At 58.3% G+C, this 53,890-nt stretch carries 65 protein-coding genes, 1 tRNA gene and 1 pseudogene; 52 read left to right on the top strand and 15 right to left on the bottom strand.

Features of this window, described 5'->3' with window-relative positions:
- Positions 1 to 3: 3 nt before the first annotated feature.
- The 3 genes from rpsG to tuf are packed head-to-tail and all read left to right on the top strand — an operon-like array spanning position 4 to position 3,846.
- Complete coding sequence (gene rpsG / locus ACR0KW_RS18270) at positions 4 to 474, top strand: 30S ribosomal protein S7 (RefSeq protein WP_039529242.1); 471 nt, start codon at positions 4 to 6, stop codon at positions 472 to 474.
- Positions 475 to 492: 18 nt separating this feature from the next.
- Positions 493 to 2,610 carry an elongation factor G gene (fusA, locus tag ACR0KW_RS18265; protein ID WP_170328783.1) on the top strand — a complete coding sequence of 706 codons (2,118 nt, stop codon included), beginning with the start codon at positions 493 to 495 and terminating at the stop codon, positions 2,608 to 2,610.
- A 60-nt stretch (positions 2,611 to 2,670) separates the two neighbouring features.
- The gene (gene tuf, locus ACR0KW_RS18260) at positions 2,671 to 3,846 is read left to right on the top strand and encodes an elongation factor Tu (protein ID WP_480806264.1); all 1,176 of its coding nucleotides are present in this window, start codon (positions 2,671 to 2,673) and stop codon (positions 3,844 to 3,846) included.
- Positions 3,847 to 4,084: 238 nt separating this feature from the next.
- Here the strand turns inward: tuf and ACR0KW_RS18255 are convergent, their stop codons facing one another.
- Positions 4,085 to 4,723 carry a hypothetical protein gene (locus tag ACR0KW_RS18255; RefSeq protein WP_480806263.1) on the bottom strand — a complete coding sequence of 213 codons (639 nt, stop codon included), beginning with the start codon at positions 4,721 to 4,723 and terminating at the stop codon, positions 4,085 to 4,087.
- A gap of 312 nt (positions 4,724 to 5,035) precedes the next feature.
- Between ACR0KW_RS18255 and rpsJ the strand changes: the two genes are divergently transcribed.
- From rpsJ to rpmD, 26 genes and pseudogenes are all read left to right on the top strand, one after another.
- Entirely contained in the window at positions 5,036 to 5,350 is a 315-nt protein-coding gene (gene rpsJ / locus ACR0KW_RS18250) for a 30S ribosomal protein S10 (protein ID WP_008756422.1), read from the top strand.
- Positions 5,351 to 5,368: 18 nt separating this feature from the next.
- Entirely contained in the window at positions 5,369 to 6,094 is a 726-nt protein-coding gene (rplC, locus tag ACR0KW_RS18245; protein ID WP_170351686.1) for a 50S ribosomal protein L3, read from the top strand.
- A complete protein-coding gene (rplD, locus tag ACR0KW_RS18240; RefSeq protein WP_155148664.1) occupies positions 6,091 to 6,708 on the top strand; it encodes a 50S ribosomal protein L4 in 618 nt (205 codons plus the stop codon). Before rplC ends, rplD begins: the two co-directional genes overlap by 4 nt.
- The gene (locus tag ACR0KW_RS18235) at positions 6,705 to 7,001 is read left to right on the top strand and encodes a 50S ribosomal protein L23 (protein WP_008757532.1); all 297 of its coding nucleotides are present in this window, start codon (positions 6,705 to 6,707) and stop codon (positions 6,999 to 7,001) included. The genes rplD and ACR0KW_RS18235 overlap by 4 nt, the downstream gene beginning before the upstream one ends.
- Before the next feature lie 246 nt (positions 7,002 to 7,247).
- Positions 7,248 to 7,322: pseudogene (locus tag ACR0KW_RS18230) on the top strand (50S ribosomal protein L23); the annotation flags it as partial.
- Positions 7,323 to 7,459: 137 nt separating this feature from the next.
- On the top strand, positions 7,460 to 8,443 hold the full coding sequence (locus ACR0KW_RS18225; RefSeq protein WP_480806262.1) for a toll/interleukin-1 receptor domain-containing protein: 984 nt from the start codon (positions 7,460 to 7,462) through the stop codon (positions 8,441 to 8,443).
- Between the two features lie 204 nt (positions 8,444 to 8,647).
- Positions 8,648 to 9,490, top strand: coding sequence for a 50S ribosomal protein L2 (gene rplB, locus ACR0KW_RS18220; protein ID WP_170356688.1), 843 nt, complete (start codon positions 8,648 to 8,650; stop codon positions 9,488 to 9,490).
- 4 nt (positions 9,491 to 9,494) lie between these two features.
- Entirely contained in the window at positions 9,495 to 9,773 is a 279-nt protein-coding gene (rpsS, locus tag ACR0KW_RS18215; protein WP_005980699.1) for a 30S ribosomal protein S19, read from the top strand.
- Between the two features lie 3 nt (positions 9,774 to 9,776).
- The gene (rplV, locus tag ACR0KW_RS18210; protein WP_039538267.1) at positions 9,777 to 10,157 is read left to right on the top strand and encodes a 50S ribosomal protein L22; all 381 of its coding nucleotides are present in this window, start codon (positions 9,777 to 9,779) and stop codon (positions 10,155 to 10,157) included.
- Positions 10,157 to 10,867 carry a 30S ribosomal protein S3 gene (rpsC, locus tag ACR0KW_RS18205; RefSeq protein WP_008758042.1) on the top strand — a complete coding sequence of 237 codons (711 nt, stop codon included), beginning with the start codon at positions 10,157 to 10,159 and terminating at the stop codon, positions 10,865 to 10,867. Before rplV ends, rpsC begins: the two co-directional genes overlap by 1 nt.
- Before the next feature lie 12 nt (positions 10,868 to 10,879).
- Positions 10,880 to 11,293 carry a 50S ribosomal protein L16 gene (gene rplP, locus ACR0KW_RS18200; RefSeq protein ID WP_085823145.1) on the top strand — a complete coding sequence of 138 codons (414 nt, stop codon included), beginning with the start codon at positions 10,880 to 10,882 and terminating at the stop codon, positions 11,291 to 11,293.
- A 160-nt stretch (positions 11,294 to 11,453) separates the two neighbouring features.
- Entirely contained in the window at positions 11,454 to 12,002 is a 549-nt protein-coding gene (locus ACR0KW_RS18195) for an amino acid synthesis family protein (protein WP_480806261.1), read from the top strand.
- A gap of 50 nt (positions 12,003 to 12,052) precedes the next feature.
- Positions 12,053 to 12,673 (top strand): 2OG-Fe(II) oxygenase family protein, encoded by a 621-nt coding sequence (locus ACR0KW_RS18190; protein WP_480806260.1) that lies wholly within the window; start codon positions 12,053 to 12,055, stop codon positions 12,671 to 12,673.
- Between the two features lie 98 nt (positions 12,674 to 12,771).
- On the top strand, positions 12,772 to 13,224 hold the full coding sequence (locus tag ACR0KW_RS18185; protein ID WP_480806259.1) for a Panacea domain-containing protein: 453 nt from the start codon (positions 12,772 to 12,774) through the stop codon (positions 13,222 to 13,224).
- Positions 13,221 to 13,661, top strand: coding sequence for a hypothetical protein (locus ACR0KW_RS18180; protein ID WP_480806258.1), 441 nt, complete (start codon positions 13,221 to 13,223; stop codon positions 13,659 to 13,661). The genes ACR0KW_RS18185 and ACR0KW_RS18180 overlap by 4 nt, the downstream gene beginning before the upstream one ends.
- Positions 13,662 to 13,875: 214 nt before the next feature.
- Positions 13,876 to 14,082 (top strand): 50S ribosomal protein L29, encoded by a 207-nt coding sequence (gene rpmC / locus ACR0KW_RS18175; RefSeq protein ID WP_010437082.1) that lies wholly within the window; start codon positions 13,876 to 13,878, stop codon positions 14,080 to 14,082.
- Positions 14,083 to 14,086: 4 nt separating this feature from the next.
- The gene (rpsQ, locus tag ACR0KW_RS18170) at positions 14,087 to 14,317 is read left to right on the top strand and encodes a 30S ribosomal protein S17 (RefSeq protein ID WP_170328773.1); all 231 of its coding nucleotides are present in this window, start codon (positions 14,087 to 14,089) and stop codon (positions 14,315 to 14,317) included.
- A gap of 76 nt (positions 14,318 to 14,393) precedes the next feature.
- Positions 14,394 to 14,762 carry a 50S ribosomal protein L14 gene (gene rplN / locus ACR0KW_RS18165; protein WP_008757934.1) on the top strand — a complete coding sequence of 123 codons (369 nt, stop codon included), beginning with the start codon at positions 14,394 to 14,396 and terminating at the stop codon, positions 14,760 to 14,762.
- Positions 14,763 to 14,764: 2 nt separating this feature from the next.
- A complete protein-coding gene (gene rplX / locus ACR0KW_RS18160) occupies positions 14,765 to 15,076 on the top strand; it encodes a 50S ribosomal protein L24 (protein WP_010437096.1) in 312 nt (103 codons plus the stop codon).
- Positions 15,069 to 15,629 (top strand): 50S ribosomal protein L5, encoded by a 561-nt coding sequence (gene rplE / locus ACR0KW_RS18155; RefSeq protein ID WP_170328771.1) that lies wholly within the window; start codon positions 15,069 to 15,071, stop codon positions 15,627 to 15,629. Before rplX ends, rplE begins: the two co-directional genes overlap by 8 nt.
- A gap of 19 nt (positions 15,630 to 15,648) precedes the next feature.
- Positions 15,649 to 15,954: a 30S ribosomal protein S14 gene (gene rpsN / locus ACR0KW_RS18150; protein WP_068340744.1), complete on the top strand. Its 306-nt coding sequence runs from the start codon at positions 15,649 to 15,651 to the stop codon at positions 15,952 to 15,954.
- A gap of 13 nt (positions 15,955 to 15,967) precedes the next feature.
- Complete coding sequence (rpsH, locus tag ACR0KW_RS18145) at positions 15,968 to 16,360, top strand: 30S ribosomal protein S8 (RefSeq protein ID WP_068340741.1); 393 nt, start codon at positions 15,968 to 15,970, stop codon at positions 16,358 to 16,360.
- Positions 16,361 to 16,371: 11 nt separating this feature from the next.
- Positions 16,372 to 16,905, top strand: a complete 534-nt coding sequence (rplF, locus tag ACR0KW_RS18140) for a 50S ribosomal protein L6 (protein ID WP_170328770.1) — start codon at positions 16,372 to 16,374, stop codon at positions 16,903 to 16,905.
- Between the two features lie 11 nt (positions 16,906 to 16,916).
- Positions 16,917 to 17,276, top strand: a complete 360-nt coding sequence (gene rplR / locus ACR0KW_RS18135; RefSeq protein WP_039523386.1) for a 50S ribosomal protein L18 — start codon at positions 16,917 to 16,919, stop codon at positions 17,274 to 17,276.
- Positions 17,277 to 17,392: 116 nt separating this feature from the next.
- Positions 17,393 to 17,959 carry a 30S ribosomal protein S5 gene (rpsE, locus tag ACR0KW_RS18130; protein ID WP_170328768.1) on the top strand — a complete coding sequence of 189 codons (567 nt, stop codon included), beginning with the start codon at positions 17,393 to 17,395 and terminating at the stop codon, positions 17,957 to 17,959.
- Positions 17,960 to 17,971: 12 nt separating this feature from the next.
- Positions 17,972 to 18,160: a 50S ribosomal protein L30 gene (gene rpmD / locus ACR0KW_RS18125; RefSeq protein WP_170328767.1), complete on the top strand. Its 189-nt coding sequence runs from the start codon at positions 17,972 to 17,974 to the stop codon at positions 18,158 to 18,160.
- A gap of 181 nt (positions 18,161 to 18,341) precedes the next feature.
- Here the strand turns inward: rpmD and ACR0KW_RS18120 are convergent, their stop codons facing one another.
- Positions 18,342 to 19,265 (bottom strand): hypothetical protein, encoded by a 924-nt coding sequence (locus ACR0KW_RS18120; RefSeq protein WP_480806257.1) that lies wholly within the window; start codon positions 19,263 to 19,265, stop codon positions 18,342 to 18,344.
- A gap of 358 nt (positions 19,266 to 19,623) precedes the next feature.
- Between ACR0KW_RS18120 and ACR0KW_RS18115 the strand changes: the two genes are divergently transcribed.
- From ACR0KW_RS18115 to ACR0KW_RS18025, 19 genes are all read left to right on the top strand, one after another.
- Positions 19,624 to 19,839: a DUF1127 domain-containing protein gene (locus ACR0KW_RS18115; protein ID WP_480806256.1), complete on the top strand. Its 216-nt coding sequence runs from the start codon at positions 19,624 to 19,626 to the stop codon at positions 19,837 to 19,839.
- A 178-nt stretch (positions 19,840 to 20,017) separates the two neighbouring features.
- Entirely contained in the window at positions 20,018 to 20,878 is an 861-nt protein-coding gene (locus ACR0KW_RS18110; RefSeq protein WP_480806255.1) for a hypothetical protein, read from the top strand.
- A gap of 145 nt (positions 20,879 to 21,023) precedes the next feature.
- Positions 21,024 to 21,497 (top strand): 50S ribosomal protein L15, encoded by a 474-nt coding sequence (gene rplO / locus ACR0KW_RS18105; RefSeq protein WP_170328765.1) that lies wholly within the window; start codon positions 21,024 to 21,026, stop codon positions 21,495 to 21,497.
- Between the two features lie 109 nt (positions 21,498 to 21,606).
- Complete coding sequence (secY, locus tag ACR0KW_RS18100) at positions 21,607 to 22,971, top strand: preprotein translocase subunit SecY (protein WP_480806254.1); 1,365 nt, start codon at positions 21,607 to 21,609, stop codon at positions 22,969 to 22,971.
- Positions 22,968 to 23,612 carry an adenylate kinase gene (locus tag ACR0KW_RS18095; protein WP_170328763.1) on the top strand — a complete coding sequence of 215 codons (645 nt, stop codon included), beginning with the start codon at positions 22,968 to 22,970 and terminating at the stop codon, positions 23,610 to 23,612. Before secY ends, ACR0KW_RS18095 begins: the two co-directional genes overlap by 4 nt.
- Positions 23,613 to 23,813: 201 nt before the next feature.
- Complete coding sequence (rpsM, locus tag ACR0KW_RS18090) at positions 23,814 to 24,182, top strand: 30S ribosomal protein S13 (protein ID WP_170328762.1); 369 nt, start codon at positions 23,814 to 23,816, stop codon at positions 24,180 to 24,182.
- A gap of 15 nt (positions 24,183 to 24,197) precedes the next feature.
- Positions 24,198 to 24,587: a 30S ribosomal protein S11 gene (gene rpsK, locus ACR0KW_RS18085; protein WP_008757289.1), complete on the top strand. Its 390-nt coding sequence runs from the start codon at positions 24,198 to 24,200 to the stop codon at positions 24,585 to 24,587.
- Positions 24,588 to 24,701: 114 nt separating this feature from the next.
- Complete coding sequence (locus ACR0KW_RS18080) at positions 24,702 to 25,718, top strand: DNA-directed RNA polymerase subunit alpha (protein WP_058276312.1); 1,017 nt, start codon at positions 24,702 to 24,704, stop codon at positions 25,716 to 25,718.
- A 118-nt stretch (positions 25,719 to 25,836) separates the two neighbouring features.
- Entirely contained in the window at positions 25,837 to 26,259 is a 423-nt protein-coding gene (gene rplQ / locus ACR0KW_RS18075) for a 50S ribosomal protein L17 (protein WP_039538314.1), read from the top strand.
- Between the two features lie 91 nt (positions 26,260 to 26,350).
- Positions 26,351 to 26,995: a YitT family protein gene (locus tag ACR0KW_RS18070; RefSeq protein WP_480806253.1), complete on the top strand. Its 645-nt coding sequence runs from the start codon at positions 26,351 to 26,353 to the stop codon at positions 26,993 to 26,995.
- A gap of 60 nt (positions 26,996 to 27,055) precedes the next feature.
- Entirely contained in the window at positions 27,056 to 28,444 is a 1,389-nt protein-coding gene (locus ACR0KW_RS18065; protein ID WP_480806252.1) for a trypsin-like peptidase domain-containing protein, read from the top strand.
- 1 nt (position 28,445) lies between these two features.
- Complete coding sequence (locus ACR0KW_RS18060; RefSeq protein ID WP_480806251.1) at positions 28,446 to 29,759, top strand: replication-associated recombination protein A; 1,314 nt, start codon at positions 28,446 to 28,448, stop codon at positions 29,757 to 29,759.
- Between the two features lie 106 nt (positions 29,760 to 29,865).
- Positions 29,866 to 30,909 carry an RluA family pseudouridine synthase gene (locus ACR0KW_RS18055; RefSeq protein ID WP_480806250.1) on the top strand — a complete coding sequence of 348 codons (1,044 nt, stop codon included), beginning with the start codon at positions 29,866 to 29,868 and terminating at the stop codon, positions 30,907 to 30,909.
- Entirely contained in the window at positions 30,906 to 31,577 is a 672-nt protein-coding gene (locus ACR0KW_RS18050) for an HAD-IA family hydrolase (RefSeq protein WP_480806249.1), read from the top strand. Before ACR0KW_RS18055 ends, ACR0KW_RS18050 begins: the two co-directional genes overlap by 4 nt.
- 4 nt (positions 31,578 to 31,581) lie before the next feature.
- On the top strand, positions 31,582 to 32,289 hold the full coding sequence (locus ACR0KW_RS18045) for an ATP12 family chaperone protein (protein WP_480806248.1): 708 nt from the start codon (positions 31,582 to 31,584) through the stop codon (positions 32,287 to 32,289).
- Between the two features lie 208 nt (positions 32,290 to 32,497).
- Positions 32,498 to 33,514 carry an amino acid ABC transporter substrate-binding protein gene (locus tag ACR0KW_RS18040; protein ID WP_170328755.1) on the top strand — a complete coding sequence of 339 codons (1,017 nt, stop codon included), beginning with the start codon at positions 32,498 to 32,500 and terminating at the stop codon, positions 33,512 to 33,514.
- Between the two features lie 128 nt (positions 33,515 to 33,642).
- Positions 33,643 to 34,911, top strand: coding sequence for an amino acid ABC transporter permease (locus ACR0KW_RS18035; protein WP_480806247.1), 1,269 nt, complete (start codon positions 33,643 to 33,645; stop codon positions 34,909 to 34,911).
- A gap of 1 nt (position 34,912) precedes the next feature.
- A complete protein-coding gene (locus ACR0KW_RS18030; RefSeq protein ID WP_480806246.1) occupies positions 34,913 to 36,268 on the top strand; it encodes an amino acid ABC transporter permease in 1,356 nt (451 codons plus the stop codon).
- Positions 36,269 to 36,280: 12 nt separating this feature from the next.
- Positions 36,281 to 37,072 (top strand): amino acid ABC transporter ATP-binding protein, encoded by a 792-nt coding sequence (locus tag ACR0KW_RS18025; RefSeq protein ID WP_302477163.1) that lies wholly within the window; start codon positions 36,281 to 36,283, stop codon positions 37,070 to 37,072.
- A gap of 45 nt (positions 37,073 to 37,117) precedes the next feature.
- Here ACR0KW_RS18025 and ACR0KW_RS18020 read toward each other — a convergent pair whose 3' ends face one another.
- The 12 genes from ACR0KW_RS18020 to rpmH form a co-directional block, all read right to left on the bottom strand.
- The gene (locus ACR0KW_RS18020) at positions 37,118 to 37,615 is read right to left on the bottom strand and encodes a SixA phosphatase family protein (RefSeq protein WP_480806245.1); all 498 of its coding nucleotides are present in this window, start codon (positions 37,613 to 37,615) and stop codon (positions 37,118 to 37,120) included.
- Positions 37,612 to 38,298 (bottom strand): ferredoxin, encoded by a 687-nt coding sequence (locus ACR0KW_RS18015; RefSeq protein ID WP_480806244.1) that lies wholly within the window; start codon positions 38,296 to 38,298, stop codon positions 37,612 to 37,614. Before ACR0KW_RS18015 ends, ACR0KW_RS18020 begins: the two co-directional genes overlap by 4 nt.
- 19 nt (positions 38,299 to 38,317) lie before the next feature.
- Positions 38,318 to 39,181, bottom strand: a complete 864-nt coding sequence (gene argB, locus ACR0KW_RS18010) for an acetylglutamate kinase (RefSeq protein ID WP_170328750.1) — start codon at positions 39,179 to 39,181, stop codon at positions 38,318 to 38,320.
- 60 nt (positions 39,182 to 39,241) lie between these two features.
- Positions 39,242 to 39,895 (bottom strand): ribosome biogenesis GTP-binding protein YihA/YsxC, encoded by a 654-nt coding sequence (yihA, locus tag ACR0KW_RS18005; protein ID WP_170328749.1) that lies wholly within the window; start codon positions 39,893 to 39,895, stop codon positions 39,242 to 39,244.
- Positions 39,892 to 40,629: an MOSC domain-containing protein gene (locus ACR0KW_RS18000; protein ID WP_480806243.1), complete on the bottom strand. Its 738-nt coding sequence runs from the start codon at positions 40,627 to 40,629 to the stop codon at positions 39,892 to 39,894. The genes yihA and ACR0KW_RS18000 overlap by 4 nt, the downstream gene beginning before the upstream one ends.
- Positions 40,626 to 42,455 (bottom strand): membrane protein insertase YidC, encoded by a 1,830-nt coding sequence (gene yidC / locus ACR0KW_RS17995; protein WP_480806242.1) that lies wholly within the window; start codon positions 42,453 to 42,455, stop codon positions 40,626 to 40,628. Before yidC ends, ACR0KW_RS18000 begins: the two co-directional genes overlap by 4 nt.
- Before the next feature lie 123 nt (positions 42,456 to 42,578).
- Positions 42,579 to 44,123 (bottom strand): putative bifunctional diguanylate cyclase/phosphodiesterase, encoded by a 1,545-nt coding sequence (locus ACR0KW_RS17990; RefSeq protein WP_480806241.1) that lies wholly within the window; start codon positions 44,121 to 44,123, stop codon positions 42,579 to 42,581.
- Positions 44,124 to 44,195: 72 nt separating this feature from the next.
- Positions 44,196 to 45,089: a tRNA 2-thiocytidine(32) synthetase TtcA gene (gene ttcA / locus ACR0KW_RS17985; RefSeq protein WP_480806240.1), complete on the bottom strand. Its 894-nt coding sequence runs from the start codon at positions 45,087 to 45,089 to the stop codon at positions 44,196 to 44,198.
- Positions 45,090 to 45,133: 44 nt separating this feature from the next.
- Complete coding sequence (locus ACR0KW_RS17980; RefSeq protein WP_480806239.1) at positions 45,134 to 46,750, bottom strand: acyl-CoA dehydrogenase family protein; 1,617 nt, start codon at positions 46,748 to 46,750, stop codon at positions 45,134 to 45,136.
- A gap of 67 nt (positions 46,751 to 46,817) precedes the next feature.
- The gene (gene yidD, locus ACR0KW_RS17975; protein ID WP_480806238.1) at positions 46,818 to 47,060 is read right to left on the bottom strand and encodes a membrane protein insertion efficiency factor YidD; all 243 of its coding nucleotides are present in this window, start codon (positions 47,058 to 47,060) and stop codon (positions 46,818 to 46,820) included.
- A complete protein-coding gene (rnpA, locus tag ACR0KW_RS17970) occupies positions 47,057 to 47,482 on the bottom strand; it encodes a ribonuclease P protein component (RefSeq protein ID WP_480806237.1) in 426 nt (141 codons plus the stop codon). The genes yidD and rnpA overlap by 4 nt, the downstream gene beginning before the upstream one ends.
- A 25-nt stretch (positions 47,483 to 47,507) precedes the next feature.
- Entirely contained in the window at positions 47,508 to 47,642 is a 135-nt protein-coding gene (gene rpmH, locus ACR0KW_RS17965) for a 50S ribosomal protein L34 (RefSeq protein ID WP_005980833.1), read from the bottom strand.
- Between the two features lie 297 nt (positions 47,643 to 47,939).
- Here rpmH and ACR0KW_RS17960 point away from each other — a divergent pair, with 297 nt between their 5' ends.
- From ACR0KW_RS17960 to ACR0KW_RS17945, 4 genes are all read left to right on the top strand, one after another.
- Positions 47,940 to 48,671, top strand: coding sequence for a TVP38/TMEM64 family protein (locus ACR0KW_RS17960; protein ID WP_480806236.1), 732 nt, complete (start codon positions 47,940 to 47,942; stop codon positions 48,669 to 48,671).
- 4 nt (positions 48,672 to 48,675) lie between these two features.
- Entirely contained in the window at positions 48,676 to 50,094 is a 1,419-nt protein-coding gene (locus tag ACR0KW_RS17955; protein ID WP_480806235.1) for a dihydrolipoyl dehydrogenase family protein, read from the top strand.
- A 15-nt stretch (positions 50,095 to 50,109) separates the two neighbouring features.
- Positions 50,110 to 51,495 (top strand): ATP-binding protein, encoded by a 1,386-nt coding sequence (locus tag ACR0KW_RS17950; protein WP_480806298.1) that lies wholly within the window; start codon positions 50,110 to 50,112, stop codon positions 51,493 to 51,495.
- A 64-nt stretch (positions 51,496 to 51,559) separates the two neighbouring features.
- Positions 51,560 to 51,636: transfer RNA gene (locus ACR0KW_RS17945), tRNA-Arg, on the top strand.
- Between the two features lie 223 nt (positions 51,637 to 51,859).
- Here ACR0KW_RS17945 and ACR0KW_RS17940 read toward each other — a convergent pair.
- Positions 51,860 to 53,527 carry an adenylate/guanylate cyclase domain-containing protein gene (locus ACR0KW_RS17940; RefSeq protein ID WP_480806234.1) on the bottom strand — a complete coding sequence of 556 codons (1,668 nt, stop codon included), beginning with the start codon at positions 53,525 to 53,527 and terminating at the stop codon, positions 51,860 to 51,862.
- Positions 53,528 to 53,890: the final 363 nt, after the last annotated feature.

Below are 53,890 nucleotides of genomic sequence, written 5' to 3'. Positions count from 1 at the left end.
GATATGTCACGTCGTCACGCCGCCGAAAAACGCGAAGTCCTGCCTGACGCCAAATTTGGCGACAAGGTACTGACCAAATTCATGAACAACCTGATGATCGACGGCAAGAAGTCGGTCGCAGAGCGCATCGTTTACAACGCATTTGACCGCGTTGAGAACAAGATCAAGCGCGCTCCTGTCGAAGTGTTCCACGAAGCGCTCGACAACATCAAACCGTCGGTCGAGGTTCGCTCGCGCCGGGTTGGTGGTGCAACCTATCAGGTTCCGGTCGAAGTGCGCCCCGAGCGCCGCGAAGCACTGGCCATCCGCTGGCTGATCACTGCTGCGCGTGGCCGCAACGAAAACACCATGGAAGAACGCCTCGCCGGTGAGCTGCTGGACGCTGTACAGTCCCGCGGTACCGCCGTGAAGAAGCGTGAAGACACCCACAAGATGGCCGAGGCGAACAAAGCCTTCAGCCATTATCGTTGGTAATCCGAGAGGCTTAGACCAATGGCACGCGAATATCCGCTCGAACTGTACCGCAACTTCGGTATCATGGCGCACATCGACGCAGGTAAGACCACCTGCTCGGAGCGTATCCTGTATTACACTGGTAAATCCCACAACATCGGTGAGGTGCACGATGGTGCAGCCACCATGGACTGGATGGAGCAGGAGCAGGAACGCGGCATCACCATCACTTCGGCTGCGACCACCACTTTCTGGGAGCGCACCGAGGACGGTCAGACCGCAGAAACTCCTAAGCACCGCCTGAACATCATCGACACCCCCGGCCACGTTGACTTCACCATCGAAGTCGAACGCTCGCTGGCGGTTCTCGACGGTGCCGTCTGCGTTCTGGACGCAAACGCCGGTGTTGAGCCCCAGACCGAAACCGTGTGGCGTCAGGCTGACCGCTACAAGGTTCCGCGTATGGTTTTCGTCAACAAGATGGACAAGATCGGCGCAGACTTCTTCAACTGCGTCAACATGATCGAAGACCGCACCGGCGCACGTGCTGTTCCGGTTGGTATTCCGATCGGCGCCGAGTCCGAGCTGGAAGGTCTGATCGACCTGGTCACCATGGAAGAGTGGCTGTGGCAGGGCGAAGATCTGGGCGCAAGCTGGATCAAAGCTCCGATCCGCGACAGCCTGAAAGACATGGCTGACGAATGGCGCGGCAAGATGATCGAAGCGGCCGTCGAAATGGACGACGACGCGATGATGGAATACCTGGAAGGCAATGAGCCCGACGTTCCGACCCTACGCGCCCTGCTGCGCAAAGGTACGCTGGAAATCGCGTTCGTTCCGGTTCTGGGTGGTTCGGCGTTCAAGAACAAAGGCGTTCAGCCGCTGCTCAACGCTGTGATCGACTATCTGCCCAGCCCGCTGGACGTTGTCGACTACATGGGCTTCAAGCCCGGCGACGAGGAAGAAGTTCGTGACATCGCCCGTCGTGCAGACGACGACATGGCCTTCTCGGGTCTGGCGTTCAAAATCATGAACGACCCCTTCGTTGGCTCGCTGACCTTCACCCGGATCTACTCGGGCACCATGAACAAGGGTGACTCGATCCTGAACTCGACCAAAGGTAAGAAAGAGCGCATCGGTCGTATGATGATGATGCACTCGAACAACCGGGAAGAGATCGAAGAAGCGTTTGCAGGCGACATCATCGCGCTGGCGGGTCTGAAAGACACCACCACCGGTGACACCCTGTGTGACGCGAAGGATCCGGTGGTTCTGGAAACCATGACCTTCCCCGATCCGGTGATCGAGATCGCGGTTGAGCCCAAAACCAAGGGCGACCAAGAGAAGATGTCCCAGGGTCTGGCCCGTCTGGCCGCCGAAGACCCGTCCTTCCGCGTGGAAACCGACCTGGAATCGGGTCAGACCATCATGAAGGGCATGGGCGAACTTCACCTGGACATCCTGGTTGACCGTCTGAAGCGTGAGTTCAAGGTTGAAGCGAACATCGGTGCACCGCAGGTGGCCTATCGTGAAACCATCTCGATGCCGGTTGAGCATACCTACACCCACAAGAAACAGTCGGGTGGTTCGGGTCAGTTCGCGGAAGTCAAGCTGGAGATCCAGCCGACCGAAGCGGGCGAAGGCTATTCGTTCGAAAGCCGCATCGTTGGTGGTGCCGTTCCGAAGGAATATATCCCGGGTGTTGAAAAAGGCATCAACTCGGTCATGGACAGCGGCCCGCTGGCTGGCTTCCCCGTGATCGACTTCAAGGTTGCCCTGCTGGACGGTAAGTTCCACGACGTTGACTCGAGCGTTCTGGCGTTCGAAATCGCATCGCGGATGTGTATGCGTGAAGGCATGCGCAAAGCCGGCGCGAAGCTGCTGGAACCGATCATGAAGGTCGAAGTGATCACCCCGGAAGAATACACCGGCGGTATCATCGGCGACCTGACCTCGCGTCGTGGCCAGGTATCTGGACAAGAGCCGCGCGGCAACGCAATCGCGATCGACGCGTTCGTTCCGCTGGCCAACATGTTCGGCTACATCAACACTCTGCGTTCGATGTCGTCGGGCCGTGCCCAGTTCACCATGCAGTTCGACCACTACGATCCGGTTCCGCAGAACATCTCGGACGAGATCCAGGCGAAATACGCATAAGCGAAGATTTGAGGGAGCTCCGACCTGGGGCTCCCTTCATTACCGACAAAGGAGGCCATCATGGCAAAGGAAAAGTTTGAGCGTACAAAACCGCACGTCAACATCGGCACGATTGGCCACGTTGACCACGGCAAGACCACGCTGACCGCAGCGATCACCAAGTATTTCGGTGACTTCAAAGCGTATGACCAAATCGACGGTGCGCCGGAAGAAAAAGCGCGCGGCATCACCATCTCGACCGCCCACGTGGAATACGAGACCGAGAACCGCCACTACGCGCACGTTGACTGCCCCGGCCACGCCGACTACGTCAAGAACATGATCACCGGTGCCGCTCAGATGGACGGCGCGATCCTGGTTGTGAACGCCGCTGACGGCCCGATGCCGCAGACCCGCGAGCACATCCTGCTGGGCCGCCAGGTTGGCATCCCGAAGATGGTCGTGTTCATGAACAAAGTTGACCAGGTTGACGACGAAGAGTTGCTGGAACTGGTTGAGATGGAAGTTCGCGAACTGCTGTCCAGCTACGAATACCCCGGCGACGATATTCCGATCATCGCAGGTTCGGCTCTGGCGGCGATGGAAGGCAACAACCCGGAAATCGGCGAAGCGAAGATCCGCGAACTGATGGCGGCTGTTGACGACTACATCGACACTCCTGAGCGTGAAGTAGACAAGCCGTTCCTGATGCCGGTCGAAGACGTGTTCTCGATCTCGGGTCGTGGTACCGTTGTGACCGGTCGTGTCGAGCGTGGCGTGATCAACGTTGGCGACGAGATCGAAATCGTCGGCATCCGTGACACTCAGAAAACCACCTGCACCGGTGTTGAAATGTTCCGCAAGCTGCTGGATCGCGGTGAAGCAGGCGACAACATCGGCGCCCTGCTGCGCGGTATCGACCGTGAAGGCGTTGAGCGTGGTCAGGTTCTGTGTAAGCCGGGTTCGGTTACACCGCACACCAAGTTCGAAGCCGAAGCCTACATCCTGACCAAGGAAGAAGGCGGCCGTCACACTCCGTTCTTCGCGAACTACCGTCCGCAGTTCTACTTCCGTACAACTGACGTGACCGGCACCGTGACCCTGGCCGAAGGCACCGAGATGGTTATGCCCGGCGACAACGTTGGCTTCACCGTCGAGCTGATCGCACCGATCGCGATGGAAGACGGTCTGCGCTTCGCGATCCGCGAAGGCGGCCGCACCGTCGGCGCCGGCGTTGTGTCGAAAATCATCGAGTAATCACGGTAGGCCGGGCTTCAGCCCGGCACATCGATGAGACTAAGAAGGCCGTTCCTTGGGAGCGGCCTTTTCTGTTGTCCTATTGAAGGCGTTATTGAAACTAAGAACTCGTGTTTCGATTGTCTTCAGAGTCCACTAAATGCACCTGATATGAATAACGCAACATAAGTACAATGAATGCCCTAGTCAGGGTAACGCGAAGGAAGCTTTGAGACAAAAAAGGCGAGGCGAGAATAGCCTAGTCAATTGGAACAAAATACTGACGCGGCTGGTATGGTCCTCCGGTTTTTGTGCAGGGGTCGTATTTGCCAGTGCGTTGGTTGGGACTGAACGCCCATTCATATTTTCTAGTTGTGTTCCAGCAAATACGGGTACGCAAATCGCCTTTTCGTCCATATCGAACAAATATCTGGTTCTCACCTCTTAAGATAAAATCGTGGAACTTCCCGTCTCGGGGGTACCAATGAAGAACTTGCAGACCAAACTTCTCACCGCTGTTGACTATACCAAATGCTATCAGCATGTCTTTTTTCCACCCGACAATGAGTCCAAACCACTGGCTAGTATGCCGATTGTCAACGCAATTTGTGGGCACAGTTTTTCCACCGAACACACCATGTTTTAAATCGTATCCAGAAATTGACCAAACAAGGCTACCTCGATACGCCACTGAGTAAATGTCGCGAGATTTAACAATTTCAAAACCGGGAGTTACGGTGCAGACACTTCGTGCATTATCCGCTTCCAACTCTTGTTTTGCGTCTTCAAGGGAGACCAAGTAGTCTAATTTATCGCTGATGTCGTTTAGAATACGCTGCTCGCCCGGAATTTCCTTTTCTCTTTCTTCTGCTTCTTTGATGAATGCCGCGAAGTCCATGATAACCCTCCAATGCAATAGCTTTTAAAAAGTACCAAAGACCATACACTAGGTTAGAGTTTTGACCAACAGGGCGTAGAGATGGTGGTCTGGCTAGTCTAAAGTTGTCGATCCATCTAGTTTGTTCTCTACACCCACTTGTACGGGCGATCCCCCATTTCCCCCTTGCCAAACCCCACCAACCCCACTAATACGCGCGAGTTCTCGATAAGAACGTCAAGGCGGGGTGATTCCCGCCTTTTGGGTTCGAAGAGGGTTGGCGATGCGCGTCTGTCCTCCTCTCAACCTCAACGCCTAAAAAAGGCTGTTAATATGCAAAGCCAAAACATCCGTATTCGGCTGAAGGCATTTGACTATCGCGTTCTGGATGCCAGCACGCAAGAGATCGTCAACACTGCCAAGCGGACCGGCGCGAACGTGCGCGGCCCGATCCCGCTGCCGAACAAGATCGAGAAGTTCACGGTTCTCCGTGGCCCTCACGTTGACAAGAAATCCCGCGACCAGTTCGAGATCCGTACGCACAAGCGTCTGCTCGACATCGTTGATCCGACCCCCCAGACCGTTGACGCGCTGATGAAGCTCGACCTCGCTGCTGGTGTGGACGTCGAGATCAAGCTGCAGTCGTAAGATCGGAGGGTATAGATTATGCGCTCTGGTATTATCGCAAAAAAAGTTGGCATGACCCGCCTGTTCATGGAAGACGGTAAGCAGATCCCTGTGACCGTTCTTCACCTGGACAACCTGCAGGTTGTTGCACAGCGTACCGCTGACAAAGACGGCTACACCGCCGTTCAGCTGGGCGCCGGTGCTGCCAAGGCAAAACGCACCTCGAAAGCCATGCGCGGTCACTATGCCGCTGCCAAGGTTGAGCCCAAGCGTAAGCTGGCCGAGTTCCGCGTCTCTGAAGATGGCCTGATCGAAGTAGGTGCTGAGATTTCGGCAGAACACTTCCTGGAAGGTCAGAAAGTTGACGTTTCGGGTACCTCGATCGGTAAAGGCTTTGCCGGTGCGATGAAGCGCCACAACTTCGGTGGTCTGCGCGCCTCGCACGGTGTTTCGATCAGCCACCGTTCGCACGGTTCGACCGGTCAGTGTCAGGACCCGGGCAAGGTGTTCAAAGGCAAGAAAATGGCCGGTCACATGGGTGCTGCCCGTGTTACCACCCAGAACCTGGAGGTTGTCAAAACCGACGCCGACCGTGGTCTGGTCTTCATCAAAGGCGCCGTTCCCGGACCGAAATCGGGCTGGGTCACCGTCAAGGACGCTGTGAAGAAGAAAGCTCCGGAAGGCCTGCCTTTCCCGGCTGCTGTGAAATCGGCTGCAACCGAAGCACCTGCGGAAGAAGCTCCCGCGGAAGGTGGTGAAGCATGAAACTTGATGTAATCAAACTGGACGGCGGCAAAGCCGGCGACATCGAGCTGAACGCCGATCTGTTCGGTCTCGAGCCGCGTGCGGACATCCTGCACCGTGTGGTCCGTTGGCAGCGCAACAACGCGCAGGCCGGCACCCACAAGGTAAAGACCCGCTCGGAAACCAGCTACTCGACCAAGAAGATCTATCGCCAGAAGGGCACCGGTGGCGCTCGCCATGGTGACCGTAACGCGCCGATCTTCCGCAAGGGTGGTATCTACAAGGGCCCGACCCCTCGTTCGCACGGCCACGACCTGCCGAAAAAGTTCCGCAAGCTTGGCCTGCGCCACGCTCTGTCGGCAAAAGCCAAGGCAGGTGAACTGGTTGTGATCGAGAACGCCGAAGCCGAAGGCAAGACCGCCGCTCTGGCCAAACAGGTTGCAAACCTGGGCTGGAAACGCGCTCTGGTCATCGACGGCGCGACCGTGAACGAAGGTTTCCTGAAGGCGTCGCGCAACATCGAAGGTCTGGATATCCTGCCGTCGATGGGTGCAAACGTTTATGACATCCTCAAGCGTGACACTCTGGTGCTCACCAAAGCGGCTGTCGAAGCACTGGAGGCTCGTCTGAAATGAGCGCGAAGGCAGAACACTACGACGTGATCCGCAAGCCGATCATCACCGAAAAGTCGACCATGGCGTCCGAAAACGGCGCGGTTGTCTTTGAAGTGGCGATCGACAGCAACAAGCCGCAGATCAAAGAGGCCGTTGAGGCGCTGTTTGGTGTGAAGGTCAAAGCGGTGAACACCACTGTGACCAAAGGCAAGGTCAAGCGGTTCCGCGGTCAGCTGGGCCGTCGGAAAGACGTCAAAAAAGCATATGTGACCCTGGAAGAGGGTAACACTATCGACGTGTCCACCGGTCTCTGATCGAACCCGTCTTTGGAGAGAGATAAAGGCCCCCGCGAAAGCGGGGGTTTTTTTTGTTTAGGACTTTTCACAAGCCGTGACAGAGACTGCCCGTGGGATGGCGCCGCGACGGCTGATCAGCGCGCTTTATGGTGCCAGATACATCCAACCTCATACCGAGGCGCAAACGTCCCCAAAGCGCCAGCCCGCCGGGACGGGCAGTCGCTGGCGCGGCGGCCTTCGGCCTTGTCCCGCGCTTTGGAGCGCAAGCGGGAAGACATCAAGAAAGAATATGTGACCCTGGAAGAGGGCAACACCATCGACGTGTCCACCGGTCTCTGATCGGACCCGGCTATGGCCAGAAAAATGGCCCCGGCGAAAGCGGTTTTTTGTTGTTACCGCTATGAAAGCACTAGTTCTCCATATACGTGAGCGATTTAACGGTGCTGCAATTTTCGCGCTACCGGTTTGAGGGAAAAATGAAAGTTTTCATAAGTTGGAGTGGTCAACGAAGCAAGGCTATGGCGGGCGCTTTGAAGGAGTGGTTGCCCCTGATCTTGCAATACGCACAGCCTTGGGTCTCAGACAAAGATATCGGTGCGGGGGATCGTTGGGCGCAGGCCATTGCTGGCGAACTAGAAAGCTCCAACTTTGGCATCCTTTGCATTACTCCGGAGAATTTAAACTCGGAGTGGATACTGTTCGAGGCTGGCGCGCTATCAAAGTCGATGCAAGACGCTAAGGTGATACCCCTTCTATTTGGTTTGGAGCTAAGCGATCTCAGCGGTCCACTATCGCAATTTCAAGCGATCAAAGTCGATGAGCAGGGCATGTTGGACGTTGCGAAATCAATAAATGAGGTGTCGGAGAATAAGGCCGCCGAAGCGACTATCGAGCAACTTGTCCCTGCTCTTTGGCCGCAATTAAAAGGGAAGCTTAGCGAAATTCCCAAAAAAGGTGCCGCAGAAAAACACATGCGACCCCAAACAGAGATTCTAGAAGATTTAGTTTCGCAGGTGCGTGGGCTTGGTTCCCGTATGAGAGAGGTTGATTCTGAGTTGGCGGAGCGAGCGTCTCGGACACCAATGCCGCGATTTTCCAGTGTTCATCCCGACGTCTTGAGCGAATTGCTTCACCGTGGGTTAGAGTACTTTGGTCCTGGTGGGAATTATCCGCTTGTTATGGCAGCGGGTTACATCAGAGGGCGGATGCCATGGATGGCGGAGGTGCTAATTGAAGCTCATCGAGAAATGTCGAATGCATCACCAAAACAGCTGCACGAAACAGCTTCGCAACTACACGAGTTTGTGGAGTTCTCTTTACACGGCCCGATGTCTGAGAAGTTGGTCGCTTCGACAAAATACCGGAGTGGTTTGGCTCAAGCCTTGCACGAAGCAATAGAAAGAGCCGTAGAAGCTTGTAAGCGAAAGAAAGAAGCATTGACCGCCGATTTGCTCAATTAAAGTTGGTGGGGACAGTTCTTGTCTTTGCTATAGACACCCACCCCCAACACTGCTACATGCTCCCAATCTTGCGGCCTCGGATTCGTTCCGGGGCCTCTGATATTTTTAACCGGGGACCTTCGGGGCCCTATACCCTTGGCACCTACGGGGGCCTATCACATAGCAGGGAAACCCCCTGCACTTGCTAAACGGAAGACAGAAAGCATGGCACTCAAGTCGTACAAGCCGACGACGCCGGGCCAGCGCGGGCTGGTGCTGATCGACCGTTCGGAGCTTTGGAAAGGACGTCCGGTCAAGTCTCTCACTGAGGGTTTGACCAAGTCGGGCGGCCGGAACAACACCGGACGGATCACTTCACGCCGCCGCGGCGGTGGCGCAAAGCGTCTCTACCGGATCGTTGACTTCAAACGGAACAAATTTGATGTCGCGGCAACCGTCGAGCGGATCGAATATGACCCGAACCGGACCGCATTCATCGCACTGGTAAAATACGAAGACGGCGAGCAGGCATATATCCTGGCTCCGCAGCGTCTGGCTGTTGGTGACAAAGTCATCGCGTCGGCAAAAGCTGACATCAAGCCGGGCAACGCAATGCCGTTCTCGGGCATGCCCATTGGTACCATCGTCCATAACATCGAGATGAAGCCTGGCAAAGGCGGTCAGATCGCACGTGCGGCCGGTACTTACGCTCAGTTCGTTGGTCGCGATGGCGGCTACGCTCAGATCCGTCTGAGCTCGGGCGAGCTGCGCATGGTCCGTCAGGAATGCATGGCCACCGTTGGTGCCGTGTCCAACCCCGACAACTCGAACCAGAACCTCGGTAAAGCCGGTCGTATGCGCCACAAAGGCGTGCGTCCGTCGGTTCGTGGTGTTGCAATGAACCCGATCGATCACCCGCACGGTGGTGGTGAAGGTCGTACCTCGGGTGGCCGTACGCCGGTTACGCCGTGGGGTAAGGACACCAAGGGTAAGCGTACCCGCAACAAGAACAAAGCGTCCCAGAAGCTGATCATCCGCTCGCGGCACGCCAAGAAGAAGGGACGTTAATCTTATGTCTCGCTCTGTTTGGAAGGGTCCTTTCGTCGATGCTTACGTGCTGAAAAAAGCCGAAGCAGCGCGCGAGTCGGGCCGCAACGAAGTCATCAAAATCTGGTCGCGTCGTTCCACCATTCTGCCCCAGTTCGTGGGTCTGACCTTTGGTGTGTACAACGGCCAGAAGCATATCCCCGTAAACGTCTCGGAAGACATGATCGGTCAGAAGTTCGGTGAATACTCGCCGACCCGTACCTATTATGGCCACGCCGCAGACAAAAAAGCGAAGCGGAAGTAAGTCATGGGCAAGGAAAAGAACCCCCGCCGCGTGGCTGAAAACGAAGCAATGGCGAAAACCCGTATGCTTCGCACCAGCCCGCAGAAACTGAACCTGGTTGCGCAAATGATCCGCGGCAAGAAAGTCGAGAAGGCTCTGACCGACCTGACTTTCTCGAACAAGCGTGTCGCGCAGGACGTCAAGAAGTGCCTGCAGTCCGCAATCGCGAATGCCGAAAACAACCACAACCTGGACGTTGACGAGCTGATCGTCGCCGAAGCATGGGTTGGCAAGAACCTGGTCATGAAGCGCGGTCGTCCGCGTGCCCGTGGCCGTTTCGGCAAGATCATGAAGCCGTTCTCGGAGATCACCATCAAGGTGCGTCAAGTTGAGGAGCAAGCCTAATGGGTCATAAAGTAAATCCGATCGGCATGCGCCTGCAGGTCAACCGCACCTGGGACAGCCGCTGGTACGCCGACACCAAGGACTACGGTGATCTTCTGCTGGAAGACCTCAAGATCCGTGAGTTCATCAACAAAGAGTGCAAGCAGGCCGGTGTTGCCCGTGTGATCATCGAACGTCCGCACAAGAAGTGCCGCGTCACGATCCACACCGCACGTCCCGGTGTCATCATCGGCAAGAAAGGTGCAGACATCGAAGTTCTGCGCAAAAAGCTTGCTCGTATGACCGACAGCGAACTGCACCTGAACATCGTCGAAGTGCGCAAGCCCGAGCTTGATGCGCAGCTGGTTGCCGAGTCCATCGCTCAGCAGCTGGAGCGCCGCGTCTCGTTCCGCCGCGCGATGAAGCGGTCGGTTCAGAACGCCATGCGTATGGGCGCCCTGGGTATCCGGGTGAACGTCGCGGGTCGTCTGGGCGGCGCCGAAATCGCACGGACCGAGTGGTACCGCGAAGGCCGCGTGCCTCTGCACACCCTGCGTGCCGACATCGATTACGCACATGCCGAAGCGATGACCCCCTACGGGATCATCGGGATCAAGGTCTGGATCTTCAAAGGTGAGATCATGGAGCACGATCCGCAGGCACGTGACCGTAAAGCACAGGAACTCCAGGACGGCCCTGCACCTCGTGGTGCTGGTGGCGGTCGTCGCTAAGGAGGGAAAGATATGCTTCAACCAAAGCGTACTAAATTCCGCAAGATGCACAAAGGCCGGATCAAGGGCGAAGCCAAGGGCGGCTCTGATCTGAACTTTGGCACCTACGGCCTGAAAGCTCTTGAGCCTGAGCGTGTAACTGCACGCCAGATCGAAGCTGCACGTCGTGCCATGACGCGTCACATGAAGCGTCAGGGTCGTGTCTGGATCCGCATCTTCCCCGACACTCCGGTCACGGCTAAGCCGATCGAAGTTCGTATGGGTAAAGGTAAAGGTTCGGTCGACCGCTGGGCATGCAAAGTCAAGCCTGGCCGCGTGATGTTCGAGATCGACGGCGTCAATGACGACATCGCCCGCGAGGCCCTGCGCCTGGCCGCGATGAAGCTGCCGATCAAGACTCGCGTCGTGGTTCGCGAAGACTGGTAAGCGATTGGGGTACGCCCCGTTCGTGACAAGATTTACCCCCGTCGGGAAACCGGCGGGGGTTTTCTTTTGGTTCGACGGCTTGTGAAGCTGCAGGTCGTGAGAAATGTCGACCTCCCCTCCACCATGCCCGTAGGCTATCTTGCAGGAATGGGAGGGTACTATGGTTCAGCTACGCAAAAAGATGTTCGTCAAAGAAGTCATAACCACCGACCAGTTAGGCCAACCTTGTGATCCGGTCAGTAGGGTCGCTGCGCTGGCGGTGCTACAAAATCCTCTGGCCGGGCGGTTCTCGGATGATCTTTCAGAGTTGTTTGAGATCGGTGCTGTTCTGGGCCCGGAACTTGCAGCTGGGGCGATTTCGCAACTGGACGGAACACCGGTCTCTTATGGGAAGGCGGCGATTGTCGGCGTGAACGGCGATCTTGAGCAGGGTGGGGCGATTATCCATCCTAAACTTGGCGCTCCGATGCGTACCGCCGCTGGCGGCGGTGAGGCTGTAATCCCTTCGAATGCCAAGCTGGGTGGACCGGGCTGTGCAATTGATCTGCCGCTTGGGCATAAGGACAATCCGTGGTCGTTCGACCATTTCGATACGATGACGCTGAGCATTCCCGATGCACCGAAACCAGATGAAATCGTTTTGTGTCTGGCCTATTCCGATGGCGGTCGACCGATACCGCGCTGTGGCAAAGGGCCCTTAAAGACGTAACCGATCAACATTGGCTGGTCTTGTCCAAGGGGCTGGGGTATGCCCGCCCCATGGCACAGATTGAATCACTCTTCGTTACCCGTCTTTATCGCGCAGCTTTGTCCGAGTTTGATCCCAAGATCGACCAGGAAGAGCTGGAAAGTTCCTGCCTGGTCATCGCTGAAGATGATGAGGCCGGGCAGGAATGGTGTGAAGAGAACGGCTATCCCGGCTACACCAGCTATGCTTCGCTGACCGATCTGCCCTGGCGCTTCCCGATCTTTGCCGATCTGGTCACGGCGTTGGATCAGCACGTGGCGGCTTTTGCCAAAGATCTTGAGTTCGATCTGGGCGAGGGCGAGTTGAAGCTCGAAGATCTGTGGATCAACATCCTGCCCGAGGGCGGAATGCACTCCAGCCACCTGCACCCACACAGCGTGATCTCGGGCACGACCTACGTGGCGATGCCCGAAGGGGCCAGCGCGCTGAAACTGGAAGACCCACGCTCAGGCCGGATGATGGCGGCGCCGACGCGCCTGAAAGGCGGGCGGCGAGATTTGCAGCCGTTCATCTACATGAAGCCACAGGTGGGCGACGTTCTGCTGTGGGAAAGCTGGCTGCGCCACGAGGTGCCGATGAACATGGCCGAGGATGAGCGGATTTCGGTGAGCTTTAACTATAAGTGGGAGTGAGCGGTTTGTTGAGCAACAGTTGAGATTATCATGTGAACACATTATTTATGTGATTGAACGATAAGTGCGATCCTCAATATTAGCGAAGGGAGTAAGCCATGTATGATGCACGTCAGATTGCAAATTGGTTTATTCGTCGCGCTCGGCAAGACGGACGCGTCTTGTCCATTATGTCGTTGCTAAAGCTCACCTATATTGCGCATGGTTGGTATTTGGAGATGAACAAGTCTCCGCTTTATCGCAATAAAATAGAGGCCTGGCAAAGAGGCCCTGTTGTTCCGGACCTATACCGTTCGTTTCGAGGGCAAGGCGTTCACGTAAATGATATGATACCAGGATACTCTGCGGACCTGAGAGACTATGATCAAGGATTCCTCGATCAAATTTACAAAATCTATGGTCATTTGGATCCGTTTACACTTTCAGATCTGACGCATGAGCCGGGCGGACCTTGGGAAACTGCTTCCAAACGCTATGGAAACTATGCCCCCATGTTTGATGATGATATTCGACGCCACTATGAAGCGAAAAGGACCGCAGCAGCTGAATGAGCGGACTGTCTCCAATACCCCCCGCGCCAAACTCTGTTAGTCAGGACGACCTAAAGCAACTTCGAGAGAAGTTGTACGAGCTTGAGGAACGCGTTTCTTCAGGTGAGATGAATTTGGAGGACCGCCTTCGCACTCTCCAAATCAATGAAACGGCGCAAAGAATTCAGATTCGTCAGCTGGTTTTAATAATTGGAGTATTCGTGCTGCTGTTTATGGCTTACATCGCCGTTCACGGCATGTACAAGGTGATGTTTGGCCCACTCCTGACTGTTCCAAGCGCATATGCGATTGCGCTGATTGTGGCACCACTGGCGTCGATTACGACGATTTCCGTGGCTTTGTTGGTTGGGGCTTTCAGGCGCTTTAAGCAAAGTGACGCTGATGCAATTCCTGGGCTTGCCGCGGAAATGGCGAAAACAGGCTTGGGCGCAAATTAGCAGGATGCTCTGAACGCGCAAAATCTTGACCGCTTCTTGCATCCACTAGAAACGCCAAACTTCCTCTTGCCACCCACCCCCTAAACCCTTATACGGCGGCATCCTGCAAGTCCCCCGGCCGAGTCGGGGGATTCGCATGTCTATCATTCATCCACCAGGTCCAAGGTGACCCTGTCAGGGGGCCTTCTGGTGTTTTGAGCAAAGGAAAAAGGCGATGAACGCCCAAGAACTGCGTGACAAGACCCCGGACCAGCTCCGCGAGGAACTGGCCAACCTGAAGAAAGAAAGCTTTAACCTGCGCTTTCAACAGGCCACCGGTCAGCTGGAAAACACTGCCGGCATCAAAGCGGCCCGCCGCAACGCTGCCCGCGTCAAAACCATTCTGAACGAAAAGGCCGCTGCTGCGGCATCCGAGGAGTAATCAGATGCCCAAGCGTATCCTGTCCGGCACCGTAACAAGCGACGCAAACGAACAGACCGTAACCGTTCTGGTCGAGCGCCGTTTCAAACACCCGCTGCTGCACAAAACCGTTCGTAAGTCCAAGAAATACCGGGCTCACGACGAAAAGAACGCCTTCAAGGTCGGCGACTCTGTACGCATCATCGAATGCGCGCCGAAATCGAAGACGAAACGTTGGGAAGTTCTGGAAGCGTAAGTTTCCGGGATTTTCCCATTTGTCGAAACCCTGGGGGATCTAACCAGACCAGCCCCCACAGGTCGGGAGAAACCACATGATCCAGATGCAGACCAATCTGGATGTCGCTGACAACTCCGGCGCACGCCGAGTTCAGTGCATCAAGGTCCTGGGTGGTTCCAAGCGTAAATACGCCTCCGTCGGCGACATCATTGTCGTCTCGGTGAAGGAAGCCATCCCGCGCGGCCGCGTAAAGAAAGGTGACGTCCGCAAGGCCGTCGTCGTACGCACCGCCAAGGAAGTCCGTCGCGAAGACGGCACCGCGATCCGCTTCGATCGCAACGCCGCCGTCATCCTGAACAACAACAACGAGCCCGTAGGTACCCGTATCTTTGGCCCCGTTGTTCGTGAACTGCGCGGCAAGAACTTCATGAAAATCATCTCGCTGGCTCCGGAGGTGCTGTAATCATGGCTGCTAAACTCCGCAAAGGCGACAAGGTCGTCGTGCTGGCCGGCAAGGACAAGGGCAAAGAGGGAACTATCACCTCGGTTGACCCGAAAGCCGGTAAAGCTGTTGTCGATGGCATCAACATCGCCATCCGCCACACCCGTCAGTCGCAAACCTCGCAAGGTGGTCGCCTGCCTCAGGCAAACCCGATCGAGCTGTCGAACCTGGCACTGCTGGACAAAAACGGCAAAGCAACCCGCGTTGGCTTCCGCATGGAAGGTGACAAGAAGGTTCGTTTCGCCAAGACCACAGGGGACGTGATCGATGCTTGATTCCGCAACCTACACCCCGCGTCTGAAAGCTCAGTACGTTGAAACCATCCGTGCCGCTCTGAAAGAAGAGTTCGGCTACAAGAACGACATGCAGCTGCCCAAGCTGGAAAAAATCGTTCTGAACATCGGTTGTGGTGCTGAGGCGGTCAAAGACTCGAAGAAAGCGAAAGCTGCTGTCGAAGATCTGACTGCAATTGCTGGTCAACAGGCCGTTGCAACCAAGGCGAAGAAGTCGATCGCGGGTTTCCGCGTCCGTGAAGACATGCCGCTGGGCGCGAAAGTGACCCTGCGCGGTGATCGGATGTACGAATTCCTGGATCGTCTGATCACCATCGCGATGCCGCGCGTTCGTGACTTCCGCGGTGTTAAGCCGTCTTTCGATGGTCAGGGCAACTTTGCCATGGGCATGAAAGAGCACATCGTGTTCCCGGAAATCGACTTCGACAAAGTCGATGAGGTCTGGGGCATGGACATCGTAATTGCCACCACAGCGAAAACCGACGCTGAAGCAAAGGCACTGTTGAAAGCGTTCAACATGCCGTTCAACGCGTAAGCGCCGGAAGGATTGAGACATGGCTAAAAAAGCAATGATCGAACGCGAGAAGAAGCGCGAACGCCTGGTGGCCAAATATGCCGCAAAGCGTGCCGAGCTGAAAGAAATCGCGAATGACGAGAGCCGCCCGATGGAAGAGCGTTTCAAAGCGCGTCTGAAACTGGCGAAACTGCCGCGCAACAGCTCGGCTACCCGTCTGCACAACCGTTGTCAGCTGACCGGTCGTCCCCACGCTTACTACCGTAAGCTGAAGGTCAGCCGTATCGCGCTGCGCGAGCTGGGTTCTGCTGGTCAGATCCCCGGCATGGTGAAATCGAGCTGGTAAGGGAGACATAGATATGAACGATCCTATCGGCGATATGCTCACCCGTATCCGCAACGCGCAAATGCGCGGCAAGTCCACCGTTTCCACCCCGGCTTCCAAGCTGCGCGGTTGGGTTCTGGACGTGCTGGCGGACGAAGGCTACATCCGTGGCTATGAAAAGACGACCGGTGAAAACGGTCATCCGGCCATCGAAATCAGCCTGAAATACTACGAAGGCACCCCTGTCATTCGCGAACTGAAGCGGGTTTCCAAGCCCGGTCGCCGCGTCTACATGGGCGTCAATGACATCCCGCAGGTCCGTCAGGGTCTGGGCGTGTCGATTGTCAGCACTCCGAAAGGTGTGATGTCGGACGCAAACGCTCGCTCCAACAATGTTGGCGGCGAAGTGCTCTGCACCGTCTTCTAAGGAGGTCTGCAATGTCTCGTATTGGTAAAAAACCGGTCGAGCTGCCCAGCGGCGTTTCCGCCTCTGTGTCGGGTCAGACCATCGAAGTCAAAGGTCCGAAAGGCACCCGCAGCTTCACCGCAACTGACGATGTAACCCTGTCGGTCGAAGACAACGTGGTCAAAATTGATCCGCGTGGAACGTCCAAGCGTGCACGTCAGCAGTGGGGCATGAGCCGCACCATGGTTGCCAATCTGGTGACCGGTGTGACCGAAGGCTTCAAGAAAGAGCTGGAAATCCAGGGTGTGGGTTACCGGGCTCAGATGCAGGGCAACACCCTGAAGCTGAACCTGGGCTATAGCCACGACGTTGATTTCACTGCTCCGGAAGGTGTCACCATCACCGCGCCGAAGCAGACCGAGATCGTTGTGGAAGGTATCGACCAGCAGCAGGTGGGCGAAGTTGCGGCCAAAATCCGCGAATGGCGCCGTCCCGAGCCTTACAAAGGCAAGGGCATCCGCTACAAGGGCGAGTTCATCTTCCGCAAGGAAGGCAAGAAGAAGTAAGGACGCAAACAATGGCAAACAGCAAAAGAACCCTGTTTCTGAAGCGCCGCCTGCGCGTTCGGAACAAACTTCGCAAAGTCAACGCGGGCCGTGTACGCCTGTCGGTTCACCGTTCGAACAAGAACATCAGCGTTCAGCTGATCGACGACGTTCGTGGCGTGACCCTGGCTTCGGCCTCGACCCTGGAAAAAGATCTGGGTGTTGTTGGCAAGAACAACGTCGAAGCGGCCACCAAAGTGGGCGCGGCCATCGCCGAGCGTGCCAAGAAGGCAGGCGTCGAAGAGGCCTATTTCGATCGTGGTGGCTTCCTGTTCCACGGCAAAGTGAAGGCTGTCGCCGACGCTGCGCGTGAAGGTGGTCTGAAGATCTAAGACCTGCGGGCAGCTTCGCGGCTGCCCCGATGATCCGGGGGCCCTGGCGACAGTCGGGGCTCACTTGGATTGAAGAAAACGGCGCCGTATGCGCCACATGAGAAAAGGGATGCCAAATGGCAGAACGTGAAAACCGTCGGGGCCGTGGCCGCGACCGTGAAGAAGCACCGGAATTTGCAGATCGTCTGGTCGCAATCAACCGCGTGTCGAAAACCGTAAAAGGTGGTAAGCGCTTTGGCTTCGCCGCTCTGGTGGTTGTCGGCGATCAGAAAGGCCGCGTCGGCTTTGGCAAAGGTAAAGCGAAAGAAGTACCTGAAGCCATCCGTAAGGCAACAGAACAAGCCAAGCGTCAGATGATCCGCGTGCAGCTGCGCGAAGGTCGTACCCTGCACCACGACATCGAGGGCCGTCACGGCGCCGGTAAAGTGGTTATGCGCACCGCACCTGAAGGTACTGGTATCATCGCCGGTGGTCCGATGCGTGCCGTGTTCGAAATGCTGGGCGTGAAGGACGTTGTGTCCAAGTCGCTGGGCTCGCAGAACCCGTACAACATGATCCGCGCCACCATCAACGGCCTGCAGAAAGAGCAGAGCCCGCGTTCGGTTGCCGCACGTCGTGGTAAAAAAGTTGCCGACATCCTGCCCAAGCGGGACGAAGCACCGGCTGCTGAAGCCGAAGCGTAAGGAGAGCGACCCATGGCAAAAACCATCGTCGTCAAGCAGATCGGTTCCCCGATCCGCCGCCCCGCCGAACAGCGCGCAACCCTGATCGGCCTGGGCCTGAACAAGATGCACCGTACCCGTGAGCTGGAGGACACTCCTTCGGTTCGCGGCATGATCAACAAGATCCCGCATCTGGTAGAGATCGTCGAAGAGCGCGGCTAAGCGCATCTTCCAACGAACAAAGAAACGCCTCCGAATACTCGGGGGCGTTTTCTTTTTTGTAGCGTTTGTCTGCTTTGAGCCCTAATTGACCTTCTACAGCCGCTCCTGTTTTGCACACGCGGCAAATTCACAGAAGAAATGGCCGCATCATTGAATGTCTGAAACCATAAGATATGGATTGTTATTTGAGTCGTTGCTCATAGTCATACAGACCAATTAGATAAGCCACCCTCGCCTCATAGGTATCAAAGGTGTCAATCTCATCATCGCCAATGAAATATAGGAGCCTGAGAAACAAAGTGTCCGCAACTGTCGCGTATTTATAGTTGTAAGCGAGATTGAGCGCACTGGGGGTGACTCCTTCAAACGGCAACAATCCGGCACCTACAAGTAGCTGTTTATTAAAACAGTCGTCTATGTGCTCGGGTGTTAAGTAGGCGTAGAACTTGTGGTGCGCATTTCGAGTAGGAGCCAGCATCCGGCAATGTGTGCCTTTGAAGAGCCGCGCAAGTTTGTCATCTGACGTCGGTTCAGAATCCAATCCCCGACTAACTTTTTCGTAATACTCAACCGTTGTTTGGTCTCCCAATCGTCGAGCTTCAGACAACAAGAAGTCTGTGTTTCCAAAAATAATGACCAGGTCTGCTTCACTTAAGTCACGTGTGCTTTTGGATGAGATATTTGCTCGACGGATCACGTCATAAAAAGCAGCGCCGGCAGCAAAAATGAATCTTAGTGCGTGCTGATCGTTTTCCTTGAGAACACCCCATGACAACCTCTTATCTTTCCACCAAAACGGTCTGGGTTCGCAGTCGGTACATCCAAGTGACGCTTCAATAAAGTCTTCGGCCAGTATGTGGTCTTCTACGAGCGGAGAGAAGTCAATTGGTTCGCTTTTGGCGTTTCTAAACCCATCAACGAGTTTGCCAGTCTCGTCGAATTCATAGTATTCTCTCATGAACTCATAGAGCTTTTGGTGAGACAAATTATCTGATCCAAGATCCGGAAGTTGAACACTTTGAGAATGCGCGGGCAATGAGTTCGAAAGGCAAATAAGAGCAACAATCAAGATGTGGCGACACCCGTCGATAGTAAGTCTATTCATAAAACGATCCGATTTACTTCTGGCGCAGCATGACAAACAAGTTCTTCTAACTAACTGAGACGTATGTCCAGTAGATCGCTCCAAATATTGAGTGTTACGCTTCTCGGCATCAAGTTTTTCGCCGCGCGAAGTAGAGAGTGGTGTGTATGCAGCGAATGTCTGTAAAGTCCGCAAAGCGGACCTAAGTCGTAAGTAGTGCCGAATGGCCAGATTGCTGGGCCATTCCCGAAACGCATACCGGCCAGACCGAAACTTCGGTTGTTAGCGATATCTGCGACGCCTATCTGAACGCTGTCCCAAACAGGAACAGAACAGAAATCATCGGGGAATGCGCCCCGGTCAGGAAAGGAATTCAGATATGGCTTACACAGCAACAACCACTCATGGCGGCATCAACCTGTTCGCACGCATCGCAGAGTTCGCCGCAAAGGTGAAAGAGGCATACACCCTGCGCGCCGAGTACAATCGCACCTATTCGGAACTGCAGGGGCTGACCGATCGCGAACTGAATGACATCGGCGTGCGCCGTTGCGATATCAAGGATATCGCTCAGGAACACGTTTACTGCTCGTAATTGCAAGCCTACCACCACTCACACAGAGGCGCCGTTTGGCGCCTCTTTTGGTTTCAGGGGCCATCGCGCCACAGCCAAGAGATTTTTGGGTCCAAGCATTGCGGCAGCGCCGTTAATACGTCAAATGCGGATTAGGCGGCTGTTTGAGGCCGGTAAAATTGTGTGGAAAGACATATTTATGGCGCGCGAATATCAGATCGGAATGCTGTGGGTCGACGGACCGCTGAGCTTTCTTGAGCAGTTATGCATCAAGTCCTATCTGGATGCCGGGCAACATGTGCGTCTTTACACCTATGGGACTGTCACAGGGATCCCCGACGGCGTGGAACAGCGCGATGCACGCGAGGTTCTGCCCGATTCCGAGTTTATCACCCATGGCAGAACCGGAAGCCCCGCGCCGCATTCGGACAAGTTCCGATACCGGATGCTGGCGCAGGAACCTGACCTGATCTGGGCAGATACGGATGCCTATTGCCTCAAGCCGTTCACAACCGAAAACGGCCATTATTACGGCTATCTCCAAGGCGATGTGGCCATCGGCGTGCTTGCCCTGCCTCGGGACAGCGAAACGCTGGGCAAGCTGATCGAATTCACCAATGATCCGTACCTCATCCCGCCTTGGCTGCCCCCTCGTCATCGCAGGCCGCTGGAAGAGGCGCAGCAGAACGGAGAGCCGGTGAACGTGCCCGAAACGCTTTGGGGCGTTTGGGGGCCGAGTGCATTCACCTGGGCGTTGCGACAAACGGGTGAGATAAAATACGCACTGCCCGAGCATGTGTTCTACCCGCTCAATTATACGCGTCGGCGGGCGCTGGCCCGGCCGGGGGCCAAAATCGACCATTTCTTCAAGGACGATACGGTTTCCATCCACCTGTACGGTCGACGGATGCGGGCGATCATGCGGAACAAGTATGACGGCAAACCCGACCCTGACAGTTTGGTCGGCAGGCTCGTCGAGAAACACGGCATCGATCCGCTTGCAGCGCCCATTATCAAACATGATGAGGATGAAGCCGAGGTACCGCAGGTCGACGGCTGACCTTGCACCGATCCACGGGCTTGCCAAGCGGGGGTAACGGGCCTATACGCCTCCGGTGGGTTTCTGCCCATGAGAATCAAAACCAAGAAATGCCGTGTTTGGCCCATCACGCTTCGGGGGTCACATCCGGCTTAGGAGAAGCGAAATGAAACTGAACGAATTGCGCGACAATCCCGGCGCCAGCCCGAAACGCACCCGCGTTGGCCGTGGTCCCGGTTCCGGCAAAGGTAAAATGGGTGGCCGTGGTATCAAAGGCCAGAAATCCCGTTCGGGTGTGGCCATCAATGGCTACGAAGGCGGCCAGATGCCCCTGTACCAGCGCCTGCCCAAGCGTGGCTTCAACAAGCCGAACCGCAAGGAATTCGCCGTCATCAACCTGGGCCTGATCCAGAAATTCGTCGACGCCGGCAAGCTGGACGCCAAAGCTGCGATCACCGAGGACGCACTGGTTGCATCCGGCCTGGTGCGTCGCAAGCTGGACGGTATCCGCGTTCTGGCCAAAGGCGAAATCAGCGCCAAAGTGAACCTGGAAGTAACCGGTGCTTCGAAAGCTGCTGTTGAGGCAGTTGAAAAAGCGGGCGGTTCACTGACGGTCACAAAAGCCGCTGCGGCAGAGTAAGCGCTTGTGAGCGGGCGCAGACCCGCTTACATAGACCTCAGAGTTTTCCAAGACGCCGTCCGAGCCGGAAAACGGTTCCGGGCGGCGTTTTCATAAGAGAGACCGATTTATGGTATCAGCAGCAGAACAAATGGCGGCCAACACAAGCTGGGCTGCCCTTGGCAAAGCCACCGATCTGCGCAACCGCATCCTGTTCACGCTGGGTTTGTTGATCGTTTATCGTCTGGGCACCTTTATTCCGGTGCCGGGGATCGACGGTCAGGCTCTGCGCGAGTTCATGGAACAGGCGGGGCAGGGCATCGGCGGCATGGTTTCGATGTTCACCGGTGGGGCGCTTGGGCGGATGGGTATCTTTGCCCTCGGCATCATGCCCTATATCTCGGCCTCGATCATCGTGCAGCTGCTGACATCGATGGTTCCCGCGCTCGAACAGCTCAAGAAAGAGGGCGAGCAGGGCCGCAAGAAGATCAACCAATACACCCGTTTTGGCACTGTGGCGCTGGCCACCGTTCAGGCCTATGGTCTGGCCGTTTCGCTGGAATCGGGCGATCTGGCGACCGATCCGGGCATGTTCTTCCGTCTGTCGACCATGATCACTCTGGTTGGTGGCACCATGTTCCTGATGTGGTTGGGTGAACAGATCACCGCACGCGGCATCGGCAACGGCATCTCTCTGATCATCTTCGTCGGCATCATCGCCGAGGTTCCGGCCGCTCTGGCGCAGTTCTTTGCCTCAGGCCGCTCGGGAGCGATCAGCCCCGCCGTGATCGTTGGTGTGATCGTGATGGTGATCGCAGTGATTACCTTTGTGGTGTTCATGGAGCGCGCCCTGCGCAAGATCCATATCCAGTATCCACGCCGTCAAGCCGGTATGAAGATCTATGAGGGCGGCTCGAGCCACCTGCCGGTCAAAGTGAACCCGGCGGGCGTGATCCCGGCGATCTTTGCAAGCTCGCTGCTGCTACTGCCGGTGACGATCTCGACTTTCTCGTCGGGCGCGACCAGCGGACCGATCATGTCGTGGCTGCTGGCCAACTTTGGTCCCGGACAGCCGCTGTATCTGCTGTTCTTCGCGGCCATGATCGTGTTCTTTGCCTATTTCTACACGTTCAACGTGTCGTTCAAGCCGGACGATGTTGCGGACAACCTGAAAAAGCAAAACGGTTTTGTGCCGGGTATCCGTCCGGGCAAGAAAACCGCCGAGTATCTGGAATACGTGGTCAACCGCGTGCTGGTTCTGGGTTCGGCCTATCTGGCGGCGGTTTGTCTGTTGCCTGAAATTCTGCGGAACCAGTTCGCCATCCCGTTCTACTTCGGCGGCACCTCGGTTCTGATTATCGTCTCTGTGACCATGGACACGATCCAACAGGTTCAGAGCCACCTGCTGGCGCATCAATACGAAGGGCTGATCGAAAAGTCCCAGCTGCGCGGCAAAGGTAAGAAACGCAGCAGGAAGGGACCCGCTCGTCGATGAACATCATTCTTCTTGGGCCCCCGGGGGCCGGTAAAGGGACGCAGGCGCGTCACCTGGTCGAAACTCGGGGCATGGTTCAGTTGAGCACCGGCGACATGCTTCGCGAGGCCAAGACCTCGGGCACCGAGATGGGCCAGAAGGTTGCTGCGATCATGGACGCGGGCAAGCTGGTTACCGATGAGATCGTGATCGGCCTGATCGAAGAAAAGCTGACCACGGAAACTGGTGCCGGCTTCATCTTTGACGGTTTCCCGCGGACGCTGGCACAAGCTGATGCGCTGGCCGCGTTGTTGGCCAAGCTGGGTCAGTCGCTGCACACCGTGATCGAAATGCGTGTGGATGACGAAGCGCTGGTTCAGCGGATCACCGCACGTTCGACCTGCGGCGGCTGCGGTGAGGTCTATAACGACATTACCAAGCCGATCCCGGCCGATGGCAAATGCACCAACTGCGGCAAGGAAAATGACTTCCAGCGTCGCGCGGATGACAACGAAGACAGCCTGCGCACACGCCTGATGGAATACTACAAAAAGACCTCGCCGCTGATTGGGTATTACTACGCCAAAGGCGATCTGCGTCCGGTCAATGGCTTGGCCGAGATCAAGGAAGTCACCGCCTCGATCGAGGCGATTCTGGGCTGACTTCAGGTTGGGGCTTGACGGCCCCACCAAAACCCCATATCGACCCCCATCCCCTTGGGGAATCAAGACCGCAGGCGGGATTCGTCCCAACTGCCCCGACCACCTCGAATAATGCTGAACCCTCTGGCGACACTGCCACGGTTAGGCGTTGTGAAAAAAGGTTCTGGAGTTACGGAACCGCAACGAAAAGGAAAGTGACACGTGGCACGTATTGCCGGCGTAAACATCCCGACTGCAAAGCGGGTACCTATCGCCCTCACATATATCACCGGTATCGGCAACACCTCGGCCAAAGCGATCTGCGAAGCCGTGGGCATTGAAGCGACCCGTCGCGTCAACGAACTGTCCGACGCCGAAGTTCTGGCCATCCGCGAACATATCGACGCCAACTACACCGTCGAAGGTGACCTGCGTCGTGAAGTTCAGATGAACGTCAAGCGCCTGATGGACCTGGGCTGCTATCGCGGTCTGCGTCACCGCCGCAACCTGCCGGTTCGCGGTCAGCGCACCCACACCAACGCTCGTACCCGCAAAGGCCCCGCAAAGGCCATCGCTGGTAAGAAGAAATAAGGGAGGGTCTGACTGATGGCACGTGATAAGACTCGCGTTAAGCGCAAAGAGCGTAAGAACATCGCATCGGGCGTCGCCCATGTGAACTCGACCTTCAACAACACCAAGATCCTGATCTCGGACGTACAGGGCAACGCCATCTCGTGGTCGTCTGCCGGTACCATGGGCTTCAAAGGATCGCGGAAATCGACACCCTACGCCGCTCAGATGGCTGCAGAAGACGCAGGCAAGAAGGCGCAGGAACATGGCGTCAAGACGCTGGAAGTCGAAGTTCAGGGCCCCGGTTCGGGTCGTGAATCGGCTCTGCGCGCGCTGGCTGCAGTGGGCTTCAACATCACGTCGATCCGCGACGTGACTCCGATCGCTCACAACGGCTGCCGCCCGCCGAAGCGTCGCCGCGTCTAAGCGATTTTGAATTGAGCTGGGGCTGTGTTTTCGCACGGCCCCAGCACGTCATTTTGAACCTCGGGCGTCTGCACCTTGTTGGTCATGGGGCGCGGACAGGAATGGAGGGATTACATGATCCATAAGAATTGGGCAGAATTGATCAAGCCGACCCAGCTGGAAGGCAAGCCGGGCAACGATCCCGCACGTCAGGCGACCCTGGTTGCCGAACCGCTGGAACGTGGCTTTGGTCTGACTCTGGGCAACGCCCTGCGCCGCGTTCTGATGAGCTCGCTGCAAGGTGCGGCCATCACCAGCGTCCAGATCGACAACGTCCTGCACGAGTTCTCCTCGGTTGCGGGCGTGCGTGAAGACGTCACCGACATCATCCTGAACCTCAAGCAGGTTGCCCTGCGCATGGAAGTCGAAGGCCCCAAGCGCCTGTCGATCAATGCCAAAGGCCCCGCAGTTGTCACTGCTGGTGACATCAGCGAAAGCGCTGGCATCGAGGTTCTGAACCGCGATCACGTCATCTGCCACCTGGACGATGGCGCCGACCTGTTCATGGAACTGACCGTCAACACCGGTAAGGGCTATGTTTCGGCTGAGAAGAACAAGCCGGAAGACGCACCCATCGGTCTGATCCCGATCGACGCGATCTATTCGCCGGTCAAAAAGGTTGCCTATGATGTTCAGCCGACCCGTGAAGGTCAGGTTCTGGACTATGACAAGCTGACCCTGAAGATCGAAACCGACGGTTCGATCACGCCGGAAGACGCGCTGGCCTTTGCCGCACGTATCCTGCAGGACCAGCTGTCGATCTTCGTCAACTTCGACGAGCCGGAATCGGCTGGCCGCCAGGACGAAGACGATGGTCTGGAGTTCAACCCGCTGCTGCTGAAGAAAGTGGACGAGCTGGAACTGTCGGTCCGTTCGGCAAACTGCCTGAAGAACGACAACATCGTTTACATCGGCGATCTGATCCAGAAAACCGAAGCCGAGATGCTGCGTACACCGAACTTCGGCCGCAAGTCGCTGAACGAGATCAAGGAAGTGCTGTCCGGTATGGGTCTGCACCTTGGCATGGATGTCGAGGATTGGCCGCCCGACAACATCGAAGATCTGGCGAAGAAATTCGAAGACGCGTTCTAAGCGCGTCTTCACCAATGCCCGGGCTGCCGGGGACCATATGGGCACTTCCGCCCCAAGGAGAGCCGGTGACACGCATCGCCGGCCAGACAAAGCAAAACGCGAAAGAAGGAACTAGAAAATGCGTCACGCACGTGGTTATCGCCGCCTGAACCGTACTCATGAGCACCGCAAGGCGCTGTTTGCGAACATGGCTGGCTCGCTCATCGAACATGAGCAAATCAAGACAACTCTGCCCAAGGCAAAAGAACTGCGCCCGATCATCGAAAAGCTGGTCACTCTGGGAAAGCGCGGCGATCTGCACGCCCGCCGTCAGGCCGCAGCACAGCTGAAAGAAGACAAAGACGTCGCAAAGCTGTTCGAAGTTCTGGGCCCCCGCTACGCCGAGCGTCAGGGTGGTTACGTCCGCATCCTGAAAGCGGGCTTCCGCTATGGCGACATGGCACCGATGGCGATCATCGAATTCGTTGATCGTGACGTCGACGCCAAAGGCGCGGCTGATAAAGCCCGCGTTGCCGCCGAAGAGGCTGCAGACGAAGAATAAATGATCAGCGATATCTGATCAGGGACCCCCGCTCGGATGAGCGGGGGTTTTTCTTTGCCGACTGTTCAATGTATGGGACGGAAACGATCCAATGAAGCCGCCGGAGATCCCATTGACCATCCGCATGTCCGTTTTTGATGTTCAGGGCCTTGCCTTCGGCATCGTCATGACAAGCTTGAGCGTCGTATTTCTGAAAGCCGCCGGTCTGGTGACGGGGCAAACCGCAGGAATTGCGCTGCTGCTGTCTTATGTCTTGCCGCTTGGGTTCGGTCCGCTGTTTTTTCTGATCGGAATTCCGTTTCTGGTTTTGGCATGGGTCAAACGCGGGCCGGTATTTGCAATTCGTACAATTGTCGTTGTGGTGGGGATTTCGGTTTTGTCCCAACTTCTAAGCGAAATCGTGTTGTTCAACCGGCTGGACCCGCTGGTCGCTGCGGTTCTGGGCGGAGCCTGCAGCGGAATGGGGTTGATCGCCATCTTCCGACACAACGCTTCGGCTGGCGGGATGACCATTCTCGGAATTATTCTGGAACATAAAACCGGGTTCAAAGCAGGGTGGTTTCAGTTGTCTGTTGACGCCATGGTCTTCCTCGCCTCGGCCTTTGTGCTCAGCCCCGCGCAATTGTTCTATTCGTTTCTTGGCGCCGTGATCACCAATATGGCAATTGTCTGGAATTTCGACGTCGCCCAGAGCCGAACAGGGCGCCCCGGGTATGGGCGGCCTGCAAACGAATAGCGATCTTGCAAACGGTGTTGCTTGCGGACATATCAATCCTTGAACGTATAAGAGGGTCTCATGTTCCGCACGCTTTTGCTTTGTCTGCCGCTTGCACTCTTGAACGCACCGGTGATGGCCCAAACGAAAGTACCGCAATCGCAGGCCGAGATTTCGATCGGCTTTGCGCCCGTGGTCAAGCAGGCTTCTCCGGCGGTTGTAAACATCTATGCCAAGATCGTGCAGCAGGGGCGGGCGAACCCGTTTTTCTCGGACCCGTTCTTTCAGGATTTTTTTGGTCGTGGGTTCGGAGAGCCCCGCCCGCGGGTGCAGAATTCACTGGGGTCGGGCGTGATCCTGTCGGAAGATGGGTACGTGGTGTCGAACTATCACGTGGTCGGGACGGCCACGGAAATCCGGGTGGTGACCACGGACCGGCGCGAGTTTTCGGCGCAGGTGGTTCTGGGCGACAAGGAAAGTGATATCGCCATCCTGCGGCTGGAAGAGGCCGAGGACCTGCCATACCTGCAGATGCGCGACTCGGACCATGTCGAGGTGGGCGAGCTGGCGCTGGCCATCGGCAACCCGTTTGGCGTGGGGCAGACGGTGTCGTCGGGCATCATCTCGGGGTTGGCGCGAACCGGGGCGGCCACGGGCAACGCGCGGGGTTATTTCATTCAGACCGATGCGGCGATCAACCCGGGCAATTCCGGCGGGGCGCTGATTGATGTGAATGGCGACCTGATCGGGATCAACACCGCGATCCTGACCCGCTCGGGCGGCTCAAACGGCATCGGCTTTGCGATTCCCGCCAACTTGGTGGCCGAATTTCTGCGCCAGGCGCAGGGCGGCAATGACAGTTTCGTCAGTCCCTGGGCCGGAATGGCAGGCCAGCACATGAGCGCGGATATCGCCGAATCTCTGGGTCTGGTGATCCCGCTGGGCGTGGTAATTTCCGACCTGCACCCTCTGAGCCCCTTGGCCGAGGCCGGTCTGCGCGTGGGCGATGTGGTCACCCATGTGGATGGGGATGAGGTGAATTCGCCCGCCGAGATGAAATTCCGTATGGCGGTCGCAGGTGTGGGCGGCACGTCCATGGTCACGCGGCTGCGGGGGGAAGAGCGCGCCGAGGTGGAAATCGCGCTGATCAAGGCCCCCGATACCCCAGCGGCCGAAAAAACCACGCTGGACGACCAAACCGTAATGCCGGGTCTGACGGTCTCGCGGGTCAATCCGGCGGTGATCGCCAAGATGGGGCTCGTGCTGTCTCAGACCGGAGTAGTCGTGGTGGATGCAGGCCCCTATGGTGGCCGGTCGGGGCTGCGCCCGGGTGATGTGGTCGACAGCATCAATGGCATACGGATTGAAACCCCCGACGACATGGTGGAGGCGCTGACCGATCCGGGTCGCCGGATCAATCTGGATGTTCTCAGGGGGGGGCGTTCGGTCTCTCTCCGGTTCCGGTTGTAACGTGAGTGATCTGTTCGATACAGGGGCCGCCCAGCCCGCACCGCCTGCGCACCGCCCGCTGGCCGATCGGCTGCGGCCGCTGACTCTGGCCGAGGTGATCGGGCAGGAACAGGTGTTGGGCCCGGATGCGCCGCTTGGGGTCATGCTGGCCTCGGGCAGCCTGTCCAGTCTGGTGTTCTGGGGGCCTCCGGGCGTCGGCAAAACGACCATCGCGCGGCTTCTGGCGCAGGAAACCGATCTGCACTTCGTTCAGATCAGCGCGATTTTCACCGGTGTGCCAGACCTGAAAAAGGTGTTCGAGGCTGCGAAAATCCGTCGCCAGAATGGGCAGGGTACGCTGTTATTCGTGGACGAGATTCACCGTTTCAACAAAGCTCAACAGGACGGGTTCCTGCCGCATATGGAAGACGGGACCATTCTGCTGGTAGGGGCGACAACCGAGAATCCGTCGTTCGAGCTGAACGCCGCTGTGCTAAGCCGGGCGCAGGTGCTGGTGCTGGAGCGTCTCAGCCTTGTCGATCTGGAACGCCTGACCCAAAGGGCCGAGAAGGAGCTGGATCGCGCGCTGCCTCTGACCGGCCCGGCGCGCGAGGCGTTGCAAGAGATGGCCGACGGCGATGGCCGGGCGCTGTTGAACCTGATCGAACAGATTGCGGCGTGGAAAGTTGATGCACCGCTGGACCCCGATGCGCTGTCGACACGGCTTATGCGCAGGGCGGCGAAATACGACAAGTCGGGCGATGAGCACTACAACCTGATCTCGGCCCTACATAAATCAGTGCGCGGGTCTGATCCGGACGCAGCGCTTTACTGGTTTGCGCGGATGCTGACGGGGGGCGAGGACCCGCGCTATCTGGCGCGGCGGATTACGCGGATGGCGGTCGAAGATATCGGTCTGGCCGACCCGCAGGCGCAGGCGATTTGCCTGCAATCCTGGCAGACCTATGAACGGCTGGGCAGCCCCGAGGGTGAACTGGCTCTGGCGCAGGCGTTGGTCTATCTGGCGCTGGCGCCGAAATCGAACGGGGCTTATGTTGGGTACAAAGCGGCTATGCGGCTGGCCAAGCAATCGGGCAGCGAACCGCCGCCCAAACATATCCTGAACGCGCCGACCTCGTTGATGAAGGATCAGGGCTATGGAGCGGGCTATGCTTATGATCACGATGCCGAAGACGGGTTTTCGGGGCAGAACTACTTTCCGGACGGGATGGAGCGGCCCGAGCTGTATCAGCCGGTTGAGCGCGGTTTCGAGCGGGAACTGAAAAAGCGGCTGGATTACTTCGCGAAACTGCGGACGCAGCGGAGCAGGCCCTAGCGCTGGCTTGACTCTTGCGGTGCGGCGCGCCACAGACGCGCATGTTTTCTAAGGCACCTATGGACACACAATCCACGCGGAACCGCCGCGTGAAGGGGATATCGGCATGAGCGGCGTACAAATGATCACCGTGGCAGAGGGGGATGGCGACCAACGGATCGACCGGTGGCTGCGCCGTCTGTTCCCGCATGTCAGCCAGGGCCGCATCGAGAAGATGTGCCGCAAGGGTGAGTTGCGGGTTGAGGGTGGCCGGGTGAAGGCCTCGACCCGGCTTGAGGTTGGGCAGGTCGTGCGTGTGCCACCGCTGCCCGATGCGGATCATAAGCCTGCCGAGGTCAAGCGGCGCATTTCGGACGCGGATGCCAAGATGATCCAATCCTGCGTGATCTATCGTGACGATCACGTTCTGGCACTGAACAAGCCGCATGGTCTGCCCGTGCAGGGTGGCAGCGGCCAGACCCGCCACGTGGACAGCTTGTCCGAGGCGCTGCGCTTTGGCTATGACGAGAACCCCCGCCTTGTTCACCGGTTGGACAAAGATACCTCGGGCGTTCTGTTGCTGGCCCGCACCCGCGAGGCTGCCAAAGGGCTGACGGCCGCCTTCCGTCATCGCGATACCCGCAAGATCTACTGGGCATTGGTCGCCGGGGTGCCGACCCCCTATCTGGGCGAGATCAAGACCGGGCTGGTTAAGGCCCCGGGTCATGGCAAGCAGGGCGAAGGTGAGAAGATGATCCCCGTCCACCTGAACGAAATTAACGACACGCCGGGTGCGAAGCGGGCGCATACGCTCTATGCAACGCTCTATCGCGTGGCTGGCCGCGCCGCATGGGTAGCGATGGAGCCGATCACCGGCCGCACGCACCAACTGCGGGCGCATATGGCCGCGATTGGGCATCCGATCATCGGCGACGGCAAATACGGCGGTTCTGGGCAGGAAAATCTGGGCGATGGCTGGGGCGCTCAACTGGGCGGGATCATCAGCAAAAAGCTGCACCTGCACGCCCGTCAGGTAACGTTCCAGCATCCGATGACGCGCAAGACCATCACCGTCACCGCGCCGCTGCCGGATCATATGCAACACAGCTGGGACACCTTCGGCTGGACCGAGGATCTGGCCACAGACGACCCGTTCGAGGAACTGCAATGAGCGCACCGCTGCGTCTGGTGCTGTTCGACGTGGACGGCACGCTTGTCGACAGTCAGGGCGCCATAATTGGAGCAATGACCGCCTGTTTCGCGGCCCAATCCCTGCCGGTGCCGGAGCGTGAGGCGATCCTGTCCATCGTGGGGCTGTCTCTGCCCAATGCGATGGCGCAGCTGGCCTCCGAGCATCCCGACAGCGTGCAGCATCGCTTGGTCGAAGGGTATAAGGAAGCCTATCACGCGCAACGGCTGGAGCAGGGGGCAGCAGGCTCTCCGCTGTATCCCGGGGCACGCGATGCCATCGAAGCCCTGCACGCGGTGCCCGAGGTTCTGCTGGGCGTCGCCACCGGGAAATCTCAGCGCGGTCTGGATGCGCTGATTGAGGCCCACGGGCTGGAGCGCTACTTCGTGACCCGTCAGGTGGCGGATCACCACCCATCCAAGCCACACCCGTCGATGATCGACACGGCACGCGGCGAAACCGGGGTGGATGCGGTCAATACGGTCATGATCGGCGACACAAAATTCGACATGGATATGGCCCGAGCCGCCGGGGTGGCGGGCATTGGCGTGGCCTGGGGGTATCACGACCGATCCGTTCTGGACGGCGCGACATGTGTAATTGAAACTTTTGACCAGCTGCCCCGCGCACTGGACGACATCTGGACCTGACAACATGAGCGACTGGAAACCCAAGCGATTTTGGAACGAGAGCGCGGTGGTCGAAGCCGAGGACGGCTATACCGTCGAACTTGATGGCCGCCGCGTGAAAACCCCGGCCAAGGCCGCTTTGGTCCTGCCGACCCGTGCCATGGCTGAAGAAGTTGCCGCGGAATGGGACGCACAGGAAAAAGTGATCGACCCGACGGTGATGCCTTTCACCCGTTCGGCAAACGCCGCCATCGATAAGGTCCACCATCAACACGCCGAGGTTGCAGACATGCTGGCCGACTACGGCGATTCGGATCTGCTGTGCTATCGTGCGGTTCACCCGCAGGAGTTGCAGCAGCGTCAGGCCGAACAGTGGGACCCGGTGCTGGATTGGGCGGCCGAAACGCTGTCGGCGCGGCTATTGCCTGTGGCTGGTGTGCTACACCAACCTCAGTCGGCTGAGGCGCTGGAAACCCTCAGGCAGCGTGTCCACGGGCTGAATGACTTCCAACTGGCAGCCTTTCACGATCTTGTCAGCTTGTCGGGCTCTCTCATCCTTGGATTTGCCGCGGCGCAAAACCGAGCCGATGCGGAAGAAATCTGGCAGATTTCAAGGCTGGATGAGCAGTGGCAGATCGACCAATGGGGCCATGATGACGAGGCCCACGCCGTTGCCGAGATCAAGAAGGCGGCTTTTTTGCACGCCAAACGGTTCTTTGACCTCTCGATTTGATCCCTTATGGCCATTTTTTAGAACGTTGGGCGAGTCATCTCTGGATTGACTCATCGTTTTCCCTGATCCGACCCTTGACGTTTGTTTATGAATGCGCCCAAACTCATGCCCACTAAAGGGGAGACACCTTTGGGAAACCTTTCTGGTGCCAGAGGTGCCGGACAGAACCGTCCCTGGGAATGGGGCGGAAAATCAGGAAGAGGTAAAAATGAAAAAATCCGTACTCTTGGGCGTGGCAACCATCGCCGGCCTGGCTGCTGGTGTAGCGGCAGCAGGGACTGCTGACGATGTAAAAGCACGCGGCAAGCTGAACTGCGGCGTGGCGACCGGTGTTCCCGGCTTTGCCAGCCCGGATGCCAACGGTGAGTGGCAGGGCTTTGACGTGGCTGTATGTCGTGCAGTCGCAGCCGCCGTTCTGGACGATCCGTCCGCAGTTGAATTCATCCCGACCACCGGTAAAACGCGTTTCACCGCTCTGGCATCGGGCGAGATCGACATGCTGGCCCGCAACACCACATGGACCTTCAGCCGCGACGTCGACCTGAAGTTCGAATTTGTCGGCATCAACTACTATGATGGTCAGGGTTTCATGGTTCCCAAGGCTCTGGGCGTCAGCTCGGCCAAGGAACTGGACGGCGCAACCGTCTGCATCCAGACCGGCACCACGACCGAGCTCAACCTGGCGGATTTCTTCCGCATCAACAACATGAGCTATGAGCCGGTTCCGATCGAAACCAACGCCGAAGCGCAGCAGCAGTATCTGGCTGGTGCCTGTGACGTCTACACCACGGACGCATCGGGCCTGGCGGCTACCCGCGCCACCTTTGAAAACGCCGGTGACCACGTGATCCTGCCCGAAATCATCTCGAAAGAGCCGCTGGGCCCGCTGGTCCGTCACGGCGATCACGAGTGGGGCGATGTGGTCCGCTGGACCCTGAACGCGCTGATCGCAGCCGAAGAGCTGGGCGTGACCTCGGCCAACATCGACGAGATGGCCGCTGGCACCGACAACCCTGAAGTGAATCGTCTGCTGGGCAGCGAAGGCACTCTGGGTGAGATGCTGGGCCTGGACGCAACCTGGGCACAGCGCGCGATCAAAGTTGGTGGTAACTATGGCGAAGTCTTCGCCAAGAACATCGGTGAGGAAACTCCGATCGGTCTGGCGCGCGGCTTGAACGCACAGTGGACCGATGGCGGTCTGATGTACGCACCGCCGTTCCGCTAAAATCCACGGAAAAGGGCGCGGGACATCCCGCGCCCTTTTTCCATCCATAAGAAACACGCCCGGGTCGTTCTGAGCAGAGGTCAACTCTGCCACTGAAAAACCGGGATGCACGGGGAAAAACATAGGTCATGACGACACTCACTGACCCGCCGAAGGAGCACTTCCGGCTGTCCATGCTCCTTTACGATACGCGGTATCGATCTGCGACCATCCAGGTCATTGCATTGATTGGTTTCATGCTTCTGGCAGCCTGGATTATTAGCAACACCATTCAGAACCTCGAAACGCTGGGCCGAACAGTTGGGTTCGGCTTTTTCAGCGAACCTTCGAGTTATGACATCAACCAACGTCTGCTGGAATACGACTCGCGCGATACCCATCTGCGTGCGGCCTTTATAGGTCTGCTGAACACGCTGGTTGTCGCAGTTCTGGGCTGCATCACGGCAACAATCATCGGCGTCATGGTTGGTGTTCTGCGCCTGTCGAACAACTGGCTGATCGCCCGCATCATGACCGTCTACGTTGAGATGTTCCGCAACGTTCCGGTTCTGCTTTGGATCGTGTTCGCTATGGCGATCCTGATTGAAAGCCTGCCTGCGCCACGCGCCTTCCGGGGTGAAAATCCAGAAGCCACGATGGATCTTTTTGGCACGGTTGCGGTGACCAATCGCGGGGTCTATATCCCCGAGTTTCTGTTCTCGCGCGGCTTGGGCGACATCCACCTGTTCGGCACGTCGAGCCTGCGCTTTGATGTCTCGCTGGACCTGATCGCCTTCCTGATCGTTTTTGGCGGCAGCATCTTTGCCATGCGCAAGGTGATGGCTTGGGCCAATGCGACGCAGGAAAAGACCGGTGACCGTCCGACCATCTGGCACATCCAGCTTGGCCTGTTCTTTGTTCCGTCGGCCATTCTGCTGGGCGCGTTGGGTTTCCATCTGGGCTACCCCGAGCTGAAGGGCTTTAACTTCACCGGCGGTACCCATCTGAGGAACTCGCTGATCGCCCTGTGGCTGGCCTTGTCGCTGTACACCGCAGCCTTCATCGCCGAGATCGTCCGTGCCGGTATTCTTGCCATTTCGAAAGGCCAGACCGAGGCCGCATCCGCTCTGGGCCTGCGCCCGGGCCGCACGATGCGTCTGGTGATCTTGCCGCAGGCGTTGCGGGTGATCATCCCGCCGATGATCTCGAACTATCTGAACCTGACCAAGAACTCGTCACTGGCGATTGCGGTCGGATATATGGACATCACGGGGACCCTGGGCGGTATCACCATGAACCAGACCGGGCGTGAACTGGAATGCGTTCTGCTGCTGATGCTGGTCTATCTGACCATCTCGCTGAGCATTTCGGCGGTGATGAACTGGTACAACAACCGTGTCAAACTGGTGGAGCGGTAATATGAGTGATGTTTCATTTGTCCGCACGGAAATGTTGCCGGAAAAGGCTCCGCCCGCATCCGAAGTGGGTGTGCTGGGCTGGATCAGGCATAACCTGTTCTCAAGCTGGCTGAACGCCATCCTGACCATCATCTCGCTGTTCTTCATCTACTATGTGCTGTCCAACATCCTGGCATGGACGTTCGAATCTGTTTGGAACGCCAATTCCCTGTCGGAATGTCGCGAGATCATGATGGCGACATGGGGCGATACTCACGGTCATGCATGCTGGGGCGTGATCAAGGACCGGTGGCTGCAGTTGCTGTACGGTTTTTATCCGCCTTACCCGGCGCATCCGGATGCAACGTGGTCAAACCCGCCTGAGACAGGGGCATGGCCGGCCTATTTCCGTCCGAACCTGACCTTCATCCTGTTGCTGGTCGCGATTGCGCCGGTGCTTTTCACCAACGTACCGCGCAAACTTCTTTTCGTGACGGCGGTCTACCCGTTCCTTCTGCCTTGGCTAATGTGGGGCGGCAGCATCTGGGGGCCGTTGATGGTCGCTGCGGGGTTTGCCATTGGGTATTTTGCATACAAGTTTGTGCTCCCCGTCGCGGGTTCATTGACAGCGATGATCCTTGCAGTGGCGGTGCCAATTCTTTGGTGGTTGTTTGCTTCCGGTTCGGTTGCCGACGCGATCAACTCAGTCATTCCGATCGGCATCGCTCCGGTGGAAAGCCGTGACTTTGGCGGCTTCATGCTGGCGATCCTGTTGGGCGTTGTGGCCATCGGTGTCTCGTTGCCCATCGGCATCGTTCTGGCGCTCGGCCGTCAGTCGGATCTGATGATCGTCAAATACCTGTGCGTGGGCTTTATCGAGTTCATCCGCGGCGTGCCGCTGATCACCCTGCTGTTCGTGGCCTCGCTGCTGTTGAACCTGTTCCTGCCGCCGGGCACCAATTTTGACATCATCCTGCGGGTGATGATCATGATGACCCTGTTCTCGGCCGCCTATATGGCCGAAGTGATCCGGGGTGGTTTGGCAGCTCTGCCACGCGGTCAGTACGAAGGGGCCGACAGTCTGGGCCTGAACTACTGGCAGGCGCAGCGGCTGATCATCATGCCGCAGGCTCTGAAAATCTCGATCCCGGGCATCGTGAGCACGTTCATCGGTATCTTCAAGGATACGACTCTGGTCTCGATCATCGGTCTTTTCGACGTTATCGGCCTGACCAACGGCATCCGCGCTGATACCGCTTGGAACGGCGTCTACTGGGAACTGTTTGCCTTTATCGGCGTTCTGTTCTTCGTCGTCTGCTTCTCCATGTCCCGTTATTCCATGTATCTGGAGCGCAAGCTTCAGACTGGCCACCGTTAAGGAGTTCAACACATGTCTGAACTTGCAATTGAACGCGAAATCGACCGCTCCAAAATGCAGGTGAGCGACGAGGTCGCCATCGAAATCACCAACATGAACAAGTGGTACGGGTCCTTCCACGTGCTGCGCGACATCAATCTGACCGTCAACCAGGGCGAGCGGATCGTGATCGCGGGGCCGTCGGGGTCGGGCAAATCCACTTTGATCCGCTGCCTGAACGCGCTGGAGGAACACCAGCAGGGCACGATCATCGTGGACGGGACAGAACTGTCGAATGACCTGAAGAACATCGACAAGATCCGGTCCGAGGTTGGCATGGTGTTCCAGCACTTCAACCTTTTCCCGCACCTGACCATTCTGGAAAACTGCACGCTGGCCCCAATCTGGGTGCGCAAGACGCCGAAGAAAGAGGCCGAAGAGCGCGCGATGCATTTCCTGGAAAAGGTGAAGATCCCCGAGCAGGCCGATAAATACCCCGGTCAGCTTTCAGGTGGTCAGCAGCAGCGTGTGGCGATTGCCCGCTCGCTCTGTATGATGCCGCGGATCATGTTGTTCGACGAACCGACCTCGGCGCTGGACCCCGAAATGATCAAAGAGGTGCTCGACACCATGATCGAGCTGGCCGAGGAAGGCATGACCATGCTGTGCGTGACCCACGAGATGGGTTTTGCCCGTCAGGTCGCCAACCGCGTGATCTTTATGGATGCCGGTCAGATCGTGGAGCAGAACGAACCGGAAGAGTTCTTTAACAACCCGCAGAGCGAACGGACCAAGCTGTTCCTGAGTCAGATTCTGGGTCACTGATCCCAGCGAAACGAAAGAAAAGGCGGGGTTTTGCCCCGCCTTTTTTCATTCCAGCAATTCGCGCGGAATGACAAATCCCTGCACGCTGCCGCTGTGCCACTGAACATGGGCCCAATCATCGATGTCGAACCGGATCACGGTCGTGGCGCAGGTCGGGTAATCGTGGAACCGCGCATGGTCAGGGGCTTGCCGGACGATACGGCTGGCAAAGGCGGCAATGCCGGGGTTGTGGCCCAGCATCAGCACCGTGGGTTCGGTGGCGCCTGACAGCTCGATCAGCATGTCCTCGGGGGCCGCATGATAGAGCGTGCGGTGAAAGCAGACCTTGTCTGCTTGCAGGCCCATCCGATCCCAGGTCTCGCGCGTGCGGGTCGAGGTCGAGCTCAGCACCTCATCCGGTAGCCAGCCGTTTTCGCGGAGCCAGCCAGCGATCACCGAGGCCGATTTGCGCCCGCGCTTGTTCAGGGGACGGTCGTGATCAGTAAGAGCCGGGCTGCCCCAACTGGATTTCGCGTGGCGGGTCAGGATCAGGGTGCGGGTCATGACGGGTGAAACGCTCTCATATGGTGGGCGGATTGCTCCGGGTCGCGCCCTGCGCCCGCGCTGAGCGGGCAGGACAGCCGCGCAAGGCAGCCACCGGTCATGCAGGTCTGCCCCTCGGGGGTGGATAGATGTGCGTGACAGGCGGGCACGTCATAAAAGTCCCGGGTGTTCAGTGCATCGACCGGGCAGGAGGTTGCACATGGGGCGGGGCAATCCGTGCAGGGCGACGTGCCGCTGCCTTCGGGGATGTCGAATTCCCGTGCGAAATGCAGCGCCCCGCGGTAGGAGATCATCATACCTACGGTGTCATGTACCAAAGCGCCAACCGGGCTGCTGAAAGTGCGCCCGGATTTCAGCGCCCAGTCGATAAAGGGCGCATAGGGTGGTCCGCCAAACGGAAAATGTGCCTGCGCGCCCAAATCCTGCGCCATCTGTCCAATGACGCGGCTGGACCAGCGGTCCACCGGGTTGGGCCCCGACCATTCCGGGGACGCCTTCAAGACAGGCCAGAAGGCCGAACCCGCGCCTAAAAGAACCAGGGTTCCCCCATCCAGCCCCTTGGCACCGCTTCGTCTTGGATGTGTCGCACCCATGACGATCAGGCCCGCTTGGTACGCAGCCCGCATCACCCAACCGTAGCTGATTGCTGCCGCGTAAGAGGAGGGTGGGGGGGGGCCGTTCATCTCTCCTCCGCTGGTTACGTCAATCGGGGCGGATCAGTGACCCGGCGCCGTGCTCGGTAAACAGTTCCAGCAGAACCGCATTGGGCGCGCGACCGTCCAGAATGACAACCGCCCGCACACCGCTGTGCAGCGCGTCCAGTGCCGTTTCTGTCTTGGGTATCATACCGCCCGCGATTGTGCCTTCCATCGTCATTTCGCGGATCTGACCGGCTTTAAGCTCGGTCACGACTTCTCCGGCGGCGTTCTTGACGCCCGAGACATCGGTCAACAGCAGCAGCCGGTCTGCCTTGAGCGCGGATGCGATGGCGCCCGCCGCCGTATCCCCATTGATGTTGAACGTCTCACCGTTCTTGCCTGCGCCCAGAGGGGCAATCACAGGGATCACATCATGCGCGAACAGGTCGTGCAGAATTTTCGGGTCCATTTTGGACGGAGAACCGACAAATCCCAGCGCCGGATCGGCCTGATCACAGACCATCAGGTTTGCATCCTTGCCCGACAGGCCCACGGCCGTACCGCCCTGACCATTGATCGCCTGTACGATGCGCTTGTTCACAAGGCCGGACAAGACCATCTCAACCACCTCAACGGTGGCTTTGTCGGTCACCCGCTTGCCGTTAACGAATTCGGACTGGATATTCAGCTGATCCAGCATTGCGTTGATCATAGGACCGCCGCCATGCACGATCACCGGGTTCACACCGACCTGACGCATCAGCACGACGTCGCGGGCAAAGCTCTCCATCGCCTCGTCGCTGCCCATGGCGTGACCGCCCAGTTTGATAACGACAATCGCGCCGTCGTAGCGCTGCAGATAGGGCAAGGCGCTGTTCAAAGTGGCGGCGGTGGCGATCCAATCCCGGTTCATATCTCTTGTCTTCATGGCTTAGGTCCCTTTGACGTTCCGTGTTAGGGCCTTTGCGCGGTGCTGCCAAGAGGCAAGCTATTCCAGATGTGCGATGATCGAACGCAGAGTGGGGATACCGTCACCCTTTTCGGACGAGGTCAGCACGATTTCCGGAAAGGCCGCAGGGTGTTTCGACAGCGCTCCACGTACCTGTTCCAGTACCTTTTCCCGATCCTTGGCTTTGACCTTGTCGGCCTTGGTCATCACGCACTGAAAGGTCACGGCGCTGGTGTCCAGCAGCTTCATGATCTCGGCATCCACCGGTTTCACCCCATGGCGCGAGTCGATCAGCACAAAGGCCCGGCGCAGGGTCTGGCGCCCGCTCAGGTACTGTTTCAGCAGCCGCTGCCACTTTTCCACCACCTTCACCGGAGCGTTGGCATAGCCATAGCCGGGCAGGTCGACCAGATAGAGCTCGGGGCCCTGGGTGAAAAAGTTGATCTCTTGCGTGCGGCCCGGCGTGTTTGACGCGCGCGCCAGCCCCTTGGTGCCGGTCAGTGCGTTGATCAGGCTGGACTTGCCCACGTTCGAGCGACCGGCAAAGCAGACCTCCAGCCGATCGGGCGCGGGCAGGCCGTTCATGGCGACCACACCTTTGACGAATTCGGACTCGCCTGCGAACAGCTTGCGGCCACGCTCCTGCGCGAACTCATCGGGGTCTTCAGCCAGAGGGAAGGGGAGGGTGCTCATAGCAATTCTACCTTATCGCCAACCGAGATTGCGCCGCCTTTGAGAACCTCGACATAGACACCAAAATCCGTGTGCCCCCAGGTTTCCAGCGCGCCCAAAGTGTCTGCATCGCGGACGCCCGTGTCCGGGTTGGCCGTTGTTGCCAGACAGCGTGTGATGCGTTCACGAACACGGAACACGGCCTCGCCGATTTGAACCTCGCGGCCCAGCCACTCGAATTCTTCCCACAGAGGCATTCCGTCGAACCAGATATTGCCGCGCCAGCGGTGGATCGACAGGTCCTGCCCCAGTTTTTGCCCAACCGCGCGGTGAGACGCCATGTTGCACAGGCTGATCGAGGGGAAATCGCTGTCGGTCATGCCGCGCCCCGGCACCCGGATGATCCGCGCCGAGGCGGCCCGGTCTGCGGGCATCAGAGGTTTGACCCAGTCCAGAAACACTTGCTCTTCCCTGTCGGGGGCAAAGGTCAGATCCGGACGGTCCGGGTGGGACATTGTCAGGGTCTCACCGTTGTACAGCGCCGAGATTGCCATCAGTTGCGGCGCTTTCGCGCCCCGGCTGAAATTGGCGCACGGTACCCATTCCGAGCCATCCGCCTTGGACGCCTCATGCGCAACCGCCCAAACGCGATCCCCGGGCATGGTTTGCCCGGGGATCACGGTTACGGTTTCGACGGCTTCCCGACCATGACTTTTGATCGGGTGCCGGCAAAGCTGGGTTACTTCAGCTGTCATTTATCATCCGTTTTCGGTGTGCGCTTGAAGCCGGATTTGATGTTGCCGAACACGTCCGGCGTATAGCCTTGGCTACGCATGATCAGGTACTGCTGGGTGAACGTGATCGTGTTGTTCGCGATCCAGTAGACCACCAGCCCGCTGGCAAAGCTGCCAAGCATGAACATGAACACCCACGGCATCCAGGCAAAGATCATCGCCTGCGTCGGATCGGTTGGTGCCGGGTTCAATTTCTGCTGCAGCCACATCGAGATACCCAGCAGCAGCGGCAGGATTCCGATGAAGATCAGTGCCATGAGGCTGTCAGGCTGTGGGCCGGCAAAGGGCAGCAGGCCAAACAGGTTCATGATCGAGGTCGGGTCCGGCGCGCTCAGGTCCTGGAACGGGCCGAACCACGCGGCCTGACGCAGTTCGATTGTGACGAAGATCACCTTGTACAGTGAGAAGAAGATCGGAATCTGCATCAGGATCGGCAGACAGCCCGCAGCGGGGTTCACCTTTTCCTTCTTGTACAGCTCCATCATGCCCTGCTGCATCTTCTGGCGGTCGTCGCCAGCGGCCTCTTTCAGGGCCTCCATCTGCGGCTGCAGCTCCTTCATCTTCGCCATCGAGACGTAGGATTTGAACGCCAGCGGGAACAGGATTGCCTTGATGATCAGGGTCAGGCCGATGATGGACCAACCCATATTGCCGATCAGGGCGTTGATGTTGTGCAGCAGCCAGAAGATCGGCTTGGTCAGGAAAAAGAACCAGCCCCAGTCGATGCTGTCGATGAATTTCTGCACACCTTCCTTCTGGTACTCACGGATGGTTTCCCATTCCTTGGCACCAGCGAACAGCTGCGTGGTGACCTCTTCCGTTGCGCCGGGGGCGACGGTCAGGGTCGGCAGAACCGTTTCGGTCTGATAAATTTTGCGGCGCGAGTCATATTTCGCGGCGGCCTTGAACGCGGTTCCCGGTTCGGGGATCAGCGTGGTCATCCAATAGTGGTCGGTAAAGCCGATCCAGCCGTCTTCTTTGACCTGATAGACCTCGGCCTGCGCCCGTTCATTCGGGTCGATGTCGAAATCGCGGACGTCGCCATAGTCGATCTCGGCCAGCGTGCCGTCGGCCATGCCGATCACGCCTTCGTGCAGGATGAAGAAGTTCTTCAGGTCGGGCAGGTCACCATCTTCGCCAATGCCGTGGCGGGCCAGAATGCCGTAGGGGGCCATTCCAACCGCGGCCTGGGTGTTGTTTTCGACGGATTGGTTGACCGTGAACATATAATCCTGGTCAACCGAGACCGTACGGCGGAAGGTCAGGCCCTTGCCATTGTCCCACTTCAGGGTGATCGGTGTGTCGACACCCAGCGTCTCACCCTGTTCTACCGTCCACAGCGTGTTCGGGCCGGGCACATCGGCGCCAGCAACTCCGGCACCCGGAGCCCAGCCATAAAGGGCATAATAGGCTGAATCCGAACCGACCGGGGACAGCAGTTCAACAATCGGCGCGCCTTCCTCGATCGAGACCTTGTAATCCTTCAGGAACAGCTCGTCGATGCGGCCACCCGACAGCGACAGGCTACCCTTCAGACGAGGCGTGTCGATCTCGACCCGCGGGGCCTTTTCTTCGGGTAGAGTTTCCTCAGCGGCGGTTGTCGCTTCACCAACGGTGCTAGTGCCCGCGGCGCTTGGGGTTTGAACCTCATCGCCCTCGATGGCGGTAATCTCGGCCTGATCCGGTGTGGGTACTTGTTCCGGTGGAGGGAACAGCACGAACCAAACAAGGATCACGACAAAGCTGAGCGCGGTTGCAAGGATGAGATTCTTGTTCTGATCGTCCATCGGGGACAGCCACCTTAAGCAGTGAAACACACCCGGTGGGTTCAACAGAGTGCAGGCCCAAAGGTCAAGCGGAATCGCCTGTCAATTCGTCACGGATTCCGTTTCTGTGGCGTAAATTTGCGATTACGGGCCGGTCTTGCGCCCGATCTTCGGCATTCCGTCGACCTTGTTCTGATGTGCCGCGACCCAGTCCAGCGTCTTTTCAAACGGCATCGGTTTGCCAATCCCGAAGCCCTGAACATGGTTGCATCCCAATTGCGCCATCAGGGCGTGTTCACCGGGGGTCTCGACCCCTTCGGCCAGCGTTTCGACGTTCAGGCGTTCGGCCATGGTCAGGATGGCGCTGACCAGCTGTTGCTGACCAGCGTCACGATCCGCCTTGGCGACAAAGGACCGGTCGATTTTGATCCGCGAGACATTGAAGCGCTTGATCGACGCAATCGAGGCATGTCCGGTGCCGAAGTCATCCAGATCAATGCAGCATCCCAGTTTGGACATGCTGGTCACGTTGCGGGTGATCACATCATCGGGCCGGCGCGAAAAAACGGTTTCCAGAATTTCGACCGCCAGCCGGTCGGGTGTCAGGTCATTCTGGTCCAGCTCCCATTTCAGCCGGTCGATCAAGGCCGGGTCGCGCAGCTCATCCGAGGAGAAGTTCACGCCGATCCGTGGCACCACGATCCCGGCGCGATCCCAATCGCGCATGGCCGCAAAGGCATGGTGCCGCATCGCCTGACCAAGCCTCTCCATCAGTTCGGCCTGTTCGGCGAAGGGCAGGAAGACCTGCGGGCTCAACACTCCCTTCTGTGGATGCTCCCAGCGAGCCAGCGCCTCGAACCCGGTGACACGCCCGGTATCGGTCGAAATCTGAGGTTGGTACCAAGGACGGATTTCACCATTGTCCAGCGCTGCCTCGAACTCTTTGCGCAGATTGGCCCGGATGCGTGAACGGCGCTGTGTTTCGCAGGAAAAGGCGCGAATGGTCGATGGACCGTTCCTTTGCGCTTCGCTCAATGCGGCCGAGGCGGCATCGATCCAGTCCTCGTATCGGCCATCTGCCGCGCTGGACAGTTGGCTGAACCCGATCGAGCAGGACACATACACGCTCGTACCGTTGAGCGTAAAAGGTTCTTCCACGACGGACTGAATACGTCCAGCCATCTGAATGCAGGCCTCAAGATCCAGCTGGTGTGAAGGTTGCAGGCCGATTGCGATCTTATTCTGATCCAGCCGGGTCACGATGTCCTGCGTACGGACGACCGAAAGGATACGGCGGCCGAATTGTTCGGCCAAATGATCGGCAGCGGCGTTGCCGTGAAGGTCCAGAAAATCCGGGTAGTCATCCAGTGCAGCGAGGATGCAGGCAGAATCCGCCCCGCCGGGCGTGAATGCCTTGAAAATCCCCTCCAGTTCCGTGGCAAAGGCGTCGATGGCCATTATGCCACCGGGCGGGTTGAGTCGCTGGCGCTGCTGATCGGACCGGGCGTCAAACGTGGCGGCGCCTAAGTATATCAGCGGCAGACAAAAAGCGGCGACCACCAGCGCCCGCTCCCCGCCAATCCAGAATGCGGCAAGACTGATCGCCGGGACAAAGGCCAAAGCGGCAGGGCCGCTCAGAACCGAAGTAAGAGCATCGAGAACGCGTTCAACTGAGATATGTTTCCACATCGGTTTTCTGGGCCTCTACGTTTAGGCATAGCACGTATTGGGCAACCGTAGAAAACCAATCTGAGTCAGACGTTAACGCAACCGTGGAATTTCATCCGAATTTTCGTCTTTTTTGCCGGGGTTTAGCGCGAGTCCCTGGAAATCGAACAATTTCGGGTCCAGCAGGTGCGAGGGCCGCGCGTTGGTCAGGGCCCGGAACATCACCTGACGCCGACCGGGGCTGTTCTTTTCCCACTGGTCCAGAATCTGTTTCACCTGCTGGCGCTGCAGCCCGTCCTGACTGCCGCACAGGTCGCAGGGGATGATGGGATAATTCATCGCGTGAGCGAATTTCTCGCAATCGGCCTCGGCCACATGTGCCAGCGGGCGAAAGACGAACAGATCGCCTTCTTCGTTCACCAATTTTGGAGGCATTGTCGCCAGGCGACCGCCGTGGAACAGGTTCATGAAGAACGTCTCGAGGATATCGTCCCGGTGATGGCCCAGAATCACGGCGCTGCAGCCTTCCTCGCGCGCGATCCGGTACAGGTTGCCCCGGCGCAGGCGCGAACACAGGGCGCAATAGGTGCGGCCCTGCGGAACCTTGTCCATCACGACGGAATAGGTGTCCTGATATTCGATGCGATGGGGCACGCCCATCCGCTCCAGAAACTCGGGCAGGACGGTGGCGGGAAAGCCGGGCTGACCCTGATCCAGATTGCAAGCCAGCAGGTCGACAGGCAGAAGCCCGCGCCATTTCAGCTCATAAAGCACCGCCAGCAGGGTATAGCTGTCCTTGCCGCCGGACAGGCAGACCAGCCAGCGGGGCGGCTTGCCGTCCTTGTCATGGGCGGATGGGTCCACCATCCCGTACTGCTCAATGGCCTCGCGGGTCTGACGCACGATGCGTTTGCGCAGCTTCTTGAACTCGGTGGTCGAGGGCGCGCCAGCAAAGAGCGGGTGGATATCGTCAGCTTCGTCAAACATGCGCAGCCCCTACAGCAGTTGACGCAACCGGGCAAGGGGACGGGTCAGCCGAGGCGGGCTAGCAGGGCATCCGTGTCCAGCCCGGCCACCGACCCGGGGATGCGCCCACTGTCGCCCGAAAGACGCGTTGCGATGAACCCATCGGCAACCGCGCCGGGGGCATGGCGCAACAGCTGCGAGGCTGTGAGCAGCAGCGCCGTGCGTTCGGCAAACCAGCGCGCCTCGGCCTCGGGTGGCAGGTTGGGCCAGCGGTCGCGATGCTCCTTTAGGGCCGCGTCAAAGGCGCGATCTACGCCCGTTGCGGCAGCCAGTTCTGCCTGCAGCACGTCCGCGGCCAGCGGCTCACGGGCAAGGGTGCGCAGGATATCCAGGCAGATGACGTTGCCTGACCCCTCCCAGATGCCGTTCAGCGGGGCCTCGCGGTAGAGCAGGGGCAGAGGGGTGTCCTCGACATAGCCCATGCCGCCCAACACCTCCATCGCTTCGGCCACAACCACGGGGCAGCGTTTGTTGTTCAGGAATTTGGCCAGGGCGACACTGATCCGGGCAAAGGCCTTGTCCTCGGCGGTTTGCCCGTCGAACGCCTGTGCCACGCGCATGCCCAATGTCAGGGCGCCTTCCCAGTCCAATACCAAGTCGGCCACAACCGCACGCATCAGCGGCTGGTCGATCAACCGGCGCTGAAAGGCGCTGCGATGGGTGACCCAGTGGTGTGCTTCTGCCAAAGCTGCGCGCATCAGGCCAGCGGGGGCCATGGCTGTGTCCAGCCGCGTGTGGTGCACCATTTCGATGATCGTGTGCACGCCTTCACCTTCGTCGCTCAGCTGAAAGGCCAGCGCGTCGTGGTATTCGATCTCGGCCGAGGCGTTGGACCTGTTACCCAGCTTGTCCTTCAGCCGCATCAGGTGGATGGCGTTGCGCTCACCCTCCAACCAGCGGGGGACAAGGAAACAGGTCAGCCCGCCCGGAGCCTGCGTCAGCGTCAGAAAGCCATCCGACATCGGGGCCGAGCAGAACCATTTATGCCCGCGCAACCGCCAGTGGTCGCCGTCTAGCGTGGCCGTGGTGGTGTTGGCGCGCAGATCCGAGCCGCCCTGTTTCTCGGTCATCGCCATGCCTAAGGTGGCGCTGGTTTTCTCGGCGACCGGCCTTGTCGCCGGATCGTATATGCGTGCTGTTAGCTTTGGTTGCCAGACGGCGGCGATGTCTGCATTGGCAGTCAGGACCGGATAGGCGGCGTAGGTCATGGTCAACGGGCAGCAATGGCCGGGTTCGATCTGACTGGCCATATAGAGCATCGCGGCATGGGTTACATGGCCGCCCGACTGCCTGTCCCATGGCAGGGCAGCGTATCCGGCAGATTGGCTGATCTGCATCATCTGATGGTAGGCGGGGTGAAAGCGAACCTCGTCCAAGCGTCGACCGCCCGAGTCGAACAACTTCAGATCCGGCGGGTGCCGGTTCGCTTCTCGCCCCAACTCGCGGGTTTCAGCGCGTCCCAGTTTCGCGCCATATGCCGCCAGAGGCGCGGATCGCCCTTCGGCGAAGCCAACAGCGGTGCGCAGAACCGGATCCGATGTCCAAAGGTCGCAATCCCCGCGCGCGGGCGGTTGGTTCATGACCTCATGCGTGGGCAGCGTTTGGCGCGCGTCGGATGCCATCTGGACCTCGGGCTGTGTGGATCCAAGTGTTCAGCGCAGAATGTGATGGGTCAAGTCTGACTGGGGGTCACGCGGAATCGTCGCATTTGCATTCGGGCACCGGATCGTACCCGTCGCCGCCCCACGGGTGGCAGCGCCCGATCCGTCGGGCTGCCAGCCAGGCGCCTTTGATGGCGCCGTGTTTTTCCAGCGCCTCCAGCGCATAGGCCGAGCATGTGGGTTGATAGCGGCAATTGAACCCGACCCAGGGGCTGAACACCAGCCGATAGGCCCGGACGGGCAGGGCAAGGATATGCGCCAACAGCGTCACTTCCGCGGCCCGTGTACTTTGCGCAGGGCATAGCGCAGGTCATCCAGCAGCGCCTCGAACGGGCGTGCGGCGGTTACTTCGGCACGGCCGATCAGGACGTAGTCCCACCCGTCCTGCCCCTGAACGGGCAGCACTGTGCGGGCGGCCTCGCGCAAGCGTCGCTTGGCGCGGTTGCGGGCCACAGCGTTGCCGACCTTCTTGGAGCAGGTGAAACCAACGCGAATCCCCGGCGCTTCGTCCGGGGCGCGTTTGCGGGCCTGGACCATCATCGATGACGTGCCCTGCCGGCGCGCGCGCGCGGCTTTCAGGAAATCCGACCGTTTCTTGAGCACGGCCATAGTTTCAGACGCGCAAACGGACGCCGCCGGGGGCATATCCCCGGGGTGGTTCTTACCATCCTCAGGGGCCTCCGGCGGCGTCATGTTCATAACCTGATCGGTGAGCGGTTTACGCGCTCAGCGATTTGCGGCCACGTGCGCGGCGTGCGTTCAGGATCTTGCGGCCGGCCTTGGTGGCCATGCGCGCGCGGAAACCGTGGCGGCGTTTGCGAACCAGGTTCGAAGGCTGATAGGTGCGTTTCATCGCTCCGTCTCCAATCAATAGCGGTGGGGTGCGGCGCGGATTCGCCTGGCCCTAGTGTTCGAAGCCCGTCCTCTACTGGGAAGCGGGGGGTAAGTCAAACCCCTAGGTGGGGGTTTTATCCCCTTTTGCAACAATTCTGTAACCGCAGCAGGCAAAAGGTTTCAAAATCGCGGTTTTGACACCCCAAACCCTCACATTCCCTGCGGAAAACATCAAGGCCGCGTGAAGTCCCTGTTGTGCAGCCCTTTGGCGGCGCATGTTGGGGGCAGAATGAAACGTACGAAACCGGATAGCCTCATGAGCGATACAACTCAGGCGCCGCGCAATGGGCTTGCGCGCCATATCCCCTTGCTGGTGATTCTCGCCGTGGCTGCGGTGGGGTTCTTTACGCTGGGCGATTACCTGACCTTCGAGACGCTGCGCGACAACCGCGAGGCCCTTCTGGCGTGGCGGGATGCCAATTACTGGTCCATGGCGGCGGCTTTTGTTGCGATATACATCGTCATCGTCGCCTTTTCGCTGCCGGGTGCTGCCGTGGCCTCGATGACCGGAGGGTTCCTGTTCGGTTTGTTCGCAGGCACGGTCTTTAACGTCTTTGCCGCCACCATCGGCGCTTCGGCCATCTTTCTGGCGGCGCGTTGGGGGTTGGGCGAATCCCTGACCGCGCGATTGGAATCCTCGGAAGGCACCATCAAAAAGCTCAAGGACGGGTTGCGCGAAAATGAAATCTCGGTGCTGTTCCTGTTGCGCCTTGTGCCTGTCGTGCCGTTCTTTGTCGCCAATCTGGTGCCTGCTCTGGTCGGCGTGAAATTCCGCAACTTTCTGATCACCACAGCGCTGGGCATCATTCCGGGCGGCATTGTCTATACCTGGATCGGCGTCGGGTTGGGTGGCGTGTTTGATCGGGGCGAAACGCCTGACGTCTCGTTGCTGTGGGAGCCCTTCGTCATCGGCCCGATCATCGGCTTGTGTGTGTTGGCGGCTCTGCCGATAGTCATCAAAGCCCTGCGTGGCCGAAAGGACAGCTGATCTCATGCAAGAGTTGAAAACCGATATCCTGGTGATCGGGGCCGGGTCGGGCGGCCTGTCCGTGGCCGCCGGGGCCAGCCAGATGGGGGCGGATGTCATCCTGCTGGAAGGCCACAAGATGGGCGGCGATTGCCTGAATTTCGGCTGTGTGCCCTCCAAGGCGCTGATCGCAAGCGGTAAGGCGGCCTATGGGCACGCCCATTCCGCCGCACTGGGCGTGGCCGATGTGGTGCCGCAAGTGGATTATGCCGCCGCAAAGGATCATGTGCATGACGTGATCGCTCAGATCGAGCCTATGGACAGTCAAGACCGGTTTGAGGGCTTCGGGGTCAAGGTGATCCGCGAATACGGCAGCTTTGTCTCTCCGACACAGGTGCAGGCAGGTGATCATCTGATCACCGCGCGGCGGGTGGTGATTGCGACCGGGTCGTCGCCTCTGGTGCCGCCGATCCCCGGGCTGGATCAGGTGCCGTACTATACCAACGAAACCATTTTTGACCTGCGCGACAAGCCCGAACATCTGCTGATCATCGGCGGTGGCCCCATCGGCATGGAGATGGCGCAGGCCCATATCCGCCTGGGCTGCGAGGTGACGTTGATCGAGGGCTTGCAGGCGCTGGGCAAGGATGACTCCGAAGCGGCAGAAATCGTGCTGGATACGCTGCGTGCCGAAGGCGTGGCGATCCACGAACAGGCCATGGTTGCCCAGATTCGCAACAACAAGGGCCTGGTCGAGGTCGTGACCGAGAACGGTGACATTTACATCGGCTCGCACCTGTTGCTGGCTGCCGGACGCAAGGCCAATACCGAACGCCTGAACCTAAAGGCCGCGGGGATCGAGCCGACCCGCACCGGGATCAAAGTGGACGACTCACTACGCACCACAAACCGAAAGGTCTATGCCATCGGTGACGTGGCCGGCGGGATGCAGTTTACCCATGTGGCGGGTTATCATGCCGGAATCATCATTCGTTCTGCCCTATTTGGCCTGCCATCAAAGGCAAAGACAGCCCACATCCCATGGGCCACCTATACCGACCCCGAATTGGCGCAGGTCGGCCTGACCGAGGCGCAGGCGCGCGCGCAACATGGCGACAAGGTCGAGATCGCGCGCTTTGACTACCACCGCAACGATCGCGCGATAACTGAGCGCAAGACGAAAGGCTTCATTAAGGTCATTGTCGTAAAAGGCCGACCCGTGGGCGCTACAATCGTGGGTCATCAGGCGGGCGAATTGATCAACTTGTGGTCGCTGGCACTCGCTAATAACCTGAAGATGGGGCAGATCGCCGCGATGGTTTCGCCCTATCCGACGATCGGAGAGCTTAACAAACGGGTGGCGGGTGCCTATTTCTCGCCAAGGCTGTTTGAGAATCAAACGGTTAAACGAGTGGTCAGATTCGTCCAGCGCTGGATGCCCTGACCGGGAAGGGAGCGCATAGTGAACTCGCTGTCGGGCCGATTTCTGATCCTGACGACGGTCTTCGTGATGTTGGCCGAAGTTCTGATCTTTGTCCCATCGATTGCACGATTTCGCGAAGACTTCCTGCTTAACCGGCTTGAGCGCGCCCAGATTGCCTCGCTGGCGTTGCTGGCCGATGACATGCTTGCCGAAGATCTGGAGGCCGAGCTGCTGGCCAATGCCGGGGTCTATAACGTGGTGCTGCGGCGGGACGAGGTGCGGCAGTTGATGCTATCTTCCCCGATTCCCGAGCCGATCACCAAAACCTACGATCTGCGCGATGCGGGGCCTTGGATATTGATCCGGGATGCCGTGGCGCGCCTGTTCACGCCGGAAAACGAGGTCATTCGCGTAATCGGTGAGCCGGTCAAGGGGGCTGGGCTGCTGATCGAAGTTACTACGGACAGCGAACCCCTGCGTATGGCCATGACCGACTATGGTCTGCGCATTCTGGGCCTGTCTTTTGTGATCTCGATCATCACCGCCTTCTTCCTGTTTCTTGCCGTGCGGGTTGTTCTGGTGAAGCCCATCAAGGGCGTTGTGGGGTACATGCAACGCTATGCGGGCGCCCCTGAGGACGCGCGGGGAATCATCTCTCCTAATTCAAAGGTGACCGAGCTGCGCGAGGCGGAAGAGGCCTTGCAAAAGCTGCAGACCGAACTGACGCAGGCGCTGAAACAGCGCGAACGACTGGCCCAGCTCGGCGGGGCGGTGGCCAAGGTCAGCCACGATCTGCGCAACATCCTGACCTCGGCACAGCTGTTCACCGACCGGATCGAGGGCAGCGATGACCCTCTGGTACGGCGCATGGCGCCAAAGCTGGTGAACTCCATCACCCGGGCGGTGTCCTTGTGCGAAAGCACGTTGGCCTTTGGCCGCGCGGAAGAGCCCGCACCGACCCTGACAATGGTGCCTCTGCGCGACGTAGCCGAAGACGTTGTGGCCAGCGAAAGGCTGGCTGTTGCCGATGCATGCGTCGAAATCATCAACGAAGTGCCCGAGGACTTGATCGCCCGCGCGGACCCCGAGCAGATGTTCCGCGTCATGATGAACCTCGTTCGCAACGCGCGACAGGCGCTGGTGGCGTCGGGCAAGCCGGGCAGGATCACGATCGCCGGGTGCGAACATGAAGATGACTGGTGCATTGAAATAAGGGATAACGGCCCCGGCCTTCCGCCCAAAGCGCGCGAAAACCTGTTCACGCCGTTTCAGGGTGGGGTGCGCAAGGGCGGCTCGGGGCTTGGGCTTGCGATCTCGCAAGAACTGGTGCGCGGACATGGCGGAGACCTTGTTCTGGCCGAGACCGGACCCGAGGGAACGACCTTTGAAATCCTCCTGCCGCGGGGCGGCGTGACTTTTTAAAATATTTTTGAAGAATCGGCTTGCACGTCCCCAAACGTAGGTCTACATAGCGCCTCACCAACGCGGACCGATAGCTCAGCTGGATAGAGTACTTGACTACGAATCAAGGGGTCGGGGGTTCGAATCCTCCTCGGTCCGCCACTGGTTTCCTGATGAACGTCACACGAACCTGACCCAACCGTCATAGTGCGACCAGGACAGGGCGAACGCTCAACATCAGATGGCGCACCAAGCCGAAAACTACTTTTGCAATGAAATTGGCAACAAGCTGCAGATCCGCACGATGACGCGCTGCAGAAAATGTCGGCTATGAGCCCGAAACGGACCCTACAGATAGGTACTCGCTCACCTTGGCTTGAAGCCCTCACCTGCGCCCGGAACTGCCGTGGCTATTGTTGGTTTTTTTGGAAAGTAGAGCTTTGGTCTGCTCCTCTGGAAGCGGCGGCGGTCTGGAGATGAAGGAGGGAGAATCGGGCAAGTTGGCAGCGGTTTTCTCCGCGCATTTGGCCGCCTTTTCTTTGCCAAGTCTTTGGAGGATATGCGACCGGATTCGGTGATAGGTGGCTTGCTTTGGCGAGATGAGCAACGCCCGATCTATTGATGCCAGAGCCTCGTTATGGTGCCCCGCACAGGTTTCCACGATGGCTAGGGAGAACAGTCGCATCTGCAAATAGGGATCTGCCTCGCTGAGTCGCACGAGAGTTCGGAAAGTCTCTACGGCTTCATTAAACCTTCCGGCGAGACAATGACTCCAACCTATCGCAAGATGCCCAAGCGCGTAAGAAGGGTTAAGTTCCAAAGCCCGCTGACCGTCGCGCAGTGCGGCATCCGGATCGCGAAATATCAGAGCGTGCAAGGCGGCGCGGGCATAGAAGATGAAATCGCTGTTTGGCATGGCTTCGATTGCGGTATCGAGATCGGCGGCGAAAGCCCGGGCCCTGTCAGGCGGCATTGCTTCGCTTAGTATCGAGGTCCGTAAGACGACGGTGTTGGCCCTCATTGCCAAAGACATTGGGTCAGAGGGATCCAGACTGAGCGCTCTTTCCAGAAGTTCTATTGCGCGATCCAGCCCAATCATCGTTCCGCTGTAGATCGACTTTGCCGCGCGGGCCCGCAATTCTGAGATGCTTAGTCTGTCATCGGAAATCTGCGCCAGCCGGTCAGCGTCGAAAGCGTTGATTTGGACGCGTAAGTCTGCGTCCGCGCGGCCGGCAATATCTTCACTGAACGCAAAGATATCATGAGCATCACCTTTGTATGTCTGAGCAAAAAGTGCTCGACCATCCTCAATTACCGATAGCATCAATCGAAGTTGCCCTTTGTCGCCAAACATGCGTAGCCGCCCACGGAGAGTATAAGTTGCGCGTCTGACGCTGGCGGCTTGCCCCTCCACCACACGGACACCAGTACGATGCGAAAGGCGGAGGATCAGTTCGTCGCGAATATCCGCCACCGTCGCTTGGGTTTCGGTGTTGTCGGGAGCGGATTCGAAAGGTTCGATCAAAATAGTCGGGACTTCGCGTGAGGTCATCGTTTCGCCGAGCGTGCGCCACTGCCAAGCAACTACCGGGTGCGGGATGTTCTTTAGGCGGAAGGTCCCTGCGTCGTCGAAGGCGCTAGCCTGTGCGCCAGAGAGTTGGCGATACAAGTCTTCCGATATCATGACTCCTCCTGGTGGGGCCTCATTCTGCAAGCGCTCAGCAAGATTGATGCCAGCACCGTAAATGTCTGCTTCGTCAGCGATGATCTCTCCAATATGGGCGCCAATGCGAAGTTTGATTTCAGGATTGTCAACCAACGCTTTCTGGGTTTCCAGCGCACAGGCTATGCCCGTTCGGCTATCCGCGAACGCGAGAATCCACCCATCGCCCATCCGTTTCAAAACTTCTCCCTGATGCGCTGCGACACGGGGTTCCAAATAGTCCTCGCGGAGTGCACGAATGGCGGAAAGTGCAGAATCTTCGTCCTCGCTCATCAGGCGGGTATAGCCGACAAGATCGGCGACCATGATAATGGCGAGGCATCTTTCCACGGGCCCAACTCCTTAGTAAGTTCATACTAGGGATGGACCGGCGGCATGGCCAGTAATGCCGGTAGTTTGCGATCAAGCGCGGAAATCCCGACCGCTTGTTCATCCGTTGTTGCGGGCAACCGGTTTGTCCGCATAGCTGCCCCCTATTCACACGGTTCAGCCAGATCCTGGGCCAGAAATGCTTGCTGTTTAGGCCGAAAATGCGTGACGCCACTCGCTGATAAGATTCAGGAATTTTCGCATCGAGAGTCAGGAATCAGCGGCATTCCACACCTGATGAACGTCACACGAACCTGACCCAACCGTCATAGTGCGACCAGGACAGGGCGAACGCTCAACATCAGATGGCGCACCAAGCCGAAA

The sequence above is a fragment of the Ruegeria sp. CG11 genome (assembly GCF_056537245.1).
Note: the sequence above shows the minus strand (reverse complement) of the source record. Positions and strands in the feature narration are given on the sequence as shown.

Coding starts and splice junctions, on each gene's coding strand:
- rpsC (WP_008758042.1), top strand. CDS start 10,157: ATGGGTCATAAAGTAAATCCGATCGGCATGCGCCTGCAGGTCAACCGC.
- rplB (WP_170356688.1), top strand. CDS start 8,648: ATGGCACTCAAGTCGTACAAGCCGACGACGCCGGGCCAGCGCGGGCTG.
- ACR0KW_RS17980 (WP_480806239.1), bottom strand. CDS start 46,750: ATGGCATCCGACGCGCGCCAAACGCTGCCCACGCATGAGGTCATGAAC.
- rplR (WP_039523386.1), top strand. CDS start 16,917: ATGGCAAACAGCAAAAGAACCCTGTTTCTGAAGCGCCGCCTGCGCGTT.
- rpsQ (WP_170328773.1), top strand. CDS start 14,087: ATGCCCAAGCGTATCCTGTCCGGCACCGTAACAAGCGACGCAAACGAA.
- argB (WP_170328750.1), bottom strand. CDS start 39,181: ATGAAGACAAGAGATATGAACCGGGATTGGATCGCCACCGCCGCCACT.
- ACR0KW_RS18055 (WP_480806250.1), top strand. CDS start 29,866: ATGAGCGGCGTACAAATGATCACCGTGGCAGAGGGGGATGGCGACCAA.
- rplD (WP_155148664.1), top strand. CDS start 6,091: ATGAAACTTGATGTAATCAAACTGGACGGCGGCAAAGCCGGCGACATC.
- ACR0KW_RS18015 (WP_480806244.1), bottom strand. CDS start 38,298: ATGAACGGCCCCCCCCCACCCTCCTCTTACGCGGCAGCAATCAGCTAC.
- ACR0KW_RS17955 (WP_480806235.1), top strand. CDS start 48,676: ATGCAAGAGTTGAAAACCGATATCCTGGTGATCGGGGCCGGGTCGGGC.
- ACR0KW_RS18080 (WP_058276312.1), top strand. CDS start 24,702: ATGATCCATAAGAATTGGGCAGAATTGATCAAGCCGACCCAGCTGGAA.
- ACR0KW_RS18120 (WP_480806257.1), bottom strand. CDS start 19,265: ATGAATAGACTTACTATCGACGGGTGTCGCCACATCTTGATTGTTGCT.
- rplC (WP_170351686.1), top strand. CDS start 5,369: ATGCGCTCTGGTATTATCGCAAAAAAAGTTGGCATGACCCGCCTGTTC.
- ACR0KW_RS18095 (WP_170328763.1), top strand. CDS start 22,968: ATGAACATCATTCTTCTTGGGCCCCCGGGGGCCGGTAAAGGGACGCAG.
- rplP (WP_085823145.1), top strand. CDS start 10,880: ATGCTTCAACCAAAGCGTACTAAATTCCGCAAGATGCACAAAGGCCGG.
- ACR0KW_RS18195 (WP_480806261.1), top strand. CDS start 11,454: ATGGTTCAGCTACGCAAAAAGATGTTCGTCAAAGAAGTCATAACCACC.
- rpmH (WP_005980833.1), bottom strand. CDS start 47,642: ATGAAACGCACCTATCAGCCTTCGAACCTGGTTCGCAAACGCCGCCAC.
- secY (WP_480806254.1), top strand. CDS start 21,607: ATGGTATCAGCAGCAGAACAAATGGCGGCCAACACAAGCTGGGCTGCC.
- tuf (WP_480806264.1), top strand. CDS start 2,671: ATGGCAAAGGAAAAGTTTGAGCGTACAAAACCGCACGTCAACATCGGC.
- rpsH (WP_068340741.1), top strand. CDS start 15,968: ATGAACGATCCTATCGGCGATATGCTCACCCGTATCCGCAACGCGCAA.
- ACR0KW_RS18225 (WP_480806262.1), top strand. CDS start 7,460: ATGAAAGTTTTCATAAGTTGGAGTGGTCAACGAAGCAAGGCTATGGCG.
- ACR0KW_RS18050 (WP_480806249.1), top strand. CDS start 30,906: ATGAGCGCACCGCTGCGTCTGGTGCTGTTCGACGTGGACGGCACGCTT.
- ACR0KW_RS17990 (WP_480806241.1), bottom strand. CDS start 44,123: ATGTGGAAACATATCTCAGTTGAACGCGTTCTCGATGCTCTTACTTCG.
- ACR0KW_RS18190 (WP_480806260.1), top strand. CDS start 12,053: ATGGCACAGATTGAATCACTCTTCGTTACCCGTCTTTATCGCGCAGCT.
- ACR0KW_RS18115 (WP_480806256.1), top strand. CDS start 19,624: ATGGCTTACACAGCAACAACCACTCATGGCGGCATCAACCTGTTCGCA.
- ACR0KW_RS18110 (WP_480806255.1), top strand. CDS start 20,018: ATGGCGCGCGAATATCAGATCGGAATGCTGTGGGTCGACGGACCGCTG.
- ACR0KW_RS18020 (WP_480806245.1), bottom strand. CDS start 37,615: ATGACCCGCACCCTGATCCTGACCCGCCACGCGAAATCCAGTTGGGGC.
- yidC (WP_480806242.1), bottom strand. CDS start 42,455: ATGGACGATCAGAACAAGAATCTCATCCTTGCAACCGCGCTCAGCTTT.
- ACR0KW_RS18030 (WP_480806246.1), top strand. CDS start 34,913: ATGAGTGATGTTTCATTTGTCCGCACGGAAATGTTGCCGGAAAAGGCT.
- ACR0KW_RS17960 (WP_480806236.1), top strand. CDS start 47,940: ATGAGCGATACAACTCAGGCGCCGCGCAATGGGCTTGCGCGCCATATC.
- rnpA (WP_480806237.1), bottom strand. CDS start 47,482: ATGACGCCGCCGGAGGCCCCTGAGGATGGTAAGAACCACCCCGGGGAT.
- ACR0KW_RS18185 (WP_480806259.1), top strand. CDS start 12,772: ATGTATGATGCACGTCAGATTGCAAATTGGTTTATTCGTCGCGCTCGG.
- rpmD (WP_170328767.1), top strand. CDS start 17,972: ATGGCAAAAACCATCGTCGTCAAGCAGATCGGTTCCCCGATCCGCCGC.
- ACR0KW_RS18070 (WP_480806253.1), top strand. CDS start 26,351: ATGAAGCCGCCGGAGATCCCATTGACCATCCGCATGTCCGTTTTTGAT.
- rpsN (WP_068340744.1), top strand. CDS start 15,649: ATGGCTAAAAAAGCAATGATCGAACGCGAGAAGAAGCGCGAACGCCTG.
- rpsE (WP_170328768.1), top strand. CDS start 17,393: ATGGCAGAACGTGAAAACCGTCGGGGCCGTGGCCGCGACCGTGAAGAA.
- yihA (WP_170328749.1), bottom strand. CDS start 39,895: ATGAGCACCCTCCCCTTCCCTCTGGCTGAAGACCCCGATGAGTTCGCG.
- rplV (WP_039538267.1), top strand. CDS start 9,777: ATGGGCAAGGAAAAGAACCCCCGCCGCGTGGCTGAAAACGAAGCAATG.
- ACR0KW_RS18045 (WP_480806248.1), top strand. CDS start 31,582: ATGAGCGACTGGAAACCCAAGCGATTTTGGAACGAGAGCGCGGTGGTC.
- rpmC (WP_010437082.1), top strand. CDS start 13,876: ATGAACGCCCAAGAACTGCGTGACAAGACCCCGGACCAGCTCCGCGAG.
- ACR0KW_RS18025 (WP_302477163.1), top strand. CDS start 36,281: ATGTCTGAACTTGCAATTGAACGCGAAATCGACCGCTCCAAAATGCAG.
- rpsJ (WP_008756422.1), top strand. CDS start 5,036: ATGCAAAGCCAAAACATCCGTATTCGGCTGAAGGCATTTGACTATCGC.
- rplN (WP_008757934.1), top strand. CDS start 14,394: ATGATCCAGATGCAGACCAATCTGGATGTCGCTGACAACTCCGGCGCA.
- rpsK (WP_008757289.1), top strand. CDS start 24,198: ATGGCACGTGATAAGACTCGCGTTAAGCGCAAAGAGCGTAAGAACATC.
- ACR0KW_RS18180 (WP_480806258.1), top strand. CDS start 13,221: ATGAGCGGACTGTCTCCAATACCCCCCGCGCCAAACTCTGTTAGTCAG.
- rpsG (WP_039529242.1), top strand. CDS start 4: ATGTCACGTCGTCACGCCGCCGAAAAACGCGAAGTCCTGCCTGACGCC.
- rpsS (WP_005980699.1), top strand. CDS start 9,495: ATGTCTCGCTCTGTTTGGAAGGGTCCTTTCGTCGATGCTTACGTGCTG.
- rplO (WP_170328765.1), top strand. CDS start 21,024: ATGAAACTGAACGAATTGCGCGACAATCCCGGCGCCAGCCCGAAACGC.
- rplQ (WP_039538314.1), top strand. CDS start 25,837: ATGCGTCACGCACGTGGTTATCGCCGCCTGAACCGTACTCATGAGCAC.
- ACR0KW_RS18255 (WP_480806263.1), bottom strand. CDS start 4,723: ATGGACTTCGCGGCATTCATCAAAGAAGCAGAAGAAAGAGAAAAGGAA.
- rplX (WP_010437096.1), top strand. CDS start 14,765: ATGGCTGCTAAACTCCGCAAAGGCGACAAGGTCGTCGTGCTGGCCGGC.
- ttcA (WP_480806240.1), bottom strand. CDS start 45,089: ATGTTTGACGAAGCTGACGATATCCACCCGCTCTTTGCTGGCGCGCCC.
- ACR0KW_RS18235 (WP_008757532.1), top strand. CDS start 6,705: ATGAGCGCGAAGGCAGAACACTACGACGTGATCCGCAAGCCGATCATC.
- rplF (WP_170328770.1), top strand. CDS start 16,372: ATGTCTCGTATTGGTAAAAAACCGGTCGAGCTGCCCAGCGGCGTTTCC.
- rplE (WP_170328771.1), top strand. CDS start 15,069: ATGCTTGATTCCGCAACCTACACCCCGCGTCTGAAAGCTCAGTACGTT.
- ACR0KW_RS18000 (WP_480806243.1), bottom strand. CDS start 40,629: ATGACAGCTGAAGTAACCCAGCTTTGCCGGCACCCGATCAAAAGTCAT.
- fusA (WP_170328783.1), top strand. CDS start 493: ATGGCACGCGAATATCCGCTCGAACTGTACCGCAACTTCGGTATCATG.
- ACR0KW_RS18065 (WP_480806252.1), top strand. CDS start 27,056: ATGTTCCGCACGCTTTTGCTTTGTCTGCCGCTTGCACTCTTGAACGCA.
- ACR0KW_RS18040 (WP_170328755.1), top strand. CDS start 32,498: ATGAAAAAATCCGTACTCTTGGGCGTGGCAACCATCGCCGGCCTGGCT.
- ACR0KW_RS18035 (WP_480806247.1), top strand. CDS start 33,643: ATGACGACACTCACTGACCCGCCGAAGGAGCACTTCCGGCTGTCCATG.